The sequence below is a fragment of the Paraburkholderia sp. BR13444 genome, assembly GCF_040948755.1.
GTDB lineage: Bacteria > Pseudomonadota > Gammaproteobacteria > Burkholderiales > Burkholderiaceae > Paraburkholderia > Paraburkholderia youngii.
Genome location: NZ_JBFPKM010000009.1, coordinates 282,521 through 340,191, shown reverse-complemented (window position 1 = coordinate 340,191; position 57,671 = coordinate 282,521). Strand labels below are relative to the sequence as shown.

48 protein-coding genes and 1 tRNA gene (2 of these 49 running past the window's edge) are annotated in these 57,671 nt (G+C 62.7%); 20 read left to right on the top strand and 29 right to left on the bottom strand.

Translation table 11 applies throughout. The annotated features are described in order from the left end of the window. The 5 genes from AB3X95_RS25585 to AB3X95_RS25565 all read right to left on the bottom strand — a co-directional run. On the bottom strand, positions 1-1,212 hold the 5' portion of the coding sequence (locus tag AB3X95_RS25585; protein WP_368622875.1) for a putative bifunctional diguanylate cyclase/phosphodiesterase. The gene continues 738 nt to the left of window position 1, outside the view; only the first 1,212 of its 1,950 coding nucleotides appear in the window; its start codon is at positions 1,210-1,212; the stop codon falls past the left edge of the window. Between the two features lie 330 nt (positions 1,213-1,542). Next, positions 1,543-2,484 carry an ABC transporter substrate-binding protein gene (locus AB3X95_RS25580; protein WP_176121054.1) on the bottom strand — a complete coding sequence of 314 codons (942 nt, stop codon included), beginning with the start codon at positions 2,482-2,484 and terminating at the stop codon, positions 1,543-1,545. Positions 2,485-2,603: 119 nt separating this feature from the next. Next, positions 2,604-3,632 carry an ABC transporter permease gene (locus AB3X95_RS25575; protein ID WP_013092574.1) on the bottom strand — a complete coding sequence of 343 codons (1,029 nt, stop codon included), beginning with the start codon at positions 3,630-3,632 and terminating at the stop codon, positions 2,604-2,606. A 13-nt stretch (positions 3,633-3,645) separates the two neighbouring features. After that, on the bottom strand, positions 3,646-5,163 hold the full coding sequence (locus AB3X95_RS25570) for a sugar ABC transporter ATP-binding protein (protein WP_176121053.1): 1,518 nt from the start codon (positions 5,161-5,163) through the stop codon (positions 3,646-3,648). 90 nt (positions 5,164-5,253) lie between these two features. Further along, positions 5,254-6,015 carry a GntR family transcriptional regulator gene (locus AB3X95_RS25565; protein ID WP_176121052.1) on the bottom strand — a complete coding sequence of 254 codons (762 nt, stop codon included), beginning with the start codon at positions 6,013-6,015 and terminating at the stop codon, positions 5,254-5,256. A 193-nt stretch (positions 6,016-6,208) separates the two neighbouring features. Between AB3X95_RS25565 and AB3X95_RS25560 the strand changes: the two genes are divergently transcribed. The 5 genes from AB3X95_RS25560 to AB3X95_RS25540 all read left to right on the top strand — a co-directional run bounded on the left by AB3X95_RS25560 (position 6,209) and on the right by AB3X95_RS25540 (position 11,391). Further along, complete coding sequence (locus tag AB3X95_RS25560; protein ID WP_176121051.1) at positions 6,209-7,504, top strand: L-fuconate dehydratase; 1,296 nt, start codon at positions 6,209-6,211, stop codon at positions 7,502-7,504. An 80-nt stretch (positions 7,505-7,584) separates the two neighbouring features. After that, positions 7,585-8,496 (top strand): transcriptional regulator GcvA, encoded by a 912-nt coding sequence (gene gcvA, locus AB3X95_RS25555; protein WP_176366311.1) that lies wholly within the window; start codon positions 7,585-7,587, stop codon positions 8,494-8,496. A 104-nt stretch (positions 8,497-8,600) separates the two neighbouring features. Further along, the gene (locus AB3X95_RS25550) at positions 8,601-9,074 is read left to right on the top strand and encodes a RidA family protein (RefSeq protein ID WP_368622874.1); all 474 of its coding nucleotides are present in this window, start codon (positions 8,601-8,603) and stop codon (positions 9,072-9,074) included. Positions 9,075-9,101: 27 nt separating this feature from the next. After that, a complete protein-coding gene (locus tag AB3X95_RS25545) occupies positions 9,102-10,298 on the top strand; it encodes an aminotransferase class V-fold PLP-dependent enzyme (RefSeq protein WP_368622873.1) in 1,197 nt (398 codons plus the stop codon). Between the two features lie 73 nt (positions 10,299-10,371). Then, entirely contained in the window at positions 10,372-11,391 is a 1,020-nt protein-coding gene (locus AB3X95_RS25540; RefSeq protein ID WP_176366314.1) for a D-cysteine desulfhydrase family protein, read from the top strand. Positions 11,392-11,512: 121 nt separating this feature from the next. Here AB3X95_RS25540 and AB3X95_RS25535 read toward each other — a convergent pair. After that, positions 11,513-11,597, bottom strand: a tRNA-Leu gene (locus AB3X95_RS25535). 535 nt (positions 11,598-12,132) lie between these two features. Between AB3X95_RS25535 and yfcF the strand changes: the two genes are divergently transcribed. The 3 genes from yfcF (at position 12,133) to AB3X95_RS25520 (ending at position 14,591) form a co-directional block, all read left to right on the top strand. After that, positions 12,133-12,765 (top strand): glutathione transferase, encoded by a 633-nt coding sequence (gene yfcF / locus AB3X95_RS25530; protein WP_368622872.1) that lies wholly within the window; start codon positions 12,133-12,135, stop codon positions 12,763-12,765. A 591-nt stretch (positions 12,766-13,356) separates the two neighbouring features. Beyond that, the gene (locus tag AB3X95_RS25525) at positions 13,357-14,082 is read left to right on the top strand and encodes a cytochrome c oxidase assembly protein (RefSeq protein WP_368622871.1); all 726 of its coding nucleotides are present in this window, start codon (positions 13,357-13,359) and stop codon (positions 14,080-14,082) included. Then, positions 14,079-14,591 (top strand): CopD family protein, encoded by a 513-nt coding sequence (locus AB3X95_RS25520; protein WP_368622870.1) that lies wholly within the window; start codon positions 14,079-14,081, stop codon positions 14,589-14,591. Before AB3X95_RS25525 ends, AB3X95_RS25520 begins: the two co-directional genes overlap by 4 nt. Here AB3X95_RS25520 and AB3X95_RS25515 read toward each other — a convergent pair. Then, the gene (locus AB3X95_RS25515; RefSeq protein WP_368622869.1) at positions 14,555-15,067 is read right to left on the bottom strand and encodes a DUF2231 domain-containing protein; all 513 of its coding nucleotides are present in this window, start codon (positions 15,065-15,067) and stop codon (positions 14,555-14,557) included. The two genes, AB3X95_RS25520 and AB3X95_RS25515, sit on opposite strands and share 37 nt — an antisense overlap. A 51-nt stretch (positions 15,068-15,118) precedes the next feature. Between AB3X95_RS25515 and coxB the strand changes: the two genes are divergently transcribed. The 5 genes from coxB to AB3X95_RS25490 all read left to right on the top strand — a co-directional run bounded on the left by coxB (position 15,119) and on the right by AB3X95_RS25490 (position 20,353). Next, entirely contained in the window at positions 15,119-15,805 is a 687-nt protein-coding gene (coxB, locus tag AB3X95_RS25510; protein ID WP_176121043.1) for a cytochrome c oxidase subunit II, read from the top strand. Next, positions 15,802-18,339 carry a cytochrome c oxidase subunit I gene (ctaD, locus tag AB3X95_RS25505; protein ID WP_368622868.1) on the top strand — a complete coding sequence of 846 codons (2,538 nt, stop codon included), beginning with the start codon at positions 15,802-15,804 and terminating at the stop codon, positions 18,337-18,339. Before coxB ends, ctaD begins: the two co-directional genes overlap by 4 nt. Next, on the top strand, positions 18,336-18,671 hold the full coding sequence (locus AB3X95_RS25500; protein ID WP_176106881.1) for a hypothetical protein: 336 nt from the start codon (positions 18,336-18,338) through the stop codon (positions 18,669-18,671). The genes ctaD and AB3X95_RS25500 overlap by 4 nt, the downstream gene beginning before the upstream one ends. 192 nt (positions 18,672-18,863) lie before the next feature. After that, positions 18,864-19,634: a tetratricopeptide repeat protein gene (locus tag AB3X95_RS25495; protein WP_176121040.1), complete on the top strand. Its 771-nt coding sequence runs from the start codon at positions 18,864-18,866 to the stop codon at positions 19,632-19,634. A gap of 20 nt (positions 19,635-19,654) precedes the next feature. Further along, entirely contained in the window at positions 19,655-20,353 is a 699-nt protein-coding gene (locus AB3X95_RS25490; protein WP_184225302.1) for a hypothetical protein, read from the top strand. A gap of 378 nt (positions 20,354-20,731) precedes the next feature. Here AB3X95_RS25490 and AB3X95_RS25485 read toward each other — a convergent pair whose 3' ends face one another. Then, positions 20,732-20,989, bottom strand: a complete 258-nt coding sequence (locus tag AB3X95_RS25485) for a hypothetical protein (RefSeq protein WP_368622867.1) — start codon at positions 20,987-20,989, stop codon at positions 20,732-20,734. A gap of 22 nt (positions 20,990-21,011) precedes the next feature. Between AB3X95_RS25485 and AB3X95_RS25480 the strand changes: the two genes are divergently transcribed. Next, positions 21,012-22,790 carry an arabinofuranosidase catalytic domain-containing protein gene (locus tag AB3X95_RS25480; protein ID WP_368622866.1) on the top strand — a complete coding sequence of 593 codons (1,779 nt, stop codon included), beginning with the start codon at positions 21,012-21,014 and terminating at the stop codon, positions 22,788-22,790. Positions 22,791-22,916: 126 nt separating this feature from the next. Here AB3X95_RS25480 and AB3X95_RS25475 read toward each other — a convergent pair whose 3' ends face one another. After that, the gene (locus AB3X95_RS25475; RefSeq protein WP_176121037.1) at positions 22,917-24,272 is read right to left on the bottom strand and encodes an MFS transporter; all 1,356 of its coding nucleotides are present in this window, start codon (positions 24,270-24,272) and stop codon (positions 22,917-22,919) included. 266 nt (positions 24,273-24,538) lie between these two features. On the opposite strand from AB3X95_RS25475, the gene AB3X95_RS25470 reads away from it, so the two are divergent. Next, positions 24,539-25,642 (top strand): poly(3-hydroxybutyrate) depolymerase, encoded by a 1,104-nt coding sequence (locus AB3X95_RS25470; protein WP_368622865.1) that lies wholly within the window; start codon positions 24,539-24,541, stop codon positions 25,640-25,642. Positions 25,643-25,669: 27 nt separating this feature from the next. Here AB3X95_RS25470 and eutA read toward each other — a convergent pair whose 3' ends face one another. From eutA to ehuA, 5 genes are all read right to left on the bottom strand, one after another. Next, entirely contained in the window at positions 25,670-26,443 is a 774-nt protein-coding gene (gene eutA, locus AB3X95_RS25465) for an ectoine utilization protein EutA (RefSeq protein ID WP_368622864.1), read from the bottom strand. 3 nt (positions 26,444-26,446) lie between these two features. Then, a complete protein-coding gene (gene ehuD, locus AB3X95_RS25460) occupies positions 26,447-27,106 on the bottom strand; it encodes an ectoine/hydroxyectoine ABC transporter permease subunit EhuD (protein ID WP_368622863.1) in 660 nt (219 codons plus the stop codon). A gap of 4 nt (positions 27,107-27,110) precedes the next feature. After that, a complete protein-coding gene (ehuC, locus tag AB3X95_RS25455; RefSeq protein ID WP_013092595.1) occupies positions 27,111-27,770 on the bottom strand; it encodes an ectoine/hydroxyectoine ABC transporter permease subunit EhuC in 660 nt (219 codons plus the stop codon). A gap of 74 nt (positions 27,771-27,844) precedes the next feature. After that, a complete protein-coding gene (gene ehuB / locus AB3X95_RS25450) occupies positions 27,845-28,687 on the bottom strand; it encodes an ectoine/hydroxyectoine ABC transporter substrate-binding protein EhuB (protein ID WP_176121034.1) in 843 nt (280 codons plus the stop codon). Between the two features lie 82 nt (positions 28,688-28,769). Beyond that, the gene (gene ehuA, locus AB3X95_RS25445; RefSeq protein ID WP_303246644.1) at positions 28,770-29,672 is read right to left on the bottom strand and encodes an ectoine/hydroxyectoine ABC transporter ATP-binding protein EhuA; all 903 of its coding nucleotides are present in this window, start codon (positions 29,670-29,672) and stop codon (positions 28,770-28,772) included. A 331-nt stretch (positions 29,673-30,003) separates the two neighbouring features. Between ehuA and doeA the strand changes: the two genes are divergently transcribed. The 4 genes from doeA to AB3X95_RS25425 all read left to right on the top strand — a co-directional run bounded on the left by doeA (position 30,004) and on the right by AB3X95_RS25425 (position 33,611). Continuing rightward, positions 30,004-31,224: an ectoine hydrolase DoeA gene (gene doeA / locus AB3X95_RS25440; RefSeq protein WP_176366326.1), complete on the top strand. Its 1,221-nt coding sequence runs from the start codon at positions 30,004-30,006 to the stop codon at positions 31,222-31,224. Positions 31,225-31,289: 65 nt separating this feature from the next. Then, positions 31,290-32,381, top strand: coding sequence for an alcohol dehydrogenase family protein (locus AB3X95_RS25435; protein ID WP_368622862.1), 1,092 nt, complete (start codon positions 31,290-31,292; stop codon positions 32,379-32,381). A 224-nt stretch (positions 32,382-32,605) separates the two neighbouring features. Further along, the gene (locus tag AB3X95_RS25430) at positions 32,606-33,055 is read left to right on the top strand and encodes a hypothetical protein (protein ID WP_176121031.1); all 450 of its coding nucleotides are present in this window, start codon (positions 32,606-32,608) and stop codon (positions 33,053-33,055) included. Next, complete coding sequence (locus tag AB3X95_RS25425) at positions 33,048-33,611, top strand: paar repeat-containing protein (RefSeq protein WP_176121030.1); 564 nt, start codon at positions 33,048-33,050, stop codon at positions 33,609-33,611. Before AB3X95_RS25430 ends, AB3X95_RS25425 begins: the two co-directional genes overlap by 8 nt. Positions 33,612-35,243: 1,632 nt before the next feature. Here AB3X95_RS25425 and AB3X95_RS25420 read toward each other — a convergent pair. The 13 genes from AB3X95_RS25420 to AB3X95_RS25360 all read right to left on the bottom strand — a co-directional run bounded on the left by AB3X95_RS25420 (position 35,244) and on the right by AB3X95_RS25360 (position 54,362). Further along, positions 35,244-36,641, bottom strand: coding sequence for an aspartate aminotransferase family protein (locus AB3X95_RS25420; protein ID WP_176121028.1), 1,398 nt, complete (start codon positions 36,639-36,641; stop codon positions 35,244-35,246). Between the two features lie 44 nt (positions 36,642-36,685). Next, positions 36,686-38,209 carry an NAD-dependent succinate-semialdehyde dehydrogenase gene (locus AB3X95_RS25415; protein WP_368622861.1) on the bottom strand — a complete coding sequence of 508 codons (1,524 nt, stop codon included), beginning with the start codon at positions 38,207-38,209 and terminating at the stop codon, positions 36,686-36,688. 168 nt (positions 38,210-38,377) lie between these two features. Then, a complete protein-coding gene (locus tag AB3X95_RS25410) occupies positions 38,378-38,869 on the bottom strand; it encodes an Lrp/AsnC family transcriptional regulator (RefSeq protein WP_013092605.1) in 492 nt (163 codons plus the stop codon). A 7-nt stretch (positions 38,870-38,876) separates the two neighbouring features. Further along, a complete protein-coding gene (doeB, locus tag AB3X95_RS25405) occupies positions 38,877-39,902 on the bottom strand; it encodes a N(2)-acetyl-L-2,4-diaminobutanoate deacetylase DoeB (RefSeq protein WP_176121026.1) in 1,026 nt (341 codons plus the stop codon). 53 nt (positions 39,903-39,955) lie between these two features. Continuing rightward, positions 39,956-40,960: a cyclodeaminase gene (locus AB3X95_RS25400; RefSeq protein WP_368622860.1), complete on the bottom strand. Its 1,005-nt coding sequence runs from the start codon at positions 40,958-40,960 to the stop codon at positions 39,956-39,958. After that, positions 40,957-41,988, bottom strand: coding sequence for a hydroxyectoine utilization dehydratase EutB (gene eutB, locus AB3X95_RS25395; protein WP_368622859.1), 1,032 nt, complete (start codon positions 41,986-41,988; stop codon positions 40,957-40,959). The genes AB3X95_RS25400 and eutB overlap by 4 nt, the downstream gene beginning before the upstream one ends. A 182-nt stretch (positions 41,989-42,170) precedes the next feature. Continuing rightward, positions 42,171-43,568, bottom strand: a complete 1,398-nt coding sequence (locus AB3X95_RS25390; RefSeq protein ID WP_176378678.1) for a PLP-dependent aminotransferase family protein — start codon at positions 43,566-43,568, stop codon at positions 42,171-42,173. Positions 43,569-43,802: 234 nt separating this feature from the next. Then, the gene (locus AB3X95_RS25385) at positions 43,803-44,339 is read right to left on the bottom strand and encodes a chromate transporter (RefSeq protein WP_176121023.1); all 537 of its coding nucleotides are present in this window, start codon (positions 44,337-44,339) and stop codon (positions 43,803-43,805) included. Between the two features lie 44 nt (positions 44,340-44,383). Next, entirely contained in the window at positions 44,384-45,007 is a 624-nt protein-coding gene (locus AB3X95_RS25380; RefSeq protein WP_368622858.1) for a chromate transporter, read from the bottom strand. A gap of 9 nt (positions 45,008-45,016) precedes the next feature. Beyond that, positions 45,017-46,645, bottom strand: a complete 1,629-nt coding sequence (locus tag AB3X95_RS25375; RefSeq protein ID WP_368622857.1) for an efflux transporter outer membrane subunit — start codon at positions 46,643-46,645, stop codon at positions 45,017-45,019. Further along, positions 46,642-49,956, bottom strand: a complete 3,315-nt coding sequence (locus AB3X95_RS25370; protein ID WP_368622856.1) for an efflux RND transporter permease subunit — start codon at positions 49,954-49,956, stop codon at positions 46,642-46,644. Before AB3X95_RS25370 ends, AB3X95_RS25375 begins: the two co-directional genes overlap by 4 nt. After that, entirely contained in the window at positions 49,953-53,078 is a 3,126-nt protein-coding gene (locus AB3X95_RS25365; RefSeq protein WP_368622855.1) for an efflux RND transporter permease subunit, read from the bottom strand. The genes AB3X95_RS25370 and AB3X95_RS25365 overlap by 4 nt, the downstream gene beginning before the upstream one ends. A gap of 15 nt (positions 53,079-53,093) precedes the next feature. Further along, positions 53,094-54,362 carry an efflux RND transporter periplasmic adaptor subunit gene (locus AB3X95_RS25360; RefSeq protein ID WP_368622854.1) on the bottom strand — a complete coding sequence of 423 codons (1,269 nt, stop codon included), beginning with the start codon at positions 54,360-54,362 and terminating at the stop codon, positions 53,094-53,096. Between the two features lie 439 nt (positions 54,363-54,801). Between AB3X95_RS25360 and AB3X95_RS25355 the strand changes: the two genes are divergently transcribed. Continuing rightward, a complete protein-coding gene (locus AB3X95_RS25355; RefSeq protein ID WP_176121017.1) occupies positions 54,802-55,692 on the top strand; it encodes a 2OG-Fe(II) oxygenase in 891 nt (296 codons plus the stop codon). Positions 55,693-55,823: 131 nt separating this feature from the next. Here AB3X95_RS25355 and AB3X95_RS25350 read toward each other — a convergent pair whose 3' ends face one another. Both AB3X95_RS25350 and AB3X95_RS25345 read right to left on the bottom strand, forming a co-directional pair. Beyond that, positions 55,824-56,831 carry a response regulator gene (locus AB3X95_RS25350; RefSeq protein WP_368622853.1) on the bottom strand — a complete coding sequence of 336 codons (1,008 nt, stop codon included), beginning with the start codon at positions 56,829-56,831 and terminating at the stop codon, positions 55,824-55,826. Then, a protein-coding gene (locus tag AB3X95_RS25345) for a hybrid sensor histidine kinase/response regulator (RefSeq protein ID WP_176366341.1) crosses the window boundary here: on the bottom strand, positions 56,831-57,671 show its 3' portion. 284 nt of this gene lie beyond the right edge of the window; only the last 841 of its 1,125 coding nucleotides appear in the window; its start codon lies beyond the right edge, outside the window; it ends in the stop codon at positions 56,831-56,833. The genes AB3X95_RS25350 and AB3X95_RS25345 overlap by 1 nt, the downstream gene beginning before the upstream one ends.

Here is a 57,671-nt window from a genome sequence, read left to right as displayed (position 1 = left end):
GCGCAAACCATCGAACGACTTCAGCGCGCCTTCGAGGTCGCTGCGCAGCAGGCTCAGGCTTTCGTCGGATACGTGCTTTTCGGCATCGAAAATCGCAAACGCGCTTTTGCCGCTGCGCTTGACGCCATACAGCGCGCGGTCGGCGCAGATCAGCAATTGCGGACCGGTATTCGCATGTTCGGGGTACAGCGCGATGCCGACGCTCGCGCCGATATGCACGAGCGCTTCGCTCAGCACGAACGGCCGCGCCAGCGTTCTGACGATGCGATCGGCCAGCACTCGCACGTCGCGAAGCTGCCCGGCGCCGTCCGAAATCGCCACGAACTCGTCGCCCGCGAGGCGGCCAACCTGGTCGCCGCTTGGCAGCACGTCGCGCAAACGCGTCGCCGCTTCCTGCAGAATCTGGTCGCCGGCCGCATGGCCGAGACTGTCGTTGATCGCCTTGAAGCCATCGAGGTCGATCAGCAGCACCGCGAACGCCCCGCCCTGCCCGGTCGAAGTCTCGCCGGTGCGCTCGAGCAGCAGCTCGCTGATGCGCGCGCGATTCGGCAAACCGGTCAAGCTGTCCTGGCGCGCGAGGCGATGACTGTTTTCGCGCGCGAGCAGCAACGCGACGGTGTCGCGATTGCTGCGCAGCGCAACCGTGAAAAAGCCGGCCGCGCAAAACGGTGCCTGAAATAGCAACACAAGCTTGCCATTGCCCGGCGACATCGCCGCGCCGATACTCAGAAAGCTCAGAATAAAAACGATCTGCAATAACGCAAGCCGCGGCGTGCTCGCATTACGTCCGGCCAACCCGCCGATTACACCGACCGCGCAAACGTTTCCAAGCAGAAAAAGCGTGGGACTTCCGCTGATATTGCACAGAAATGTGCCGAAGCCGAATAGCGCGCTCCACAACAGACTCGCGAAAAGAAACGCGGAAGTCGGTGTGGGCAGCCCTTTCGCGGCGCGCGTGCGGCATAGCCAGATCAACAGGAGCCGCACGATCAGCAATGCGACGACCGCAATGCCCCACGCGGCATACAGCGGAATCGGATAAAGATAATACGCAGTCGCGCAAACGCTGATTTCGCAAATCGATGCGAATATGATAGAAGCGGTTCGCGTAAACAGGTTGGCGAGCAGAATCTGCCGGTTGTCCGGACTCAGGTTCTGAGCCGAAGACACGAGCCACTTGAAAAATGGAGACCTTGGTTCGGTAAAAGCCATGACCTGCGCATTCGACGGTTAGTGGGTCCGAATCGGCATGCGAATGGACGGCTCGTGCAACGATTACATAAACATAAAATATCAGATTAATGCGGGCAATGGCGTGAAATGACTATTAGCCACGCTTTTATGGCAATGGACCGTCGCTAATCCGCAGCCGCTCGACCGGTGCGAGCGTTTCGGATCGCACGTTGTTGCGGCGCAGCGCCCCGCTCGGTGTGGCGTCATTCCGATGTTGCGCAAAGGCAATAAAAAAGAGGAAGAGCGTGGCTCTTCCTCCTTGACGATTTCCGCGTTCCCGGTTTCCCGAGTCGCGATCGCCGCCCTTGCTTAGTCGTACAGCACGGCTACGATCTTCGGATCGTTGATGTTGGTCTTGTCGTACCAGTAGAAACCGGTGTCGATCTTCTTCGGCAGCTTCTCGCCATGCAGAGCCTTGACCGCCGAGTCGACCGTGCATTTGCCGATACCGACCGGGTTCTGCGTAATCGCGCCGGCCATCAAGCCCGACATGATGTTGTCCTTCTGCTCCTTGCCGGAGTCGAAGCCGATCAGCACGAGTTTCTTGCCCGACTCCTTGATGCCAATCGCTGCGCCATCCGCGGAACCTTCGTTCGCGCCGAAGATGCCCTTCAGGTTCGGATTCGCCTGGATCATGGCCTTGGCGATTTCCGCCGACTTCAGGTGGTCGCCGGCGCCGTATTGCACGGACACGATCTTGATGTTCGGATGCTTCGACTTGATCTGATTGACGAAACCGTCGCGACGATCGACACCGGTGCGGCTGGTCTGGTCGTGCACGATGACGCCGACTTCGCCGGAATTGCCGATGAACTCGGCCATCTTGTCGGCGGCGAGCGCGGCGGCGGCGAGGTTGTCCGTTGCGCAGGTCGTCAACGGAATATCGCTGTCGACGCCAGAGTCGAATGCGATCACCGGAATCTTGTCGTTCTGCGCGCGCTTGAGCAAGGGGATAGCCGCCTTGCTGTCGAGTGCCGCAATACCGATCGCCTGCGGTTTCTTCGCGAGCGCGGCCGACAGCATATCGATCTGCTTGTCGACCATCGCTTCGGTTTCCGGTCCCTCGAACGTGATCCTGACGTTGTTCGCTTTCGCGGACTGCTCGGCACCCGATTTGACGGCTTGCCAGAACTGATGCTGGAAGCCTTTCGAAATAAGCGGAATATACTGCTCATCCGCATACGCGAGACTGCTTCCGCCAACGAGCGCACCGACACCGACCACGATACCGATTAGTCTTCTCTTCAACATGGGGCCTCCTCCAATGGTTGGGCTATCAAGCCGCTATCGAGCTTTCGAGGGAGCCTTCACGTGCCCTCTCTCTGCTGCTCCTGCGTTCCCTGCTTATTTGCTGCTTCCTTGCTCCTACATCAACTTCCCCGGCTGCGCCGCAGAATGTCCGCATACACCGCCAGAATGATGATCAAACCCGTCACGACGATCTGCCACTCCTGCGCGACCGACATGATGCGCAGCCCGTTGGTCAGCACGCTCATGATGAAAGCGCCGATGATGGTGCCGAGTATCGTGCCCGACCCGCCGCTCAACGACGTGCCGCCGATCACGACCGCCGCGATCGCATCGAGCTCGTAGCCCTGACCGAGCGCCGGCTGCGCGGAATTGAGCCGCGACGCGATCAACAGACCCGCGATGCCGCAGATCGCGCCGCCCACGCCGTAAATCGCGATCTTCCAGCGATCGACATTGACGCCCGAGAGCCGTACCGCTTCTTCATTGCTGCCGAGTGCGAATGTGTAGCGGCCGAGCGCAGTGCGATTGAGCGTAATGGAACTGACGATCGCGAGAAAGAACAAAATAAGTACCGCATTCGGAATCGGCACGCTCGGCAGGAAATAGCCGATCAGCGAGTCCTGGGAAATACGGTAGAAGTTCTCGGTATCGGTGAAATAGATCGGCTTGTCGGCCGATACGACGAGCGAAAGCCCTTTGAGCAGCATCATCATGCCGAGCGTCGCGATGAATGGCGGAATCTTCATTTTCGCGGTCAAGGTGCCCGATATCGTGCCGCATACCGCGCCAGTCGCCAGTGCCGCGAGTACGCCCATCCACATCGGCAGATGCCAGTAGGTGAGAAATACACCGCAAATCACGGCGGTGAACGTCATCAACGTACCAACCGACAGATCGATACCCCCAGTGATGATCACGAACGTTGCCGCGATCGCCAGCACGCCGTTCACAGCGGTCGCCTGCAAAATGCCGAGGATGTTGTCCATCTGCATGAAGGCCGGTGACGCGAAGCTGAAGAACACCAGCAGCAGAATGAGGCTCGCGAACGCGAGCATCTTTTGCACGGCGGTCGGCGCAAAAATTCGCGCTTTCAGCCCGGAAGTGCGCCGTTCGTTGTCCAGCGCCGCGGTATCCGTTTGCATTGTCATGTCATAGACCTCTTCAGGCTTGTGCCGTTTTCAGGGATTCGCGCTGCGTCGCGAGATGCATGATGCGCTCCTGCGTCGCTTCGCTGGCGGACAGCTCGCCGGTAATGCGGCCTTCGCACATCACGACGATGCGGTCGCTCATGCGCAGAACTTCGGGCAGCTCGGAGGAGATCATCACGATCGCCTTGCCTTGCGCCGCCAGCGAACGCAGCAGCTTGTAGATTTCGCTTTTCGCGCCGACGTCGATACCGCGCGTCGGTTCGTCGAAGAACAGGACATCGCAATCGCGCTCGAGCCATTTCGCAATCACGATCTTTTGCTGATTGCCGCCCGACAGGAGCCGAACCTGCTGCGTCGCCGAAGGCGTGCGAATCGCAAGCAGCTTGATGAAGTGCTGCGCTCTTTTACGAATCTGCCCGCTGCGCAGGAACATATTGAGCGACAGGAACTTGCCGAGATCGGACATTACGATGTTCGATTCGACATCCATTCCGGTGGCCAGACCGAAGCGCTTGCGATCTTCCGACAGATAGCCGATGCCGCGCTTGACCGCATCACTGGGCCTTTTGATCGACGCCTTCACGCCCTTCACAAATATCTCGCCCGATTCGACCGGATCGGCGCCGAACACCGCACGCGCGAGCTCCGTGCGGCCCGCGCCCATCAAGCCGGCGAAGCCGAGTATTTCGCCCTTGCGCAATTCGAAACTGACGTCGCGCACGAGCGGACCCGCGACGAGATTTTTCACTTCGAGCGCGAGTTCGCCTTTCGCCGGCGCGCTCTCCACCGGCGCGATGTCGCTGAGCGTGCGCCCGACCATCATGCCGATGATCGTCTGGACGCTGGTGCCCTCGGTCGGAACGGTGGCCACATACTCGCCGTCGCGCATCACCGTGACGCGATCGGTGATCTGCTTCAACTCGTCCATCTTGTGCGAGATATAGACGACGCCGACGCCGCGCTCTTTCAATTGACGGATGATCCGGAACAACTCGGCAATCTCGGCATCGTTGAGCGCGGAGGTGGGCTCGTCCATGATTAGCACGCGCGAATCGAAAGACAGGGCTTTCGCGATCTCGACCATCTGCTGACTCGCGACGGTCAACGTGCCGACTATCGTGCGCGGATCGAGCTTCACGTGCATGCGGGCCAGGATCTCGCGTGCCTGCGCATTCAGCTTGTCTTCGTCGAGGAACAGACCCAGACCCTTGCGCGGCTCTCGGCCGATAAAGATGTTCTGCGCGATGCTCAGATGATTCATCAGTTGCAGTTCCTGATGAATGATGCCGATGCCGACGGCTTGCGCGTCGCGCGGGCTTTGAAAGTCGACGGGTTTGCCGTCGAACAGAATTTCGCCGGAATCGCGCGTATAGACGCCGGCAAGAATCTTCATCAGCGTCGACTTGCCGGCGCCGTTCTCGCCCATCAGCGCGTGGACCTCGCCGGCCATGAGTTCGAAGCGGACGTCATGAAGTGCTCTAACGCCCGGAAAGCTCTTGCAAAGCTTGTTGACGGAAATGAGTGGGTTCATGTGCTGATCTGTCGACGGCTGCCTATCTCACCAACGCTTTTACGGTGGAGCTTTTTACGACTCGACAACGGCTTTCATTGCAGCTTTCATTCAAGGCGCGAACAGGTCGGGCCGCTCTTTCGCGGACCGGTGCAATTCGGCGACGACCTGGTCGAGATGATCGTGCATCGCTTTCGCGGCCGCATCGCCGTCGCCGGCGCAAAGAGCCCTGAAGATGCTCTCGTGCTCTTCCAGCGTATGCAGGAGCCGTTCCGGACTTGCGAGCAATTGCCGCGCGCGGTCCAGCGCATTGCGCGACACCGCGACGATTTCCTTCACGCGCGGCAGGTTGACCGCGTCGAGCAGGATTTCATGGAAAGCCAGATCGAGCGCATGAAACGCCAGACGTTCGCCACTTCCAGCCAGAGTGCGCTGCTGGTCGAGATTGCTGGCCAATGCGTCGAGCGTGGCCTGGTCGTGCATTCGCGCCACGCCGCGCACCGTCTCGACCTCCAGTGCGCTGCGGATGAATAGATGCTGGCGGATGTCGTCGAGCGCGATCGGTTTGACGCGCGTGCCGCGCTGCGGCAATACCTCGACGAGACCCGCATGCGCAAGCCTTGCCAACGCGGACGACACCGGAAAGCGCGACACCCCCATCCGTTCGCACACGGCCATCTTGTCGATCATCATGCCGGGTTCCAACGCCAACGTAACGATCGCTTCTCGCAACGCCGCCTCGACCGCGTCGGTCAAACTGCCGCGCTCGCCACCGCCAACTTTTTGCAGTGCGACATAAGGATTGCCAGCGGCATTCTCCAGTTCGGCTGACGAGTTCACGGAGGCCTTGATTTCGAGAGAACATGCTAGCATGCTAGAAAGGGAATGCCGTGTTGTCAACGCGTACAAATGCCTGGGGAATACCTAGGGATGCCTGGTATCTGGGAACCAAGGGCTTACCCGTACACGCGGCAGGAACGCGCACATGGAGAACGTGCGCATGTAGCCGATCCCGTCTGCGTCCGCAGACGACAAGCCGATAGCCATAGCCCCGGAGGGTGCGCAGATGACGACGATCACAAGGCTGTCCGTTCGGGACATCCGGTTTCCCACCTCACGTTCACTGGACGGCTCCGACGCGATGAATGCCGCGCCGGACTACTCCGCCACCTACGTCACGCTCGAAACCGACACGCCGAACCTGATCGGCCACGGTCTCACGTTCACGATTGGCCGCGGCAATGAAATCTGCGTGACTGCCGTGAATGCACTCACGCCATTGATCGTCGGCAAGAAGCTCGAAGATATCGCCGCGAATATGGGTGCTTTCTGGCGCGCATTCACTTCGGATAGCCAACTACGCTGGATCGGTCCGGACAAGGGCGCGATTCATCTTGCCACCGCGGCGGTCGTCAACGCTGTGTGGGACCTGTGGGCGAAATCCGTCGGCAAGCCGGTCTGGAAGCTGCTGGTCGACATGAGTCCGGAAGAACTCGTGCGCTGCCTCGACTTTCGTTACGTGACCGATGCGATCACGCCGCACGAAGCACTCGCGATGCTGCATCGTCATGCGAAGACCAAAGGCGAGCGAGAAAAGGAAATGCTCGCGCACGGCTATCCGGCCTATACGACATCCGCAGGATGGCTCGGTTACGACGACGACAAGATTCGCCGGCTCGCGCGCGAAGGCGTCGCGCAGGGATGGACGCATTTCAAGCAGAAGGTCGGGGGCGACCTGGAAGAAGACGTGCGGCGTGCGCGCATTCTGCGCGAAGAGATCGGCGAGAACCTGAAACTGATGATGGACGCCAACCAGGTGTGGGACGTCGATGAGGCGATCGCGAACATGCGTCGTCTCGCCGAGTTCGACCCGTGGTGGATCGAGGAGCCAACCAGTCCCGACGACATCCTCGGTCATGCGGCGATTCGCCGGCGGCTGGGTTCGATAGGCGTCGCAACCGGCGAGCATTGCCACAATCGCGTGATGTTCAAGCAACTGCTGCAGGCGCAAGCCATCGACTTTTGCCAGATCGACAGTTGTCGGCTCGGTGGACTCAACGAAGTGATCGTCGTACTGCTGATGGCCGCGAAGTTCGGTGTGCCGGTGTGCCCGCATGCGGGTGGCGTCGGCTTGTGCGAGTATGTGCAGCATATTTCGCTGTTCGACTATATCTGCGTGTCGGCGTCGCTCGAAAATCGCGTGCTCGAATATGTCGATCATCTGCACGAGCATTTCGTGGACCCCGTGGTGATCCGCAACGGGCACTACATGCCGCCGCAACGGCCGGGCTATAGCATCGAGATGCTGGAAGGGACATTGGACAAGTACTGGTATCCGGAAGGAGCGGCGTGGCAGGAATGAAGCCGGACGGTAAGGGTTTTATTTGCGTCCCTTCAGGCGTATAACGGCAGACTTCGCTCACGCTGTTATCGCCCGATTCGATGCGCACCGCCCGCCCCTTACCGCCTCTGCTTTCGCTGCGCGCCTTCGAAGCCGCCGCGCGCCACCTGAGTTTCAGCCGCGCGGCGCAAGAACTGTTCGTCACGCAAAGCGCGGTCAGCCACCATATCCAGAAGCTCGAAGCCGATCTGGGTATCGCGCTATTCGAGCGCCAAACGCGAGCGATTGAACTCACCGGGACAGGCCGCGCGTACTATGCGAAAGTCCACGCCGCTTTCGAACTGCTGCGGCTCGGCACCAGCGAAGTGCGAGCATTCTCCACCGAACGCAAAATGCTGAACGTGGGCCTGCTGTCTTCATTCGCGAGTCGCTGGCTCGCATCGCGTCTGCATACGTTCCCGCTCGCGCATCCGGATATCGAACTGCAATTGCGGCCCGACATTGCACTCGCCGATGTGCCGGGCGGCGAAGTCGACGTGGCGATTCGCTATGGACGCGGTGGCTGGCCGGGTGTCGCTTCGCAAAGGCTCATGTCCGAGCGTCTTTCGCCGGTGTGCAGTCCGTCGCTGCTTGCGGGCAGAAAGCGTCCGCGCAAAGCACTGGACCTGCTGCGTTTCCCATTGCTGATTTCTTACTCGACGCATTCGTTCGAATGGGAAGCATGGTCGCGTCATGCCGGCCTCGATCTCGGCGACGCGCAACGCGTGCAATTGCACGACTACAACATCGTCGTCGAAGCGGCGCTGGCCGGACAGGGCATCGCAATGGGCCGCCATCGGCTGATCGCGCATCAGCTCGCGCAAGGCTCGCTGGTACCAGCATTGCCCGACGCGGTGCTCGACGATCCCCGCATCGGCTGGTGGCTCGTCACCCGCAAGGGCAAGCTCGACGCCGCCGCGACCGCATTCCGCTCCTGGATCATGCAAACGGCGCAGCAGGACCGGCTCGGCTGAACGCATTAGTTTGGCTCATGCGTCAGGCACGAAAAATCGTTGGTCGCGTGCAGCGCGAATCAATAGCATCGAAGCTTTCCCGTCACTAAAACGGTACCCTTCCGATGACCTCCTCGATTACCTCCCGCGCCGCCAGCCTCGGCCTGACGCTTGAATCCGCGTCCGCACCCGCTGCCAATTACGTACCATTCGTGCAAGAAGGCAATCTGCTTCACATTTCTGGTCAGATTTCGCGCAACAACGGACAGGCTGCATATCTCGGGCGTCTCGGCGACAATATCAGCGACGCCGAAGGCGCTCAGGCCGCGCGGCTGTCGGCGCTCGGTGTCGTCGCGCAGATCGTCGCGGCGACAGGCGACCGGCTCGAGCGGGTGGCACGCGTCGTGCGCCTGAACGTGTTCATCGCGAGCACGCCGGCGTTCAGTGCGCAGAGCACGGTTGCCAATGGCGCGTCGGACGTGATGGTGCAGATCTTCGGCGACGCCGGCCGTCACGCGCGCAGCGCGGTCGGTGTCGCGTCGCTTCCGGCGGGAGTCGCCGTCGAAGTCGAAGCGGTTGTCGCATTGAAAAACGCCTGAATTCCACTCATACACTCGGAGCCGCCAATGTATTCTCCGCTGTCGCCCGCAGTCATCGATGCATTACGTGCCCGCACACCCGGTGTTCTCAGTACCACGCATTTCAATCATGCGGGCGCGTCGCTGCCGTCGGCCGCCACGCTCGAAGCGATTCACGCGCATCTGTTGCGCGAAGCGTCGATGGGACCAATGGAAGCGGGCGCGGCTGCTAGCGAACAAACCGAGCGGGCCCGCACGCTCGCCGCGCGACTGCTGAACGCCCAGCCTGCCGAGATCGCGCTGACGACCGGCAACTCGCCAGGCTGGGGCGCAGCTTTCGCGGCGTTGGGTCCGTGGCGCGAGGGGCAACGCATCCTCGTTGCGCGGCACGAATGGGGCGGCAATCTCGCGACGATGCGTCTTCTGGCGCAGCGCGCGGGTGCATCGATAGAGACGATTCCTTCCGATGCCAGCGGCAGGGTCGATCCTGGCGCACTCGAAGCGATGCTCGACGACAGGGTCCGACTGATTGCACTCACGTGGCTACCGGCCAATGGCGGACTGATCAATCCGGCTGCAGCGGTTGGGCAGATAGCGCGCCGTCACGGCATTCCGTATTTCATCGATGCGGCGCAGGCCATCGGACAACTGCCGATCGACGTCGTCGAACTCGGCTGCGACGTGCTGGCGGGCGTGGGCCGCAAGGCACTGCGCGGACCGCGCGGCACCGGGCTGTTATTCGTGCGGCGGGATTTTCTGCCCCGCTTGATGCCAGCCTTCGTCGACACCTATTCCGCGCCGCTCGACGCCAATGGCGAGCCGGTACTGCGCGACGATGCCGCGCGTCTCGAATCATCGGAAGCATCGATTGCACTGCATTGCGGATTGGCGAATGCATTGGACGAAGCGCTGGAAATCGGCATCGACAATATCCGCGCGCGGATCGATCGAACCGCTCAGCTATTGCGCGAGCGGTTGGCCGCGATGCCGGGCGTGTCCGTACTCGACCAGGGTGTCGAGCGATCCGGTCTGGTGTCGTTCAACGTCGCCGGACTCGACGCCATGTCGGTGCGACGCGCATTGGCGGCACAGGGCATCACGATCGGCTCGAATGGCGTCGCATATACACCGTTCGATATGACGATCAGAGGGCTGACGCAGATCGCCCGCGCATCGGTCAGCTATCTAACCACTGACGCCGAAGTTGATAAATTGCTGGCTGGAATACGGACGTTGGCGCATTAAGTACTCAAAGCGGGTTTTGCGTCAATCAAATGAATAGAAGCGTCTCTTTCAACTCTCTCGCCCGCCCACGACCATGAACTCCGCCTTATCGCACCGCCTGGATTTATCAAGGTTTCCGCGGCACGCGCTTCTCGAAGGCCCGACGCCAATTCAGCACCTTGCGCGTCTGAGCGCTCGCCTCGGCGGCGCGGACATCTACGTCAAAAGAGAAGATCTGACGGGATTGGGTGGCGGCGGCAACAAGCTGCGCAAGCTCGAATTTCTGATTGGAGAAGCGCTCGCGCGTGGCGCGGACACCATCATTACCGTCGGCGCACGTCAATCGAACCATGCGCGCCTGACGGCGGCCGCGGCGGCTCGCGTCGGACTTCAATGCGAGCTGGTACTGACGAGAACCGTGCCCCGTTCCGATCACGACTACATGGAGAACGGCAACGTGCTGCTCGATGCGCTATTCGATGCTCGCGTGCACGATCTTCCCGGCACGGCCAACGCACTGCAATTCGCCGAGGAGCGCGCGAACGAGTTGCGGGCGCACGGCCGTAACGTGTATGTGTGTCCGTTGGGCGGTTCGAGCCCGGCCGGTTGCCTCGGCTATGCGGACTGCGCCGCTGAAATCGTCGCGCAATCGCAAGCGCAAAACGTGGCTTTCGATCGCATCGTGGTGCCGAACGGAAGCGGCGGCATGCATGCGGGGCTAGTTGCGGGTTTGGTTGCGCTGGGACTCGATCCGTCAAGTATTGCCGCATTCACGGTGTATGGGAATGCCGGGCATGCGCGCACGATTACCCTGGATAAAGCGAATCAGACGGTTCGATTGATCGACCCAAGCCTATGCGTGAATGATGACGCGATCTCGATCGACGAAGCGCAGCTTGGACCCGGTTACGGCATTCCAACCGATAACATGCGCGCTGCCGTTCGGCTGATGGCATCGACGGAAGGTTTGCTGCTCGATCCCGTGTATAGCGGCAAAGCTTTTGCAGGGCTCGTCGAAAACGTGAGTACCGGCAAGTATCCTGCCGGACAGAAGATTCTATTCGTGATGAGCGGCGGACTTCCGGGGCTATTTGCCTATAGGAACGAGTTCTGAGCGATGAAGCGCGACGAAAGTGAATTGCAGAAGAAGCGGAGACAACGCGATGGTCTGGTATGGGCCGCCGTTGTCTGAAGAAAGCGCGAAGCGCTTGAAGATTCGAACCAACGATTCGAAATGGTGCCCAGGGCGGGATTTGAACCCACACGCCTTTCGGCGCTACCCCCTCAAGATAGTGCGTCTACCAATTTCGCCACCTGGGCAGAGGGGCGCCATTGTATCAGCTAAAAATTTTTTTTGAAGCCCCTCGCGTGATTTGGTTCGGCGGCTGAGATACCGGAGGAAGAAACGATGTGGTCCCACGCAGTAACGCTCCCCGGCGACCGATTCAAGCGCTGCCCGTCGTCTCGCAACAGCTAGTAAGGTTTGACGTTTGTGGGCCGCTACTCCGGCGAATGCGGCAAATGGTGGGCCGTTATGCTCGCACGCTGATGCGCTGATTGAGCGCCTTCCACAGCGAACACAACCATGTCACCACGACGCACACATTCTTCGCGACTTCGGCATCGTCTTCTTCTCGCGTCGCTGCTGACGTCGCTATCCATGCTGCAGGGCTGCGCCACGACGGCAGAGAACCTTGCCGTAGGCTTTGGTCTCGGCGCAGTCGGCACCGTGTCGGCGTTAGGCTGCCTGCTGGCCTGCGAGATGGCCAATCCGCACTGGTGAAACGCCGCACGGCGCGCAACGGGCGGTTAGTATTCCAATCTCGACATCGTTGACTAACGAAACGGAGCCCGTATGCCACAAGACCGCCTTCACCTGTACACCGACGCGCAATTCGCGAGCCCCTACGCGATGTCCGTCTTCGTGACGCTGCGCGAGAAGCGCTTGCCGTTCGACCTTTCGACCATCGATCTCGCGAGCAAAGCAAATCTCGCCGCCGACTACGCGGCCCTTTCAATGACGCAGCGCGTGCCGACGCTGATACACGAAGACTTTGCGCTATCGGAGTCCTCGGCGGTCACCGAGTACCTCGACGAGACTTTCCCGGACACTCCGGTTTATCCGCAAGATCGGCGTCTGCGCGCACGAGCACGCCAGGTGCAAGCCTGGCTGCGCAGTGATCTGCTGCCGATTCGCGAAGAGCGTTCCACCGAAGTCATCTTCTACGGATCGCGCGGCGGCCCGCTTTCGTCGCGCGCACAGGAAGCGGCTCAAAAACTCTTCGCCGCCGCCGATGCATTGCTTCCAGCCGATTCGCCAAATCTGTTCGGCGAGTGGTGCATCGCCGATATGGACCTCGCATTGATGCTCAATCGCCTCGTGCTGAATGGGGATCCCGTTCCGCACAAGCTCAAGGACTACGCCACACAACAATGGCAGCGCGCTAGCGTGCAGCAGTGGGTCCAACTGGAGCGTCCAGCGCTATAACCCGATCGGCGTGGCTGCATGCCACGCTGAAAAACCGTCAATAGAAGTGGCAAAGACCAGCAACATATCTGAATAGAGAAGCATTAAAAGATGCAGTAAAAGCGAATATTACATTCGCGTTTTATCAGACCGTCGCTTCTCCGCCAGTGCCCGATTTCGCGCCCTCTCCCTTTGCTGCCTCACCCGCAGGATGCTAACGACAATCAGCACGATCGCAAGCAATGACAATTCGATGATTGCGGGAATTCGAATGGGATCATGAAACATGGCGGGCCTCCGTCACATGATTTCATCATAGTATGCTGGGCAGGCCGCGCCTGAAGTATTGCGCCGCACCATTGCAATTCAATCGCCGCCAATACATCAGCGTTTATGCCGCTGGCAAAAAGAGTGCGAGCGACAAATTGAAAACATTCTGTCACGCAAAAACTTACACGAGTCAGATAGCCGTCCCTAAACACCTTATTTGCGCTAGAGTACACAAGCGATCAGTTGGATCGTGAGCCGTCCCGACATTTCAAAGGTGTTATTTGTCACGCTTTTGCTTGCGTGTACTAAAGAAGCGCCTGGACTCGTTGAAGACATCGCGCCATGCCATATTTTCCTGTCGCCTACTGTGGTCCCGCGGCTGTCCCCGAGAGCTTGTGGTTGCGCTGGAATACCGATCCGCCATTGCTGGTCGCGCTCGCGGCGCTCGCATGGGTCGTGGCGAGCGGCCGCTCGGCGAATGCACGGGCGGGATGGGGCGCCGTCGCGCTGATGGCCCTCGTGTTCGTGTCGCCGCTTTGCGCGTTGTCCTCGGCATTGTTCTCCGCGCGCGTTACTCATCACGTCATTCTGATCGCTGCAGTAGCTCCACTGCTCGCCCTTACGTTTCCGTTGCCGCGCCTCGCGTATCCGCCGCTTGTACCCGTGGTCGCAGCGCATGCCGTGATCATCTGGCTGTGGCATGCACCGGGGCCCTATGCGTGGGGACTGTCGAGCGTACCCGGCTACTGGCTGATGCAGATCACTTTGCTTGGCAGTGCATGGCTCATGTGGCGCAGCATCTTCTCGCCGTCGCTGCCGACCGGCCCCGCGCTGATGGCGCTGGTCGCGACGATCGGCCATATGGGTTTGCTCGGCGCGTTGATCGTGTTCGCGCCGGTACCGCTCTACGTCGCGCACTTCGCGACCACCGCCGCGTGGGGGCTGACGCCGCTCGCCGACCAGCAACTCGCCGGACTGTTGATGTGGGTACTGGCGATGATCCCTTATCTCGCGGCAGGACTTTCGCTCGTCTGGTCAAGCCTGCGCGTCAGAGAGCCCGCGCTGTGACGACCCTTCTGAAGTTCGTTCATCTGGCCGCGATCGCGATCTGGTCGGGTGGTTTGCTCGTGCTGCCGTATCTGTTCTGGCAGCGTCGCGGGTTCGCGGCCGGCAGCGAGCTCGACCGGCTGCACCGCATCACGCGTCTCGTGTTCGTGGAACTGACCTCGCCCGCCGCTTTCGTCGCGATTGCGAGCGGCACCGCGCTGATTTTTCTGCAAGCCACCTTCGTCGAATGGTTCACCGCGAAGATGGTGTTCGTCGGCATCATGGCGATGCTGCACGTGCTGGCCGGCCTCGTACTGCACGATCTGTATCTGCCCGACGGCCGCTTCAGCCGTGCCTCGGCGATCGCGCTGACCATCGCTTATCTGATCGTGATCGTCGCGATCATCTGGATCGTGCTGGCAAAGCCCCACATCGACTCGAACCTGCTGGCCCCGCATCTGTTCGAGCCCGGCGGACTTGGCCGGTGGCTGCATCACTCCTTTGGCGAAACGAGAATCCCCACGCCATGATCGAACACGAGCTTGCCCCCATGCCAGCCGGCGAAGCCCGTCATCACCGAGCTGAGCACCGACAGCACGAGCCCATGCGGCAGGATCTCATCGGGGTAGTAAAGACGCACGCCCCAGTTCGCTCCCGCGAGCGCGACGAGCGTCATCGCGGCGACCGCATGCGACCAGCTCGCTTCCTTCAGGCGGATGCCGCGCACCAGCAGCAACTCGGCGGTACCGACCACGCTCGCGGCCACGCCGCTCCAGAACGCGAAGCCGGCGGCCCACAAGCCGGCGCGAACCCAGAACGGGTCGCCCGTCCACCAGTAGATCACGTCGACGCCCAACGTCGCGACGACGAACGCGATCGGGAAATGCACCATCATCACGTGAATCGGATGACCGACGAGCGCCACCGCCGAGCCCTTGTCGAGCCGCAACAGCTCGAGCATCACTTCGCTTCGCGTCTCGTTTCCAGGATTACGTTTGTTTGCCATGGTGGTGTGCCCTCGCATCGAATGCCTGGTGCTGCAAACCATCATAGCTGCTTGCGTCTGACGGTCCAAGCCGGATCGCTCGCCGCGTTGTCCGGCTGCAGCGGGCCGCTGTCGACGCTCGAGCCGTCGGGTCCGGCCGCCGCATCGATCGCCGGGCTATGGTGGGTGATGCTGGCCGGCGCCGCGATCCTGTTCGCGATGGTGCTCGTACTGTTTCTGCTGACGGTGTTCCGGCCCGGCTGGGGCTCGCATGTGTCGCCCGCGCGCTGGATCGTGCTCGGCGGTCTCGTGCTGCCCGCGGTGATCCTGATCCCGTTGATCTGCTATGCGCTGTACGCGGGCGAGTTGCTGTTGCCGTTGCGCGCGCACGCGCCCGCGCGCATCGAGGCGATCGCGCAGCAATGGCGCTGGACCTTCCGGTACCCGGAACTGGGCAACGTCGAAACCGACAGCGTGCTCCATCTGCCCGCGCGCACGCCGGTCGACATCGTCGTGACCAGCATGGACGTCGTGCACGCGTTCTGGATTCCGCGCTTCGCGGGCAAGATCGACGCCGTGCCGGGCCACCACAACCTGCTGCGCATCGAGGCCGACGAGCCCGGCCAGTACGCCGGGCAATGCAACGAGTTTTGCGGCATCGGTCACGCGGGGATGCACTTCACCGTGATCGTCGATCGTCCGGAAGATTTTCCGGCTGCTGTCAAAAACGCCGCCGCCAACGGGGAGGTGAAGAAATGAGTGTGCCCGTCGAGCCGCCATCACAGGGCATCACCGCGCTGCGGCTGCATCGCCAGCTTGCCGCAATCTGGGCCACCGGGCCGGGCGTGCAGAAGCTCGCCGCGGTCAACCATACGGTTCTCGGCATGCGCATGATGATCACGTCGTTCGTGTTCTTCGCGATCGCCGGGATTCTCGGCATGCTTACGCGCGTGCAACTCGCGACACCGCATGCGGCCTTCATGGATGTCGAGACCTATAACCAGGTCTTCACGATGCATGGATCGATGATGCTGTTCCTGTTCGCGATCCCGATGGTCGAAAGCTTCGCGGTCTATCTGACGCCGAAGATTCTCGGCACGCGCGACTTCGCGTTTCCGCGCCTGACGGCTTACGGCTACTGGTGCTATCTGTTCGGCGGCACGATCCTGACCGTGGCGCTGATTCTGCGCAGCGCGCCCGACGGCGGCTGGTTCATGTACACGCCGCTCAGCTCCAACGTATTCACGCCCGGGTTGAACGCCGACGTCTGGCTGCTCGGCATCACGTTCGTCGAGATCTCGGCATTGTCGCTCGCGATGGAAATCGTCGTGTCGATCCTGAAGATGCGCGCGCCGGGCATGTCGCTCGATCGCATGCCGATCTTCGCGTGGTACATCCTCGTCACCGCGATGATGATGATCGTCGCGTTTCCGCCGCTGATTCTCGGCTCGATCCTGCTCGAGGTGGAGCGCGCGTTCAACCTGCCGTTCTTCGATCCGACGCGCGGCGGCGATCCGCTGCTATGGCAGCACCTGTTCTGGCTATTCGGCCACCCGGACGTCTACATCATCTTCCTGCCGATGGCCGGCGTGCTGTCGACGATGATTCCCGTGTTCGCGCGACGCCGCCTGATCGGGTATCGCGCGATCGTCGTCGCGATCATCGCGCTCGCGTTCCTGAGCTTCGGCATCTGGGTGCACCATATGTTCACGGTGGGCATTCCGCATCTGGCGCTCGCGTTCTTCTCGGCGGGCTCGGCGATCGTCGCGGTGCCCACCGCGATCCAGTTCTTCGCGTGGCTCGCCACGCTGTCGCACGGCCGCCCGCGCTGGGATGTGCCGATGCTGTACATCTTCGGCTTCTTCTTCGTATTCACATGCGGCGGGCTCACAGGCGTGATGCTCGCGATCGTGCCGTTCGACTGGCAAGCGCACGACACCTACTTCGTCGTCGCGCACATGCACTACGTGGTGGCCGGCGCGCTGGCGTTTCCGATGCTCGCCGCGTTCTACTACTGGCTGCCGCTGCTGACCGGGCGCACCGCCGTGCATAAGCTTTCCGTGCCGGCATTCTGGCTCGTGTTCATCGGCTTCAACATGACCTTCTTCATGATGCACCTGACCGGCCTGCTCGGCATGCCGCGGCGCGTCTTCACGTATAGCGGCGACGAAGGCTGGAACGGGCTCAATCTGCTGTCGTCGGTGGGCAGCTTCGTGATGACGATCGGCTTCGCGCTCGTCGTGATCGACATCATCGTGCAATTGCGTTTCGGCCAACGCGTGCGGCGCAACCCGTGGCAATCGACCACCCTCGAATGGGCAATGCCGATTCCGCCCGCGCCGTACGCATTCGCGTCGATCCCGCACATCGACGCCGAAACCGAAAAGGTGTCCCCGGGGCAGCTGGCGACCTCGCTTGCACGCGGCGACGGCTACCTCGGCTTCACGCGCAACGGCTGGCAGGAGGCGCTAGGCGTGCATATGACTTCGGGCGAGGCCGAACAGCTGATCGTGCTGCCGAACTCGACGTATCTGCCGCTCGTCACTGCACTCGTGACGGCCGCGGCGGTGCTCGCGATGCTGTTCAAGTTCTATCTGCTGTCGGTCGCATTCGCGTTCGCGACGTTTGGTCTCTTCATCTACGCGGGCCAGAGCGCGGGGCACGCGCGCGATTACGGCGCGCTGCCGGTCGGCCGCGGCGTCAGCGTGCCGCCGCATACCGAGGTGGCGGGTGCGCCGTCATGGCTTTCGATGATCTGCGCGCTGGTCGCGGACGGCACGCTGTTCACGTCGCTGGTCTTCGGCACGTTCTATCTGTGGATCGCCGCGCCGCACTGGCCGGCTGCGGTCGCGCCGCATCCGAACCGTCTGCTCGCGCTCGTCGCGGTCGTCGCGCTCGCGGTGGCCGCAGCCGCCACGCGTGGCTCGTTGCGCGCGGCCGCCGCCGAGCGCAAACCGCACGGCACGATCGGGCTCTGCGCGATCGCGCTGATCGTCGCGCTGGTCGCCTGCGTGATGCTGATCGACGGCGTGACACCGAATCCGCGCGAGCATGCGCTCGGCGCGACGGCGGCGGCGCTGCTCACGTATATCGCGGTTCACGCGGGCGTCGGGCTGCTGTTCCTGATCAGCAACGTGCTGCGTGTCGGCGCGGGCTTCGTTTCCGCGCGACGCCTGACCGATCTGCGCCTTACGCGCTTGTGGGTCGATTACACGCTGGCGACGGGCGTCATCGCGCTCGGACTCGTGCTCGCGTTGCCGAGTCTCGTCGCCATGCTGGGAGCCAGACCATGAGCGCGCGTCCGCTTTCGCCGCGTCGGTTGTGGTGGCTCGCCGTCGGCTTCACGATCTGGTGTCTCGCGTTCGTGATCCTGTATGCGCTGCATGCAATTGGCTGCGCGTTCGCGTGGCCGGCCGGCCCGCTGCGCGCGAGTCTCGCGATCATTCTGCTGCTGCATTTGGTCGCAATCGGCTGGCTATGGCGCTATCGCGCCGCGACCCGCGACCCTGGGCCCGAACGTATCAGCTCGTTCGTGCATACCGTCGTCGTCTGGACCCTGATCGCGGCGCTGGTCGCGACCGTGATCACGTTCGGGCCCGCGCTGCTGCTCACCACCTGCGTCTGAACGTGCACTGAACGCGAGGGCGGCCGCCGCACCCCGGCATGGACAAGCACCGACGCAGCCCGCTCGTGCTACTGTTTGGCGGCAAGACCTGGGACTCGTTGACGCTCGGCGAACTGAAGGTGCCGCGCATCCGCTACCATTCCGAGCGCTACGGTTTCGTCGCTTTTCCTCATGCTCGAAGGTTGAATCGATATGCCCTACTTCTTTGGAATTGGTCTTCACGTTTTCATTGCGATCTTTTTCGCCATCCACGCGATGCGCAATAACCAGGGCATCTACTGGCTGTTCATTCTGTTTGCCTTTCCGCTGCTCGGCAGCGTCGTGTACTTCTTCGCGATCTATCTGCCGGGTCTGCGCCATACGCGCGGCGCGCGAGTGGCCACGCAGGCGATCACGCAATTCGTCGATCCGAATCGCGCGCTGCGTGAAGCGCGCGCCGCTTTCGAGCGCGCGCCGACCGTACAGCATCGGATGCGGCTCGGCGAGGCCTTGCTCGCGGCCGGCAATCCGCGCGAAGCACTCGAACATTTCCAGGCCGCGGCGAATGGTCCCTTTGCAAACGATCCCGCGCTACTGCTAGGTCTTGCGCGTTCGCAGTTCGGCCTCGGCAACTACACGGCCGCCGATACGACGTTGGCAAATCTGTTCTCGGTCAATCCGCACGCGCGCAATCAGGGCGAATCGGCGCTGCTGTATGCGCGCACGCTGGCCGCGCTGAACGCGCCCGGCGCGCGCGCCGCATTCGAACACTCGCTGACCTGCGCAACCGACGTCGCGCCGCGCTGCCTGTTCGCAGAATGGCTCGCCGCGCAACCGGAAGACGCGGACCGCCGCCGCGCCGGTGCCCTCTACGCGGAAATCGTGCAGGACGCCAAACATTGGCCGCGTCACGCGCGCGAACACAATCGCGAGTGGCTGCAGCGGGCGCAGGCCGCGTTGGCGTCCGGTGCGGCTCGAACCTGAGCATGCCGAGGAGAACATCGATGCGACGCGCAACCCGGTCTTTCGCTTTGGCGCTGTATGCCGCGATGGCGGCGATGGCTTTCGGTAGCGGCGGCGCCTCGACTTCCGCGCAGGCCGCTGGCACGGAGAAGCCGTTCAAATGGCCCGCCTCGTTCGTCGTGCTCGGCAATGGCTATCCGCACCCGGGCGATGTCTGCCGGCGGCTCGGCGAGTCGGCCGCGACCGCGAACTATCTCGACCATATGGCGATGCTGGTCGGTTGCCCAGGTCCGCGCGACAGCGGCGCCGTGCGCGCGATCGCCGAGCACCAGCGGCGCGCGCGCGTGGTCGGCGAAGCGGATGGCGTGACGCTGATTTCCATTTCGACGGAAGCCGCTCAGACCAGTTCGCAGAATGGTCACGCGCCCGTGAAGGAATCGCCGCTCAGCGCGAGCGGCACACTGCCATGCGAGCGCGGCAACGGACAGATCAGAACGATGTGCAAGTTCGGCGTCGTGCATCACAGCGATCGATCGACAACGGTCGTGGTGTATTGGCCGGACGGCACGACGCGAGCCATTTTCTTCGCCGTCAACGGCCGTGTGATGGGCACGGCTGCGTCCGCGAACGATCAGCCGACGCCCGGCGACACGCTTACGAGCAAACATGCCGGCATCAATCTGATTTCGGTCGGCAACGAACGCTATGAAATCGAGGACACGATTCTGTCCGGTGGTTGAATTGCGTTGAAGTACATCGGCGCAAGCCATGCGCGGTTGAAGCTCTGATTCGCCGCGCGTCACTTTCATTTCTATTCCCTCTCGCTTCACGGTGTCGCGCCTGATTCGCCACGGCGCTCGCAATCACGTCATCGCGGCAGCATGCCGCGTGTGTCGCACCGACCAAAATATTAGTAATAATTCCGTAAAGCCCCCGCATGTATGCGGAATGCTTACCCGCATACAGCTTGATTATTTTCATCCTCCTACGGCTCGGATACGGGATTACCCCATGCCGGAAAATCGATATTGTTGATTAATATTATTACCGGCCGGCGTTAGCCGCCAGCCCCCAGCGGCCGTCTTGCGGAGCAACCAACAATAAGTATTTCCAATCGATCAGCGGTTCAAACAAGAGGAGGTCATGATGTCCAGAAGAATAAGATTAGTGGCGGCCTGGCTGGCGATGGTCGTCGGACTCGCCGCGTGTAATGGCGACAATAGCGGCGTATCGACATCGCCGGTGGCGAACGCGGCCATCTCGAACGCCGCGGTATCCAGCAACGCACCGCAATCGAATTCGAACGCATCGGCGAACAACAACAACAACTCGACCACTCCGCCGCTGCCCTGCGACGCCGCCGCGACCGCCAACACGCCCTGCTCCGCCGCGCACAGCGTGACCCGGCTTCTGACGAAGAACTACACGGGCCCGCTGTTTCAGATTCAACGCGCGTCCGACAACACGACGCTCGACATCTATCCGTACACCAACAGCACGCTGAAGGGCGGCGACCGCTCGCTGGTCGGCTCGGCGAATGTGCAGAGCGCGCAATCCTTCTGCAACAACACGACCTGTTCGGTTACCTACATCTACGACCAGATCGATCTGGTCGCGCCGCTGAAGAACGGCGCGTTCGGTAATGTCCCCGCGACGCTGACGCTGAACCAGGACGGCACCGAATCGCTAAGCGTCCAGAACGGCAGCAAAACGACCACGGTACCGGTGCTCAACGGCTTCGCGACGATCACGCTGCCCGGCACCTCCGGCACCCTGACCGTGCAACTGCTTCAGCCGCCGACCGCGTTGACCGCACAGACGCCGACGCAGCAATTGACGATCGGCAACGACTTGCCAGCGCTGCCCGGCACGCCGGCCAGGCTCGGGTTCGTCACGACGAACGGTGTCCAGATCGCGGCTCTCGGCACGCTCGCCGGGCAGGCCTACCGCAAACGCTTCGGCACGGTGAACCAGTCGATCGGCGATAGCGAAATCGCCGAGTACATGGTCGCTGGCGCGCACTACAGCCAATCGTCGACCTGCTGCGGCACCTACGGCAACATGGAAAGCAGCGCGAATCCGAGCACCTATGCGCACGGCGAAATCGAAGGCGAAATGTTCGCGCTCGCGTTCTCGAACGGCAACGCGGCCGTATTCGGCTATTGCGACGGCGACTCGATTCAGCCGTCGAACGTGAAGGACCCGGTGTGCAATGCACTCGATACAAACTGGCCGGGTGTGGATGCCGAAGCCGGCGTCTATCTGTATGGCCCGCAGCAGCCGGCGACAGAGAAGTTCGTCACGGTGCTGTCGAAGTACTCGCCGGTCAACGCGTTGAATCTATTTGCGGTCAAAGGCGGTTCCGCTTCGCAAAGCGTGTTGACAGCGCTGTACGATCAGGCGCCGCCTGAAGCGCTGATCTTCGGCAACGATGCCGGTCACGCATTCAACGGCCAATGGCAAGGCGGTCTGTCGCTCGGCGAAGGCGGCGACGGCAGCGCCGCGCCGATCCAGTTCTTCGAAGGCGCGATCATCACCAAGGCAACGTCCGATACGACCGACAACGCGATCCAGTCGAGCATCGCAAGCTTCTACGGACCGCCGGCCGACGCGGCCGCGTCGGCCTGCTACGCGAACAACCTGATCAATTCGCCGCTCAGTCTCGCGACGCCGGATGCGTGGTTCCAGTCGAACGGCGGCACCGCCGTGCCCGCCACCGACATCTCCGGCGTCAATCTTGGCGCCGCGACGGTCACGAGCACGAATGGTTCGTCCGTGTCGAATATCCACGAAGTGATCCGGGTACAGGGCGGCCAGTCGTACACGTTCACCGACTATGTGCTCGCCACCACCAACGCAACGGTATTCCCCGGCGGCTCGATCCAGACCGACGACCCGAACGGCACCGAGTTCGGCTGGGTGCTGAACACGAACACCGGCGCGATCGTGCGCGGCACGTGGGGCGCGGGACAAGCAACGGCGCTGAGCGCGGTGAAAGCCGGCAACTGGTGGAAAGTGACGATGACGCTGACCGCACCGGCGGGATCGAACAACGCGCAGGTGTTCATCGATCCGCCGACGTCGAACAGTGCAGGCGTGCGTTCGCAGCAGGCCGCGTATTTGAGCGCGACACATTACTGCCCGAGCCTCGCGATACTGAGCGGCACGAAGTCGTAATCACACGTCGCGGGAGAAATATGAACTGCTGAAGTCGAGGCTCGCGGAAAGCCAGCTGGAATAAACACTCAATCGAACACGCGCGGCCGAACCGCATCGATATGCGCTCGGCCACGCCATGTCACCTCAACCAACCACTTCCTGCTTCCCCGGAATGCCTTGCCCGCGCAACGAACACCCGCGCGTTTCAGGCACGAAGACCAGCGCAATCGCACCAACGACGCAGGCCGCCATCATGTAGTAAGCGGGCACCAGCGCATTGCCCGTATGCGCGACCAGCCATTCGTTCGCCATCGGCGCAGTGCCGCCGAAAATCGACGTCGACACGTTATACGCGATCGCCATCCCCGCGTACCGGACCTGGGTCGGGAACATCGCGGGGAACATCGCCGAGATGCTGGCCAATTGCGGCACGTACAACAGCCCGAGCACCGCAAAGCCGATGAACGCACCGGTCACGCTGAGCTTCATCAGCAGGAACATCGGAATCGCCGCGACGAACAGGCCGACCAACGAAAACCACCACACGTTCTTGCGTCCGACGCGATCCGAGAACGTGCCCGCAAACGGCAGGAACACCATCATCGCGAGCATGCCGATCAGCGGCACGAGCAGGGACATGTTGTCGCTCATGCCAAGCTGCTTCTGCATGAAGGTCGGCATATAGGCGAGCAGCACGTAGTTGACGACATTCAAAGCAACCACGAGTCCGCCGAGCTGGATCAGCGGTCGCCAATAGTCGCTCAGCAATGCCTTCAGCGTGACGCAGCTATGCTGCTCCTTATGCATCGTTTCTTCGAGCTCGCGAAAGACCGGCGTGTCTTCGAGCTTGGAGCGCAGATAGAAGCCGATCAGGCCGAGCGGCGCCGCAATCAGAAACGGCAAACGCCATCCCCATGCATGCATCGCCGTGTTGCCGAGCGCGACCGAGCAGCCGAGCATCAGAAACGCGCCGAGCGAGAAGCCCGACAGCGTCGCGAATTCGAGGAAGCTGCCGCAAAAGCCGCGCTTCTTGTCGGGCGCGTATTCGGCCATGAAAGTCGCCGCGCCGCCATATTCGCCACCCGTCGAAAAGCCCTGGATCATTCGCAGCACGACGAGGATCGTCGGCGCCCACCAGCCAATGCTTGCGTAAGTCGGCACGAGTCCGACCAGCAGCGTTGCGACCGACATCAGGATGATCGTCAAAGCGAGCACGTGCTTGCGGCCGAGTCGATCGCCGAGCGGCCCCCAGAACAGGCCGCCTAACGGACGCACGAGAAACGAAATGGCGAACGTCGCGAGTGCGAATAACGTAGCCTGTGAAGTGCTGCCGGGGAACAACGCGGCCGAAATGTAACTGAGGCCATAGGCGTAGATACCATAGTCGAACCACTCGGTCGCATTGCCGAGCGCCGATGCGGCGATCGCTCGTCGCAGCAAGCTGCGCGCTTGCGCCTGCGGTTGCGCGCTCTGCGCGGTCCATGAATGTGCGTAATGCATGTCTCCTCCTGGGATGTCTCTATGCGACACAGGCAACGTCGCCCGAATCAAGATACCGGCGGCACGCTTCCGCAACGATGTTCTAGGACGATGCAGGCATCGGGGTTTTCCATAAAGCCCGCACGGGATGCGGTAATCCGTACGCGTGCGTCGGCGATGCGTCGTGCGCAATCGGGAAAAACAACACGTTTCGGGTGCAATGCACGCTTTAAAATTTCAAGCCGTCGTTCGTTCTACCGATAAGCATTCGAGTGCGAGGCCAACCGGTGAAAGCAGCGCTCTGCACATGTATCACCGCTTTGTCGATGCCATCGGCAGGGTGTTACGCCGAAGCGGCCAGCTATCCGCCATTGCCGGCGCTCAACATCGATATCTCGCAGACCTCTGTCTCCGGCCTCTCGGCGGGAGGTTTCATGGCGGTGCAACTGGCGGTCGCGTACTCGTCGATCATCAAGGGCGTGGGCGTCGTTGCGGCCGGTCCGTACTATTGCTCGCGAAACAGCCTTCTGATCGCCACCACCCGGTGCTCATGCACCGTCCGACCGGCGAGCGCCTGCCGGGTCTCGCCTGACAGCACCAATGTGCCACGGCTCGTCTCGATGGCCAGGACGTTTTCGGCCAGTCGCCTGATCGACGATGTCGCCAGGATCATGGGCCAACGAATCGTCACGATATCGGGAGCGAAAGATGCGAGCGTGCCTGCGCCCATCGTCGCCCAGTTGCAGGCGTTCTATGCGGCACTCGGCGTGCCGGCACAGAACATGACTCAAATCGGCATTGCCGATGCGGGCCACACGATGCCCACCATCGACTATGGCGTGGCCTGCGCAAAAAGCGAATCGCCTTTCATCGGCAAGTGCGATGTCGATGGCGCGAAGCAGATACTGGGCTGGATCTACGGACCTGCTCCGCTCGCGCCGCCTGCCGCGGCAACGCCACCGGGACGCTTCATCCGCTTCGATCAGAGCCGTTATCTACCGGCCAGCCAGCCAGCGAGCTTTTTGCGCAGGACGGGCATGGACGCCACCGGGTGGCTGTATGTACCGAGCACATGCAATGCCGGAGCACCGTGCCGGCTGCACGTTGCGCTGCACGGCTGCCGGCAGGGGCAGGCGTATGTCCCGCTCGGCTCACCGACCGGGCTCTCCTACGGAACCACGTTCGTCCGGCACGCCGGCTATACGCAGTGGGCGGACAACAACCGGATCGTCGTGCTATATCCGCAGGCGGTATCGATTCCAATAACCAACCCGAACGGATGCTGGGACTGGTGGGGATATACCGGCCGACATTTCGCCGATCAGCAAGGCGTTCAGATGCGCGCGATCCGCAACATGATCGAACGGCTAACGTCGGGCGCAAGCCACTGAGTGGCTGAAAGCCCAACGTCATTCGTATCAGCGCATCAGCAACGGCAGCGTCATCAAACGCCCGTGCTCCGGCCTCGCGTCGTTCTCACCGCACAGCCGCAAACACATCCATGCGGTCGCGAGATTGCTGCTGACCACCGGCTTGGCCGTAGCCTCTTCGATTCGCGCGATGATCCGCGCGGCTCGCACAGCGGTGCACGAGATAAACAGCGCGTCGGAGTCCCGCGCCGTCGCTTCGCGCGCAAAGGCGACGATATCGTCGTGCGAAATCCGTGCCATCTCCCGGTCGTCGGTCAAACCGACGCAAGAGAAGCGATCGATCGCGAAACCTTGTGCAGCAAAGTACTCCGCCATTGGCCCACTCGTTTCGGCGGTGTACGGCGTCAGCACGCTGATACGCCGCGCGCCGAGCGTGTCGAGCGCAGCGACGGCGGCAGTCGTTGGAGTGACCACTCTGGCCGATGGCTTCGCTGCATGAATTGCGCGCTCGATCTGCGCATCACCGATCATCACGGATGCCGACGTGCACGAATACATCACGACGTCGAGCGTTTCGTCGGGCAGGATCAGCGCCGCACCCGCGGTCAGTGACGGTTGCATCGCGCGCAGATTGTCGGGCGTGACCGGGTTCGCATACGGCACGCGATTCACGTAGATGCCGATCCGCTCGCTCGCAACGAGTGCCGCGAAATCCGGCTCGGTGGTGTGATCGGTCGCGAGAATCACGAGGCCGATACGTTTTTCGAAAGCGCGTTCGATCAAATTCGGCGCGCGCTCGAACTGCCGAATAGTTATTTGCATCGTTCAATGTCCCGGAGCCGGAAAACGCTTTTCAAGGAGGCGCACACAGGCCACCGCGATCAGGCTGATGATCAGGAACAGCACGCCGACCAGCGTCATCGGCTCCAGATAGCGGTAATTCGTATTCGCGATGATCTTCGCCTGATTCATCAATTCGAGGACCGTGATCGCCGACAGCAAAGGCGTTTCCTTGAACATCGAGATCAGGTAATTGGCGAGCGCCGGCACCATCGGCGGCACCGCTTCGGGCAAGATCACGTGCTGCCAGGTTTGCGCGGGGCTCAGATTGCAGGCCTTCGCGGCCTCCCATTGCCCGCGCGGAATGCTTTCGATGCCGGCACGATAGACCTCGGCCGCATATGTCGCGTAATGCACGCCGATTGCGAGCACACCGGCCGCGAGCGCCGGCATCCGGATGCCGATGTCGGGCAGCACGTAGAACACGAAATACAGCTGCACCAGCAGCGGCGTGCCGCGAATAAAGCTCGCAATCGCCGAGGTGCCGCGCGACACCACGCGATTCGGTGCGAGCCGCAAGATGGCGATCACCATGCCGACCACGGCGGCCACTACCGCGCCCAGCAAGGTAGCCAGCACGGTGATCTCCAACCCTTGCAGCAGCAGTGGCAGAATCTCGCGCACGAAGCTCCAGTCCCATTCCATACGTCTATCTCCTGATGCGGTCGAGACCGAAACTCATCCGGCTTTCCAGCTTGCGCATACCGAACGAAATCAGACAGGCCATGCCGAAGTACAGCGCGAGAATCGTCGCGAACGGGATCAACGTATTGCCGGTTTGCGAGCGCACCACTTGCGCCTGGAAGGTCATGTCGCCGAGCGAAATCAACGACACGACGGCCGTGCCCTTCAGCAGCTCGATCGCGTTGTTGCCGAAGGTGGGCAGCATCAGCGGCAAGGCCTGTGGAAGGATCACGTGCCGCATGCGCTGATAGCGGGAAAGATTCAACGCAATGCAGGCGCTGCGCTGCTCGTGGCCGATCGCGGCGACCGCGCCGCGCACCACTTCGGCGCCGTATGCGCCGACGTTAAGCCCAAGCGCGAGCACGCCGGCCTGCAGCGGCGTCAGCGTGAGGCCGGCCATCGGCAACACGAAGTACGCCCAGAACAGCTGCACGAATATCGACGTGCCGCGAAAGAACTCGATATACGACGTGGCCAACGCGCGCACCACGAAGAAGCGCGACAGACGCCCGAGCCCCGCGACGAACGCCATGACGAGCGCGAGTACCGCGCCCATCAGCGTCAGTTCGACGGTTGTCCGCGCCCCCTGCAAAATCAGCTCCAAATAACCGGACCAGTGGTTCATCGACGCACCTCGCGCGCAATGTATCGGGGGCCATGCGCGCGACCGTGCCGCGCGCATGGCGTGCTATCGCGGCCTCAGTTCTTCGCCGTGCACAGTTGTTCGCGGCTCGCCGACATCGCCGCCTTCGCCGAGAAGCCATAGGGCTCGACGATCTTCGCGAACTCGCCGGAATCCTTCATCTTCTTCAGCTCGACATCGAACGCATCGCGCAGCGCGGTGTCCTGCTTGCGGAACGCGACGCCGTCGCATTGCACCGGCGTGTTCTGCACCGGCGCGATCGAATCGAGGTTCGGGTCTTTCGCCTTTGAAAGCAGATCGGTGATCGAAAGAAGCGGCAACGCGAATGCGTCGATGCGGCCGTCCTGCAGCATCTTCAGACCGCTTTGCCCGTCCGGCACGATGATCACGCGATCGGTCGGAATATTCGCGGCGGTCGCGAGCTTCTGCTCGGTCGTGCCGCCTTCCACACCGATCACCGCTTTCGGATCTTTCGCGATTTCCTCGTACGTCTTGATGCTCTTCGTATTGCCTTTCTTGACCGCGAACGCTTCGACCGCACACAGCACCGGCTGCGAATAGGCGACAGCCGCGCAACGCTGCGGCGTCATGAACAGCCCCGCCGCAATCGCGTCATGCCGCCCGGCCGCGAGGCCCGGAATCATCGCGCCATACTCGGAGACCGACGCGACGACGTCGTTGACGCCCAGCTTCTTGAACCCCGCGCGCGCGACATCGGGCGCCGCGCCCGTCACTTTGCCGTCGGCGCCGACTGCGGTGAACGGCGGTTCGTTCGCGATCGCGATGCGCGCGAAACCTTGCTGGCGCAGCTGCGTGAGCTTGTCGTCGGCGGCATATGCGAGGCTCGCGAGCGTCAGCAGAGACAACCCTCCCGCAATCAGAATCCTCTTCAGCTTCATGATCTCTGGCTCCTTTGGCGTAGTGGTATGACGTAGTAGTGGGTGATGTGCAGCATGGAAAAACAATCTGTTGCGGCTCGGCTCAGATTCGATGCCCCGCGGCGAGGATCTTGCGCAGGAAGGTCTGGGTCCGCTCATGCACGGGATGAGTGAAGATGTCCTCGGGCTTGCCTTCCTCGACGATCCTGCCGCGATCGAAGAACAGCACGCGGTCGGCGAAATCGTGCGCGAAGCCCATTTCGTGCGTGACGAGCAGCATCGTCATATCGGTTTCGCGCGCGAGCCGCTGCATCACGTTCAGGACTTCCTCGACTAGTTCGGGGTCGAGCGCGGACGTCACTTCGTCGAACAGCATGATTCGCGGCGCGAGCGCGAGCGCCCGCGCAATCGCCACGCGCTGCTTCTGGCCGCCCGACAGTTGCGCGGGACGGCTTTTCGCCTTGTCGGCCATGCCGACCATGTCGAGCAGCTCTAGCGCGCGTTTCTCCGCCGACTCGCGGCTCTCGCCCTTCGTCAGCATCGGCGCGAGCGTCACGTTGTCGAGCACGCTCTTGTGCGGAAACAGATTGAAGTGCTGAAACACCATGCCGATCTTCTCGCGCATCTTCTGCAGATGCCTTTCGTTCGCGGGCACCATCTGGCCGCCGCGCGGCATATGAAACAGCTGTTCGCCGTCCACCTCGATATGGCCGCCATCGATCGTCTCGAGCGTCATCAGAATGCGCAGGATCGTCGTCTTGCCCGATCCCGACGGACCGATCAGCGCCAGTTTCTCGCCGGGCATCACGTCGAGCGATAGTTCGTCGAGCACAGTCAGCGCGCCATATCGTTTCGTGATCCGGTCGAGTCGGATCAATGGCCTATTCGCGGGGCTTTGTTCGCGGCGCGCCTGAGTGCCTGCGGGCGTGGCCGTGCATTCGGAGGAAAGACTTGCCGGGGCGATGCCTGAAGCGCTCAATAGATCGGTAACTCGCGCAGTGTTCATATCGATTCGATCCCGTTCGTCGTACGTGATTTGAGTCAATGGAATGCGGCTGCGGCGCCGGAAATGCCAGTGATGCGGACCAGAATACGCAGCCATATTTGCAAACCGGATTGCTCTAGAACAATTCTTTTTTCCACGCCGGCGAAGGCGGCCCAAGGGTGCACTGCAACAAGACCACAGCATGCTCCGATGACGTCACCAACATTGAACTAGCACATTCGGAGGCGTTTTTTCGCGGCATTAGACTGCGGCGAGAAATACCCGTGGCGCCGCATTCACGTGCACCGTGCGCCACTTCCCGCAACGACGTCACGCTCAGAGAGAGGGGAAGATGTCAGATACGACGCAACAGGAATCGCGAATTGAGGTGCCCGTCGTGCGCCTGCCGTTCGAACGCGACGAATATGCCGCGCGTCTTGCCAAGACGCGCAAGGCCATGCAGGCGGCCGGCATCGAGCTATTGATCGTGTCGGACCCGACCAATATGGCCTGGCTCACCGGCTACGACGGCTGGTCGTTTTACGTTCATCAGTGCGTGCTGCTCGCGCTCGATGGCGAGCCGGTCTGGTTCGGCCGCGGTCAGGACGCGAATGGTGCAAAGCGCACCGTCTTCATGCAGCACGATCAGATCGTCGGCTATCCGGATCACTATGTGCAATCCACCGCGCGGCATCCGATGGACTATCTCGCGCGCGACGTGATCGCGGCGCGCGGCTGGGCCAACGCGAAGATCGGCGTCGAAATGGACAACTACTATTTCAGCGCCGCCGCTTATCGCTCGCTCGTCGCGCATCTGCCGGACGCGAAATGGCAGGACGCGACCGGCCTCGTCAATTGGCAACGCGCGGTCAAATCGCTACGCGAGATCGAGTACATGCGCGTGGCTGCGCGCATCGTCGAGAAGATGCACGCGCATATCCTCGAGCGAATCGAGCCGGGCATGCGCAAGAATGACCTCGTCGCGGAGATCTACTCGGCAGGCATTACCGGCATCGACGGTCATGGCGGCGACTATCCGGCGATCGTGCCGCTGCTGCCGACCGGCGCCGACGCGGCCGCGCCGCATCTGACCTGGGACGACACGCCGTTCGCGAAGGACGCCGGCACGTTCTTCGAAATCGCCGGCTGCTTCAAGCGCTATCACTGCCCGCAGTCGCGCACCGTGTATCTGGGCAAGCCGCCGAAGCATTTCATCGAGGGCGAGCGCGCGGTGGTCGAAGGAATCGAGGCCGGTCTTGCCGCGGCGAAACCGGGCAATACCTGCGAGGACATCGCCAATGCGTTTTTCGCGGTGCTGCATAAATACGGCATCGAGAAGAACAGCCGTTGCGGCTATCCGATCGGCGCGAGCTATCCGCCGGACTGGGGCGAGCGCACGATGAGCCTGCGTCCTGGGGACAAGACCGTCCTCGAACCCGGCATGACGTTCCACTTCATGCCGGGCCTGTGGCTCGACGACTGGGGACTCGAAATCACCGAGAGCATCCTGATCACCAGGACCGGTGTCGAGACCTTCTGCCGCACGCCACGCAAGCTGTTCGTCAAACCGTAAGCGCACGGGCGTCGTGCCCGCATCGACTCGCGGAGCACGATGCCCGTCTCAACACGAGGGGAAACATGCTGCCGAAAACGATGAAGGCCGTCGTGCTGACCGGGCACGGCGGCCTCGACAAACTGGTCTATCGCGGCGACGTGCCGGTGCCGTCCTGTGCGGCCGGCGAAATACTGATCGATGTGACCGCGTGCGGTCTCAACAATACCGACGTGTGGGTCCGCGAGGGCGCCTACGGCACCGACGACGACCCGCAAGCGGTTTCGACGTGGCGACGCGGCCGCTCGACGCTGACGTTTCCGCGCATTCAGGGCGCGGATATCGTCGGCCGCGTGGTCGCGGTGGGTCGCGGCGTCAGCGATGCGCGGATCGGCGAGCGCGTGATCGTCGACGCGTCGATCTACAACCGCGACGACGATAGCCTCGCCGATATCGACTACATCGGCCACGGCCGCGACGGAGGGTACGCCGAATATACGGCCGTGCCCGCGGAAAACGCGCATCGCGTCGACTGCAGCTATTCCGACGCCGAGCTCGCGACGTTCTGGTGCGCTTATCACACCGGCGAGCAGATGATCGAGCGCGCAGCCGTCAAGCGCGGCGAAGCGGTGCTGATTACCGGTGCGTCCGGCGGCGTCGGCTCGGCCATCATTCAGCTGTGCCGCGCGCGCGGCGCAATTCCGTATGCGGTGGTCAGCAAGGGCAAGGAAGAAGCGGTGCTCGCGCTCGGCGCGCAAGGCGTGATGCTGCGCGACAGCGGCGATTTCATCGCGGACGTCGAACGGATGACCGGCGGCCGGCCCGTCGATGTGGTTGCGGATCTGGTTGGCGGGGCGCTGTTCGGCAAGCTGTTGAACGTGCTGCGGCCAGAGGGGCGATACACGACCGCGGGCGCGATCGCTGGGCCGGTCGTGCAACTCGACTTGCGCACGATGTATCTGAAGCAGTTGCAGTTGAATGGATCGTCGCAAGGTACGCGCGGCGCGTTCAAACGCGTGCTCGACTATATTCGGAGCGGTACGATTCGGCCGGTTCTCGCAGCGACTTATCCTCTGTCGAAATTTCATGAGGCGCAGACGCGGTTTATGGAAAAGCGCTTCGTGGGGAATATCGTTGTGATTCCGGATCGGCATTACGGCGACGAAGCTTCGCATTAACTCTCATTGCGATTAAAACACTGGCCGATGTATTACGGCCCTTCGCAGCTCTAGCCGCACACTGTCATCCTCCGAGCCCGCCCCTCATGGCGGGCTTTCTTTTTTGCGCGTAGCAGTCGTCGTCAATGTTTTTCAAGACAGTCTTATCTCGATTTAAAGCTGTTGACGTGGTTCGTTTCGATGGGTAAGTATCCGACATCGCCTGGAAATTCATGAGGAATCCAATGGAGAAACGGAATCAGGATGGCACTGGAAAGAAGATGCCGGACGAGGAGGTTTGTGACCTTTGTCGCATTACCTATTCGATCTACGCCAACTTCCCGCCGATGCCGTCGGCACAGGCTATGAATGCAGAAACCGGAGAGTTCTTTCCCTTTGATCGGCTGCGTTCGCTATCAACCGGTTACGACATGGCCAAAGCGCTAGGTTACGCATGGGCGTGTGATTGTCGCGGACGCTCCCCGGTCACCAGGCGTATCAACTACAACGAGCAATTCCAACTTCTCGACACTCACACGGGTAAGCCTTTAGTCAACGTTGAATATGCCGTCGAACGGGCAAGCGGCGATATAGAACATGGAATGACCGACGCGAGCGGCTATACGCACCGTCTTTCCATGACCAGTTCGGCTGAAGAAATCAATATCTATTGCAACGGAGCGAAACATGCCTAAGACCGTAACCTCCCCGTCGGGTAAGCATCTCAACCATGCCGCGCGAAGAACGACGACGAATACCGCCGACAGCGCCGCGAAACAGGTTCGCGTTGCGTCACGGCAGAAGACGCGCCTCGAAGAGAACGAGGAATATTTCAAAGATGCCAACGTCAAGGCGTTCCTCTATATGATTGGGAAATCTGAAGGCGGCGACTATCACGCGAAGTACGGGTGGTATCCGGGAAATACGACGTGGACCTTTACCGACGAATCAACTCACCCGGGGCCGGGTAAAGATGGACACACTACCGCTGCCGGTCTGTACCAGATTAACAGAGCCGCGTGGACCGAACATGGCAAGAAGGCGATGGGTCTCGACGATTTTTCCCCGCACACTCAGGACCTAATCGCGGTTGAAGACGTTCGCGTCCACAATGTAATTGACTCGGTGATAGCCGGGAACATTAAGCATGCCATTGAGAAGCTAAAGCCTCATGAATGGGTGTCCTTTCAGGTTCATGACTTTGCGACTCTGAAGGCTTGGTTTATTGCGGGCGGTGGGACACCAAAATGAAAAATACTGCTATCGCGCTACTACTCGCAGGCCTTACGGCTGGCCATGCAGTTGCCTCAGAAATCTTGTTCGAGAATCGAACTGAAGACTCAACGAGCGGATGGGATCACGTCACTCATGCGTTCGCAAGCGCATTGATGAAACATGAAGAGCGAGCGCAGGATTTAACTGGCTATGCACAAGCGGGCGAGATACCGAAGGACCCAAGCGCAAGGCTCGTATGGAAGACCGTCCCAATTAGCCTTAGGGGGCGGGAAATCCGATTCGTGCGGCCCACCTTGGACCCGTATTTCGCACCTTTCTATGGCGCCCATCAATTCCAGCACTGGCTTGTTTCTAACGGGCGCATCCTGCATGAAGGAAACGCTGATGTTTTTCAGATCTTGCAAGTGGAGCATGGTGGAATGCGAGACATCGCAGAGACGGCTTGTACGGCGATAACGTGTTACACAACCCAGTTTCGCTTCAATCAGAGAAGCGGTCGCTACGAAGCAGCATCTTGCCGAGCAAGCACAATTTCCAGCGGTTCTGATGCGGGTCCATGTACCTATAGCCGTCAGTGACAAGGCGGCGCAAAGCCGCCGCCATCCGAGGAGGAGCGTGCTAATGCATCGTCACAACGCTGTCGGCTCTCGCCGGGTCAAATTTTCTGGGCTATGAAATGAAACGACTGCTTCCGCTCTTGTCGTGTCTCCCGCTTACTGCTTTCGCACTAGATGGTACGGGCTCAGTCGATTTCGATTCATCTATCATGCCGCTATTAAATCAGAACGCAGACTCAAAAGAACTCGTTCTCTGCAACTTCGATATCGTCAGCGATCCAATGGGAACGCGAATTGGAGACGTTCAATCGAAAGCTTTAGGGGGTTCCCGAATCGGGCCTTATTCGATGTGGGCAAACTGGCGCGGGAATTCAGGTTCAAAACCAGTAGTTCTGACGATAAACACGCGTATAGATTTTATCGACTCGCGCGGCAGGAAGGTCAATGGAAATTTGCTTAAGGCAGTCCGCATTGAAGAGCATATCGATAGCGTGACGATAGGACCTGCGGAACGAGGGCAACCGGAGTCCGTTCCTGGAGGACTAAAGCACGGCATAGATTTAAAGGCATGCTCGTCCAGATCCTCTGGATCTTGAATCGTGAATAAAAGGATCTGTGCTCAAAGATATATGACTACGCTCGTCGGAGCGCTATTGATTCCGACCGCTCATGCGGATGGATCGGTCAGTTTTCACGGCGACATTGTTCCAATGCTCAAGGCGCGCGCTCAATTTGAACAGTTCATAACTGAAAACTTTTCAGTTACAGATACGGGATGGGGAGACAGGATAGGTAGCGCGACAATGCCGCATATGGGCGGTGCTCGGATGGGACCGTATAAATTTCAAGCCGTGTGGCATAGCTCCCACGGTGACGTCCCAGTTACGTTGACAATCGACACGAAGATCCGATTTCTCGACAGACACCAGCACGAAATCGTGGGCGGTGATCTGCGCGAAACACGATCGGTCATCGAAACCTTGGATTCTATCGAAATTGAACCGCCTCACACCAATTCCGCCCGAAGTAAACGAAAGCCCCAACCACAACCCACATCCCAGCAGCCGGGGCTTTCTCACACCTCAGTTCATCAAAGCGAAGCAGCCGGCGCAAACACCTGCGACGCCACCTCATCCACCGCCTCGCGCGTCAACTTGACGATCTCGTCGACATCACTGCGCGACGTCACCAACGGCGGCGCAAAGCCAAGGATGTCGCCATGCGGCATCGCCCGCGCGATCAGTCCGCGCTGCATCGCGGCAGCCGACACACGCGGCCCCACCTTCAGCGCCGCATCGAACGGCGTGCGGAGATCCTTGTCGGCCATGAACTCCAGCGCGGCCAGCATGCCCTCGCCGCGCACCTCGCCGACGAGCGGATGCGAGTCGAACGCCGCATGCAATTGCTGGAGCAGATAAGCGCCGGTTTGCGCCGCGTTCTGCGTCAGGTTCTCGCGCTCCAGAATGTCGAGGTTGGCGAGCGCCGCGGCCGCGCAGATCGGATGGCCCGAATAGGTCCAGCCATGCCCCAGCGCGCCCGATTCCTGCGATGCCTTATCGATCACATCCCACACACCCTCGCTGACGATCACGCCCGACAGCGGCGCATACGCACTCGTCAAACCCTTCGCGACGGTGATCAGATCCGGCTGAATGCCGTAGTGCTGCGCGCCCATCTTGGAGCCAAGCCGGCCGAAGCCGCACACCACCTCGTCGCAGATCAGCAGAATGTCGTGCTTCTTCAGCACCTGCTGGATCGCGGGCCAGTAACCGGCCGGCGGCGGTACGATGCCGCCCGTGCCCATCACCGGTTCCCCGATGAAGGCCGCGATCGTATCAGCGCCTTCGCGCGCGATCAGCTTTTCGAGTTCGTCGACGCAGTACGCGACGAACTGCGTTTCGTTCATGCCCGCCGGCGCGCGGCGATACCAGTGCGGACACACGGTGTGCTTGACGCGCTCGACCGGCAGATCGAAGAACTGATGGAAGCTCGGCAAGCCCGTGAGGCTACCGGTGACGATACCCGAGCCGTGATAGCCACGATCGCGCGAAATGATCTTCTTCTTGTTCGGGCGGCCCTTCACGTTGTTGTAGTACCAGACGAGCTTGATCTGCGTTTCGTTCGCATCCGAACCCGACAAGCCGTAGTACACCTTCTTCATGCCCTTCGGCGACCAGTCGATGATGCGCGACGACAGCTCGATGATCGTATCGGTCGAGTGGCCGACATACGTGTGGTAGTACGCGAGCTTCTTCGCCTGCTCGTAAATCGCCTCTGCCACTTCGGTGCGGCCGTAGCCGATGTTCACGCAGTAAAGGCCGGCAAATGCATCGATAAACGATTTGCCTTGATGGTCCTCGATACGGATGCCCTTCGCGCCGGTCACGATCCGGCCCGGCAGCGCGCCGCTCGCGTGATCGTGCGCGTGCGTCGACGGATGCATGAAGTGCGCGCGGTCGGCGCTCAGCAGTTGATCGAATTTAGTCATGGGTCGCTCCTTCGTGTGATGTCTTGATGAATGAATCAGTAGGTTCAGGCCGTTGCGTCCGTCGCCATCGCGTGTGCCGCGGCACGAGCGGGGGCGCTGTCGCTGACCGGCAAGCCGAGCTGGCCAAGGCAGAAATAACGTGTCTCGACGAACGGCTCGAAGCCTTCGACGCCGCCTTCGCGTCCAAGCCCCGACGACTTGATGCCGCCGAACGGAATCGGCGCGCCGGTGAACTTCGCGCCGTTGATGGACACCATCGCGAAGTCGAGTCGGCGGATCAGTTGAAACACGGTGTTCAGCTCTTTCGCGCAGACGTAGGCGGCGAGTCCGTACTCGGTGTCGTTCGCGCGTTCGACCACTTCGTCGAGCGAATCGAACGGCGTGACCGCCGAGATCGGCGCGAAGTTCTCTTCGTCATAGATGCGCATGCCGGGCGCAGCATCGGCCACCACGGTCGGCTCGAAGAACCAGCCGCCGCGCTCATGCGCCGAGCCGCCCACCGTGATGCGCGCGCCCTTCTCGCGCGCGTCGGCGACGCGCTGCACGGTCGAGTCGAACGCGGCCTGGTGCATCAGCGGGCCCACGTCCACGTGCGGGTCGAATGCACTGCCCACTTTCAACGCCCTCACGGCATCGCTGTATTGCGCGACGAATGCTTCATACAACGGACGCGCGACGAAGATCCGGTTCGCCGCGCAGCAGTCCTGGCCCGAGGTCTGGAACTTCGCAGCAACCGCCACGCGCACGGCCTGTGCGAGGTCCGCATCTTCGGTCACGATGAAAGGCGCGTTGCCGCCCAGTTCGAGCGCGGTCTTCTTGATGCCTGCCTGCGCGGCCGTTTGCATCACCAGCGCACCGACGCGCGTCGATCCGGTGAAGCTGACCGAGCGCACGCGGCTATCCGAAACCAGCGTTTCCATCGCCATTTGCGGCTCGCCGAGCACCACGTTGAACACGCCTGCCGGAAAGCCGGCTTCTTCGGCGAGTTGCGCGAGCGCGAGTGCGGAGAACGGCGTCTCGTGCGCGGGCTTGGCGACTACCGTGCAACCTGCGGCGAGCGCGGCAGCGGCCTTGCGCGTGAGCATTGCGCACGGGAAATTCCACGGCGTGATCAGTGCGGCGACGCCGACCGGCTCGATCATCGTGCCAAGATGCGCGCCATCGATATGCGTCGGAATCGTGCGCCCATTGAGGCGCCGCACTTCATGCGCGAACCATTCGACGAAGCTTGCGCCATACGCGATTTCGCCGCGCGCTTCGGCAAGCGGCTTGCCCTGTTCGAGCGACAGGATCGCAGCGAGATCCTGCTGATGACGCAGGATCAGTTCATGCCAGCGCAATAGCAGCGCCGAGCGTTTGGCGACCGGCACCCAGCGCCACGTGTCGAACGCGCGCTGCGCGGCATCGACTGCGGCGGTGATCTGCGCCGCGTCGAGCATCGGCACATGGCCGAGTACTTCCTGATTCGCGGGATTCTGCACTGCGACGCTCGCGGCGCTCGCGCTATGGACCCAGCGTCCATCCACGTAGCACAGCGATTTGAATAGGACCGGATGACCCAGCAACATGACGACCTCCTGTGTGCGATGTCTCTGCTATCACTGTAGGTCCTCAGGCACTGCGGATTTTTTTGTTGTCGCGGTTGGAAGACTGCGTTTTTTCTGCAATTCGCCGCGTGAATGATGTTTTTTCGGGCGGGACTTTTGACCGTATTTGGACCGCACTTATCGCGCCATTCAACCGTTCTCGCCAATCGATTGTTCCGCCCAATCAGGCAGTCCTTCGGCACCGCTTTTCACCACCTTCGTGACGATATAGGTGAAGTACTTCTCGATGCCCAATTCGTCGGTGAGCAACGTATCGATGAAGCGCTGATAGTGGTCGATGTCGCGCGACAGCACGTGCATCACATAGTCGACGCCGCCGCCAGTCGCGAGGCATTGCACGACTTCGGGCGCGGCCGCGATGCGCTCCTCGAAGCGCCGCATGTCCGGTGCGGTATGACGCGCTAGCGTCACCTCGACCACCACGCGGCTGCCTTTGAACGCGCGCACCCAATCGATATCCGCGCGATACCCGCGAATCACGCCCTCTTCTTCGAGGCGCTTCACGCGCTCCCATGCCGGCGAAATCGACAGATTGATTTCTTCGGCGAGGCGCGACTTCGTGATGCGTCCGTCGCGCGCCAGAATACGCAGAATCGCGAGATCGTAGCGGTCGAATTTCATCGCGCGTTCAGACCGTTACCGGTATGCCACGTTCGAGCACGTCGGCGACCACCGCAACCGTATCGCCGATCCGCACGAGCCCCGGGAAATGCCGCGCGGCGAGCATGCCCGCGCGTCGCGCGCGATATTCGATCGGCGCGGCACCGGTGCGATTCGCATCGTAAACCCGCGCGATCACCTCGCCGCTATCGACCATCTCGCCGAGATCCTTGCACAATTCGAGCAGGCCATCGTGCTCGCTCGTCGTGTAGCAGGTGCCATCGGGCATATCGAGCAGCGTGGTCGTGCGTGGTGCGTTACGGCTCGATTCGTCCTGCTCGATGATCCCCGCATGCTGCAGAAAGCCGCGCACACCACGCTCGGTAATCGCCACGCTCTGCACCGTTGCCGTACCGCCGCCGCCAAGCTCGGTCGACACGAACACCTTGCCGGCTTCCTCGACGGCCGTGTCGTAAAGCCCGACGCTATCTAGCTCGAGCATCCGCATCGAGTACGGCGCGCCGAACGCGCGCATCGCCGCTTCGCAGCGCGCCTGCTGCGTCGCATCGGGCAGCACGTGAATCGCGGCGAACGGCACGAAGTCGAGCGTGCGGCCGCCCGCGTGCAGATCGAGCACATAGTCGGCGAGCGGCAGCAGATAGCGCTGAAAATAGTCGGCGATCTTCTCGGTCACGGTGCCGTCTGGCTTGCCCGGAAAGCTGCGATTCAAATTGCCGCGATCGATCGGCGACGTGCGCGTGCCCGCGCGAAACGCCGGAAAGTTCATGAACGGCACGATGATCACGCGGCCGCGTACGTCACTCGCCTTCAAGGTGGCGGCGAGCTTCGACAGCGCGATCGGCCCTTCATATTCGTCACCGTGATTGCCGCCCGTTAGCAGCGCGGTCGGCCCCTCGCCGTTGCGGATCACGGTGATCGGGATCATCTCCGCGCCCCACGCGGAGACGTCGTGAGAATGAGGCAGCTTCAGGAAACCATGCTGTTCGCCGTCGGCGTTGAAATCGACCGTCGGTTGAATCGGGGATGCCCGCATCTGTGCTACTCCTTCGTGAGCCGCTTGTGCGGCGTTTTACCGTTGATCGCGCGTCATTTCAGCGGCGCGCCGTTGCCAAATGTCGTCCCCGCCTTCGCGGCACGCGCGCGCTGCAAGGCGAGCGCGGCAATCGCGGTGTCCTGCGCGCCGGTTCCGGTCAGATCGCAGATCGTCACGTCGGTGTCGCTCGTGCGGCCCGCCGCCTGTTTGGCTATCACCTGACCCAATTCGACGATCGCCGCATCGTCACGCATCGTGCCCGCGGCAATCGCGTGATGCAGTTCGCCGAGCACCCGCGTTTGCTGCGCGCGGTCGCACACGTAGCGCGCCGCCGCGAGCGCGGCCGGCGCGATTTCGTTCTTGTGTTCGGCGTCCGAGCCCATCGCGGTGATGTGCAGGCCCGGATGCAGATCGGCGGCTTCGATGAGCGGCGTGCGGCTCGGCGTCGTCGTGATCGCCACGTCCGCTTCGGCAAGCGCGTCGCGAACGCTGGCCGCGACGTCGCAGCGCACGCCGAGCGTGTTGTTCGCTTCTGCTGAGAAACGTAGCGCGCTCGCCGCGTCGCGCGCCCACACTCGTACGTGTTCGACGCGGCGCACCAGCATCAGGGCGCGCAGTTGCAGGCGCGCCTGCTCGCCCGCGCCGATCACCGCGACGTGCGGCGTGTTGGCTTTCGCGAGCCAGCGCGCCGCGACCGCGCCGGCGGCCGCCGTGCGTATCGCGGTCAGATAGCCGTTGTCGAGCAGCACCGCCTCGGTCAATCCGGTCTTCGCCGACAGCACCAGCATCAGGCCGTTCAGGCTCGGCAAACCAAGCGACGGGTTATCGAAAAAGCCCGGACTGACTTTGATGGCGAAGCTGTCGAGGCGCGGCAGCCAGGCCGTCTTCACATCGACTTCGCCGTTATGCGCTGGCAGATCGAGCCGCAGGATCGGCGGCATCGCGACCGCTTCGGTCGCGAGCGCGACAAAGGCGGCTTCGATCTGGTCGATAGCCGCGAGATCGAGCGGCACGAGATTGCGAAGCTCGGCTTCGCCAAGGAGCGTGATCGAGGTCATGATGCGGTATGTGGGTTCGGTGGCGGTTCGGCTTGCGATGTTTCGTTGCCGACGATCCGCCGATGCAGATCCATATCGATGTTCGCGCCCGTCACGACGAGCACGAGCGGCCCGCGCGCGATGCGCTCAGCGGGCAGCGCGCGATCGAGCACCGCGGCAATCCCCACCGCCGCTGCGCCTTCGACGACGAGCCGTTCCTGCCGATACGCATGCGCGATACCGCGCGCGATCGACGCCTCATCCAGCAGCACGGTTTCGTCGATCAGATCGCGCGTCAGCGCATACGTGTAGCGGTTTTCGAGTCCGATGCCGCCGCCGAGCGAATCGGCGAGCGTATCGACTTCCTCGACCAACACCGGCTGACCGACCGCGAGACTCGCGTGCATCGCGGCGCCGCGCGCCATCGTCACGCCGGTCAAACCGATCGCGGCACTCGTGCTTTTCGCGGCGAGCGCGATGCCGGCAAACAGCCCGCCGCCCGACAACGGCACGACGATGTTCGCGACATCGGGCAAGGCCTCGACGATTTCGAGCCCGATCGTCCCTTGTCCAGCGATCACGCGCGGATCGTCGAATGGCGGCACGTAGGCATAACCTTCTTCGCGCGCGAGTCGCAATGCTTCGTGCTCCGCCTCGTCCTGGCTTTGGCCGGTAATCCGTACGTGCGCGCCGAGTGCACGGACCGCATCGACCTTGTTGGCGGGCACGAGGCGCGACAGACACACGGTTGCATCGATACCGAGCGCGCGCGCCGCATGCGCAACCGCGCGGCCATGATTACCGGTCGATGCGGTCACCACGCGAGTGCAGCCCTGCTCGGCCAGTTGCGCGAGCGCATTGGTCGCGCCGCGCAGCTTGAAGCTGCCGGTCGGCTGCACGGTTTCGAGCTTCAGATAGACCGGCGTGCCGGCGTGCGCCGACAGGCTTGGTGATTCGACGAGCGGCGTACGGCACACGCGGCCGTTGATACGGCTGCGCGCGCGGTAAATGTCGGCTAACGATAGATCGGCTGACGGTGGAACGGACATGCGCGAGGCCCTGCATCAAAGTGGTCGATTCGCTATTCGATGCGGGCACGGCTGTCGCAGATACACGCAGTGATTCGCGGCCGCATCGTTTTCCATGCAGCCCAGTCTAGTGTTCTAAAAAAGGATTTTTATTGTCCTAGTTCATTTCGGTCGGCGCCCACGCAATTCGCGGACCCGCGAGATCAGGTGAAATCGTGCACCTGCGGGTATTGCTCGAACACATCGTGCATCGTTTCGAGCGCGGCTTTGTAGGTGTCTTCGCTAACCTCGGCGCCGACGCAAACGCGCACCGCATTAGGCCGGTCCGCGTCGCGCACGAGGAATGGATCGGGCGACGTCACCGCGATGTCGCGGTTGCGCAGTTCGCGCACCAGCCGGTCGGTGCGCCAGTGATCCGGCACCCGCAACCATGCCGACAATGCCTGCGGATGCGCGCCCAGGACATATTTACCGAGCGTCTGCTGCAATTGCGCCTGACGCCGCCCGAGCCGTTCACGCTGAATTTCGACGAGCCGCGCGGCCGTGCCGTCGACGATCCAACGCGTGGCGATCTCGGCCATCGGCGGGGTCGCCATCCAGCTGCTCACACGCAGCACGCTCTCGGCGCGCAGCGCGAGCCGGCGCGGCGTCGTCATATAGCCGATGCGCAAACCGGCCATCACCGACTTCGTCAAGCTCGTGCAGTAGAACGACAGCTCGGGAATCAGGCTCGAAATCGGCGTGGAATGTTTGGCGGGCAACGGGCCGTACACGTCGTCCTCGATCACGTAGACGCCGTAGCGTTCGGCGATTTTCGCAATCGCGCGACGCCGCGAATCGGGCATCAGCGCGACGGTCGGGTTGTTCAGCGTCGGCGTGCAGACGAGCGCGGAGATGCGCTCGCTGTCGCACATCTCCTCGAAGTGTTCGGGGTGTATGCCGTACTCGTCGATTTCGAGGCCCTTCAGCGTGAAGCCGAGCACGTTGGCCGAACCTATCACGCCGTGATCCGTCAGGCTTTCGCACAGCACGGTGTCGCCCGGTCCCACCAGCGAAGCAAGCGCGAGAAAGATGCCGTGCGCGGCGCCGTTGGTGACGAGCAGCGTATCGGCCGAAGCCGGCATGCCGAGCGACGCGAGCCACGCAATGCCCGCCTGGCGATGATGCTCGAAGCCCGCGATCGGCCGGAACGCGCGAATCCACGGTTGATCGTCGAGCGTCGAGAGCGTCGCGCAGACCTTGCGCCACATCGCATCGTGCTCGGACGTGTGAATGATGCGCGCGATCGAAAAATCGACCACCGAGCGCTCGGCCGTATCGAGCATGTAGCTCGACATCGTTTCGGTGACGCGCGCCGCGACGAAGCTGCCGCGCCCTACCTCGCAGCGGATCAGCCCTTGCCGCTCCAGTTCCTTGTATGCGTTGGTCACGGTCTGCACACTGATCGCGAGTTCGGCGGCGACGTCGCGCTGCGGCGGCAGGCGCGCGCCCGGCGGCAGCGACGTGTTCTCGATGTCGCCGGCAATCGCCTTGACCAGCCGCTTGTATTTCGACTCCACGCCGTGCACCGCGCGCACGGCCTCGCGCCATTGCTCGATCACCGTTGCTCCTCCGTTTATCGCGACGCCAGCTCCGTTTGAAGTCGTGTCGTCTTGCCTGATCTCCAATAGTGAGGCAAAAACGGGGCGGAAAATAATTGTCCTAGAGCAATTGGGGCGAAAAAATGTGGGGTGGGATGCAGGCGATTTGGTTCATCGCCTGAGCACAGTCACGGCGGGAAATCGCGTCAGATACTGAACGTCTCGACTGGCGAAGGTAGTTGTGTTCCCCCCGCGCTACAGCAACCCCGCAAAATGCATCAGCACAAAAACGATCGCCCCTCCCGCGATCAGCACCAATGCATTGATACGCGTCCTCATCACGAGCACGGTCGCGATGGCCGCGGTCAGCCACGCAATCCATCCGCCTTCGAGATCCTTGATCAGCACATAGACGGCCGCGAGAATCAGCCCCGCGGCCACGGGGCGCAATCCAGCCTGCAACGCATTCAGCCAGCGCGCGCCTTCGTGTCGATTCCACACGTGCACGACGCCATACATCAGAAACGCCGTCGGCCCGAATAGCGCAACGGTCGCGACGAGCGCGCCGCCGACGCCGCCGACCTGATAGCCGATCAGCGTCGCGAGCAATGAGCCGGGACCGGGCGCGAGCCGCGCGATCGCGAAGTCGCTGAGAAATTGCGCATGGGTCATCCAGTGATGCACGTCGACGACCTGGCGTTGCACTTCGGGGATGATCCCCTGCCCGCCACCGACGGTGACGATCGACAGCGGCGCGAAAACCGAAAACAGCGCGATAAGAGTTCTGAGCACGGCGGAAGCTTTAGTGGAGTTTGACTTGTGGCGACACAAGCCGATCAGGGCTGGCGCGCCTCGCGCACGTACTCGTAGCCAACGCTCAACGCGCCGGCGACCAGCACGGTCCACACCAGCGACACGCGAAACACCGCGGCGGCCGCGAACGTCGCGAGCAGCACCAGATAGGGAAACACGCGGCGCGGCAAGCGGCGCGCCGCGGTGATCGCCATCGACAGCGACAGCCCGATCGCACCGGCCGCGGCGCCAGCGAGCGCGATATGCGTGAGCGGAAACGACGCGATCGCCGAAAAGAACGCGCCCAGCAGAATGATCACGACGGCGGCCGGAAAAATGATGCCGAAAAATCCCGCGACGGCGCCGCGCCAGCCGAGCAGCCGGTAACCGATCCAGATCGCCAGATTCTTCACGTTGACGCCGGGCAGCGCCTGCGACAACGCGAGGCCGTTGAGAAATTCGTCTTCGCTCATCCAGTGCCGGTCGTGCACGAACTCGCGCATGAACCAGCCGCTCAAGCCGCCGCCAAAACTCGTCAGACCGATGCGAGCGAAGATCAGAAAGAGGCCCAGCGAGGTCACATCGCGAGGCGGTGTGTGGTGTGGCGCGTCATCTTCGGGTGCCGTTACCGGGCCGCTGACGTGGTGCCCGTGGATGCCTTTGGCCAATGCTCGTCCTTAGTCGTTTTGATCGTGCCGCGCTTGCCGCGCGCCCGGCATGATAGCCGCAGATGTCCCCGCTGACGTAGCCGATGGAGCAGACGCAGCCGAAGGCGAGGAAGCCGCAGACGCTGCCGACGACGCAGCGGCCGCCGGATGCCGCGGATCATGCAGCTCACCGGTCGACCACCCGCCGCCCAGATCGCCAAACAACGACGCCGCGTGCAGCAAGCGCGATTCCTGCACGTTCAGCGCGGTCTGCCGTGTGGTCAGCTGCGTCGCTTGCGCGGTCGCGACCGTCGTGTAATCGACGGTGCCCGCCTGGTACTCGTTGAACGCGATCTCCGCGCCTCGGTCCGCATCGCGCACCGCCGTTTCGAGCACGGCCGCCTGCTCGGCGAGAATGCGCAGGCCGGACAGATCGTCCTCGACGTTCTGGAACGCGCCCAGCACCGTGCCGCGATAGTTGGCAACGGCCGAGTCGTAGGCCGCCTTCGCCGCATCGACGTCGGCGCTGCGCAGGCCGCCGTCGAACAGCGTCTGGGTCGCGCTGCCGCCGAGCGACCACACATAGTTCGCGACCTTCAGCAGACCGGACAGCGGCGACTGCGTGAACCCCGCCGCGGCCGACAGCGAGACGTCCGGGTAATACGCGGCCACCTGGACGCCGATCGCCGCATTCTGCGCGGCCATCTTGCGTTCGGCGGCGGCGATGTCGGGCCGGCGTTCGAGCAGCGTCGACGGCACGCCGACCGGCACCGACGGCAGCGCCGGCATCGCGGTGCTATGCGTGATCGACAGCTCCTCCGGGTTCGTGCCGACCAGCACCGCGATCGCATGCGCTTGCTGCGCGCGCGCGACGCCGAGCGCGATCAGATCGGACTTCGCGGTATTCAACTGGCTGCGCGCGGTGATCACGTCGCTCGGCGGAATGGTGCCCGCGCGATCCTGCTCGGTGACGACGTCGAGAGCATGCTGATATGCGACGACCGTTTGCTGCAGCAGGTCGATGTTCGCGTCGCTGGTGCGCAATTCGATGATCGCCGTTGCGAGCGCGACCTGCTCGGAGAGCGTCGCATTCGCGAGCGTCGCTTCGCTCGCTTGCGCGCTCGCGGCGTTTTCCTCGACGGTGCGGCGCACCTGACCCCACAGGTCCGGCGCCCAACTCACGTTGCCTTCCAGCGAACCCGAATTGACGATGCGCGTCGACGTACCATTGACGAAGCTTCCCGCTGCACTGACCGAACCGCTGCTCGCGCGTTCGCGCGTCGCCGAGCCGGTCGCGCCGATCGTCGGGAACAGCGCCGCGTGCGCGGCGCGCACTTCGGCGAGCGCTTGCTGGTAGTTCGCGTAGTCCGCGCGCACGGTCTGGTTCGACACCGCGACGAGCGGTTCGAGTTCGTCGATCAGCGGATCGTCGAACGAGGTCCACCACGTGCCCTTCGGGCCGGTCGCGTTCGGCTCGGCCTGGGTCCAGCCCGGCAGCTCCGAGTACGTGGCGGGAACGCTGACCTGCGGCCGGTGATAGTCCGGGCCGACCATACAGCCGGCGTTGAACAGCGCGAGCAGCGCGACGGCGAGCGTCGCGACGCCCGGCAACCCGGCGCGCGGCCCCGTCATTCGCTCAGAAGAAATCTTCATCGTCATGCCTTCGTATCCGGTTGTCCCGGCGTCGCGTCGCGGTTCCAGCGCAGCCCCGCGGACCATCTGACGAGCCGTGCGCGCAGACGGTCGAGATACAGATAAATCACCGGCGTCGTATAGAGCGTGAACATCTGGCTCAGAATCAGCCCGCCCATCACCGTGATACCGAGCGGCTGGCGCAGCGAGCCGCCCTGGCCGATGCCGATCGCGAGCGGCACCGCGCCGAGCACGGCCGCGAACGTCGTCATCATGATCGGCCGCAGACGGATCAGCGCGGCCGCGTGGATCGCGTCGCGCGCGGGCATCCGTTCGTGGCGCTGCAACTGGATCGCGACGTCGACCATCATGATGCCGTTCTTCTTGACGATACCGATCAGCAGGATGATGCCGATCATCGCGATCACCGAGAACGGCGTGCCGAAGATCAGCAGCGCGAGCGTCGCGCCGATGCCCGCGGATGGCAGCGTCGACAGGATCGTCAGCGGGTGGATCGAGCTTTCGTACAGCACGCCGAGCACGATGTAGACGACGCCGAGCGCCGCGAGAATCAGCAGCGGCACCACGCCCATCGACTGCGAATAGGCCGCCGCCGCGCCCGCGAACGAGCCGTGAATGCTCGCGGGCATGCCGATGTCGCGGATCGTCTCGTTGATCGCCGCGCCTGCCTGGCTCAACGACCCGCCGGCCGGCAGGTTGAACGAGATCGTCGCGGCGACCAGCCCGCTCTGGTGGTTCACCTGCGTGGACGTATGGCTGTTCCTGTACGACGTCAGCACCGAAAGCGGCACCATCGTTTCGGCAGCCGTACTATCTGCGCTGCCGGTCGAGCTGCCGCCCTTGCTATTGGCGATGCTGTTGTTGGTCGCGTTCGACTGCGCGTCCGAGTTGCGCGAGTTCGTGTTCGACGATGCGCTGGCCCTGGTCGCGCTAGTCGTCGCCGACACCGTGCCATGCGGCATCTGCGTCGCGGCCGTGCCGGTCGGATTGCCCGCGGACGCGCTCAGATAGATCTGGCTCAGCGTCTCCGGATACTGCCAATACTCGGGCGCGACCTCCATCACGACGAAGTACTGGTTCAGCGGGTTATAGATCGTCGACACGGTGCGCTGGCCGAACGCGTCGTACAGCACATTGTCGATCTGGTTCGGCGCGAAGCCAAAGCGCGCGGCGGTCGCGCGATTGATCGTCAGGTAGGTCTGCAGGCCGTTCTGCTGCAAGTCTGAGTTCACGTCGAGCAGCCGCCCGCGCTCCTTCGACAACGCGGCGGCGAGTTTCGGCGTCCACGCGAACAGTGCGGCGGAATCGTCGCTCGTCAGCGTGTACTGATACTCGGCCGCCGATTGCCGCCCGCCGATGCGCAGATCCTGCTGCGCCTGCAGAAAGAGCCGCGCGCCCGACACTTCGTCGAGCTTCGGACGCAGGCGGTTCACGACCTGGGTGGCCGTCGCGTGCCGCTCCGACAGCGGCTTCAACTCGATGAACACGTTCGCGGTATTGAGCGCGCGCCCGCCGGTAAAGCCCGCGACCGATTGCACCGCCGGATCTCTCTGCACGATCGTTTGCAACTGCGCGAGCTTCTTCTGCATCGCCGTGAACGAAATGCTCTGGTCGGCGATGATCTGCCCGATCACGATGCCGGTGTCCTGCTCGGGAAAGAAGGTGGCGGGCACCAGCTTCAGCATGAAGACGTTGCCAACCAGCAGCGCGAACAGCAGCAGGATCACCAGCAGCGAATGATCCAGCACGGCCGTCAGCGAGCGCGCATAGACATCCTTGAAGCGATCGAACTGCCGCTCGATCCACTGCGCCCAGCGCGCTTTCGAATGACCCGTGTTGTCGCGGCTCAGCACGTACGCGCACATCGCGGGGGTGACCGTCAGCGAGATCACCAGCGAGATCAGGATTGCGATCGACAGCGTGATCGCGAACTCATGAAACATCAGTCCGACGATGCCCGGAAACAGAATGATCGGCAGAAACACCGCGATCAACGACAGGCTCATCGAAATCACCGTGAAGCCGACTTCGCCCGCGCCCTTCACCGCGGCCTCTTTCGGACTCAGTCCCAGCTCCATGTGCCGCACGACGTTTTCGAGCACGACGACCGCGTCGTCGACGACGAAGCCGGTGCCGATGGTCAGCGCCATCAGCGACAGGTTGTCGATGCTATAGCCGAGCAAATACATCGGCCCGAAGGTGCCGACGATCGACAGCGGCAACGCGACCGCCGGAACAAGCGTCGCGCGCGGCGACTGCAGGAAGATGAACACGACGCCGACCACCAGCAGCACCGCGATGAACAGCGTGCGCTCGGTATCGCCGACCGACGACGTGACCGACTGCGAGCGATCGATCGCGACATCCACGTGCACGCTGCTCGGCAACGTCGCTTCGATCGCCGGCAGTACGTTGCGGATCTGCTGCACGGTGCTGACCACGTTGCTGCCCGGCATCGGATAGACGATCACCAGAATCGCCGACTTGCCGTTGAAAAGCCCCGCATTGCGGATGTTTTCGTTCGAGTCGCGCACCTGGGCGACGTCGCGCAACTTCACCGGCGCGCCGTCGCGATACGCGACCACCAGATCGCGATACGGCGCCGCGTGCGTGATCTGATCGTTCGAGGTGACCACGTAGCGCTGATCGCCGACGTCGATATGCCCCTTCGCGCTGTCGGCATTGGCCGCGCTGATCGCCGCGCGCACGTCTTCCATGCCGATGCCGTAGCTATTGAGCTTGCCCGGCTGCAACTCGACGCGCACGCTCGGCAACGCGCCGCCGCCGAGCGTGATCTGGCCGACGCCCTGCACCTGCGACAACTGCTGCTGGATCACCGAATCGGCGGAGTCGTAGAGTTGCGCTTTGGTCAGCGTGTCCGAGGTCAGCGACAGCACCACGATCGGCGCGTCGGCCGGGTTGTACTGGCGGTAGCTCGGATTGCTGCGCAGCGTGGTGGGCAGATCGGCGCGCGCGGCCTGGATCGCCGCCTCGACGTCGCGCGCGGCGCCATTGATGTCGCGCTTCAGACCGAACTCGACGATGATCATCGACGAGCCGACGTAGCTGATCGAGGTCAGCTCCTCGACATCGGCGATCGTCGCGAGCCGCCGTTCGAGCGGCTCGGCCACCGTCGACGCCATGATGTTCGGGCTCGCGCCGGCCATGTTGGCCTGCACGACGATCACCGGAAACGCGATGTTCGGCAGCGGCGCGACCGGCATGCGGAAATAGGCGAGCGTGCCGGAGATCAGAATCGCGATCGCGAGCAGCGTCGTCGCGACCGGTCGCCGGATGAAGAGCGCCGGGATGTTCACCGCGTGCCCTCCGCGCCGCCTGCGTTGCGCTTAGCCCGCTCGGCGCGCCAGCGGTTCACGCGCGTGGCCATCCGGTCGAAGAACAGATAGATCACCGGCGTGGTGAACAGCGTCAGCACCTGGCTCAGCGTCAGACCGCCGATGATCGCGAGGCCGAGCGGGCGGCGCAGTTCCGAACCGGTGCCGGTGCCGAGCAGCATCGGCAGCGCGCCGAGCATTGCCGCGAGCGTCGTCATCAGGATCGGGCGGAAACGCAGCAGCGACGCCTCGAAGATCGCCTCGCGCGGCGCCTTGCCGTGATTGCGCTCGGCGTCGAGCGCGAAGTCGACCATCATGATCGCGTTCTTCTTGACGATGCCGATCAGCAGCACGATACCGATGATGCCGATCACGTCGAGATCCATCCCCGCGAGCATCAGCGACAGCAATGCGCCGATGCCCGCCGACGGCAGCGTCGACAGGATCGTGACCGGATGGATGAAGCTCTCGTACAGCACACCGAGCACGATATACACGGCAACGAGCGCGGCGATCAGCAGGTAGACCTCGCTCGATAGCGAATCCTCGAACGCCGCGGTCGCGCCTTGCAGCGACGACGTGATCGACGGCGGCAGGTCGATCGCCTGCTCGGCCTCGTGAATATCCTTGACCGCGGTGCTCAGCGACGCGCCCTTCGCGAGATTGAACGAGATCGTCACCGACGGGAACTGCGCAAGGTGACTGATCACGAGCGGGGCCTTCCTGATCTCGATCTTCGCGATGCCGGACAGCGGCACCTGACCCGTGCTGCTGGTCTGGCTCGGCAGATACAGATTGCCGATCGATTGCACGGTCGGCATCGACTCCGGCTTCGCGACCAGAATCACGCGGTACTGGCTCGACTGCTCGAAGATCGTCGACACGATGCGCTGGCCGAGCGCGTCGTACAGCGCGTTGTCGATCGTCGCGGGCGTGATGCCGAAGCGCGCGGCCAGTTGCCTGTTCACTTCGACGTTCACGCTGAGGCCGTCGGTGTTGAGGTCGCTCTGCACGTCGGACAGCGACGGAATCTGCTTCAGACGCGCGACGAGTTCCGGCACGTACTTCTGGAACGCCTGCTGGCTCGGTCCACGCAACACGAAGCTGTACTGGTTCGGCGACACGGTCGTGTCGAGTGTCAGGTCCTGCTCGGGCTGCATGAAAAGCTTCACGCCCGGCACATGCGCGACTTCCTGCGCCAGCCGGCGCGCGATTTCCTGCGCGTTGTCTGAACGCTTGTCCTTGTCGCGAAGATTGATCAGGAAGCGGCCGTTGTTCAGCGTCGCGTTGGTGCCGTCGATGCCAACGTACGACGTCAGCGACACCACGTCCGGGTCCTTCAGGACCGCATCGGCGAGCGCGCTCTGCCGCTTCACCATCGCCGCGTACGACACCGAGTTGTCGGCGACGCTGATGCCCTGGATCACACCGACGTCCTGCACCGGAAATAGCCCCTTCGGAATCACCACATACAGGATGCCGGTCAACACGACGGTGGCGAGCGCGACCATCAGCGTCAGCGTCTGATGGTCGAGCACCCAGCGCAGGCCACGCTCGTAGGCGGCAAGCGTCTTGTCGAACAGGCGCTCGCTGATGCGCTCGAAGCGGCTCGGATGCCGCTCGGCCTGCGCGCGCAGCATCCGCGCGCACAGCATCGGCACCACCGTCAGCGACACGACCGCCGAAATCACGATCGTGACCGCGAGCGTCACCGCGAACTCGCTGAACAGGCGCCCGATCACGCCGCCCATGAACAGCAGCGGAATCAGCACCGCGATCAGCGAAATGGTCAGCGACAGAATCGTGAAGCCGATCTGCCCCGCGCCTTCGAGCGCGGCTTCGAGCGGCGACATGCCCTCTTCCAGATAGCGCACGATGTTCTCGATCATCACGATCGAGTCGTCGACCACGAAGCCGGTCGCAATGATCAACGCCATCAGCGACAGGTTGTCGATCGAATAGTTGAGCTGGTACATCACCGCGAGCGTGCCGATCAGCGAGACCGGTACCGAGATGCTCGGAATCACGGTGGCGGGCACGTTGCGCAGGAACACGAAGATCACCGCGACGACCAGCACGATCGCGAGAATCAGCTCGAACGCGGCGTCCGCGACCGACGCGCGAATCACGCCGGTACTGTCCGACACCACCGTCACTTTCATGCCGGCCGGCAGCGTCGATTCGAGCTGCGGCAGCACCTTCATGATCTGATTGACCGTCTGGATCACGTTCGCGCCGGGCTGGCGCTGCACGTTCAGCACGATCGCGGGCGAGCCGTTGTACCACGCGCCGCGCTCGACGTCCTGCGCGGCCTGGCTCACGCGCGCGACGTCGCGCATGTAGACCGGTGAGCCGTTCTGATAGGCGATCACCGTGTCCAGATAGTCTTTCGGGTCGGTGATCTGATCGTTGCCGTTGATCGTGTAGTCGAGATCGGGGCCGTCGAAATTGCCCTTCGGCTGGCTCACGTTCACGTAGCTGAGCAGGGTGCGCAGATCGTCGATATTGAGGCCGTAGGCGGCAAGCTTGTGCGGGTCGGCCTCGACGCGGATCGCGGGCACGTTGCCGCCGCTCGTCGTCACGACGCCGACCCCCGCCACCTCCGAGATCTTCGTGCCGAGGCGATTGTTCGCGACGTCCTCGAGCTGCGTCAGCGACATCGACTTCGACGTGACCGCGAGCGTCAGAATCGGCTGGTCGGCGGGATTGACCTTCGCGTAGGTCGGCGGCGCCGGCAGGCCCGATGGCAGATAGCTGTTCGCCGCGTTGATCGCCTGCTGCACGTTCTGCTCGGCGATGTCGAGGTTCAGCGACAGATCGAACTGCAGCGTGATCACCGACGCGCCGTCCGAGCTGTACGAGGTCATCTGCTGCAGGCCCGGAATCTCGCCGAGCTGCACTTCGAGCGGCGCCGTCACGGTGGTCGCCATCACCGTCGGGCTCGCACCCGGATAGAAGGTCTGCACCTGAATCGTCGGATAGTCGACGTTCGGCAGCGACGACACCGGCAGCACGCGCATCGCGATCAGACCGATGAGCACGAGCGCGATCATCAACAGCAGCGTCGCGACCGGGCGAAGTATGAACAGGCGGGAAATGTTCATCGGCGCGGCGGTCCGTTACGACGAAGCGGCTTCTGACGCGGCCGCCGCGGGCGATGCCGCCGCGTTCGACGCCGGCGCTGCTTCGGACGCCGCGGGCGCCTTCGGGCCGGCGGCGGCCGCGCGGCTTGCCGCGGCGGCGGACTTCGGATGCGCCGGCTGAATCCTCGCGCCGTCGTTCAGACGATCCGTACCGTCCGTCACGACCTGGTTGCCGGCCGCGAGACCCGACTCGATCACCGTATTCCTGCCGTCGCTCGGGCCCAGCTTGACCTTGTGCACAGACACCGTGCTGTCCGGATTGACCAGATAGACGAAGTCGCCGGGCGCGCCGGACTGCACCGCGGCGCTCGGCACGAGCACCGCGTTCTGCATCGTGTCGACGAGCAGCTTCACGTTGACGAACTCGTTCGGGAACAGCGCTTCGTCGTCGTTCGCGAAGGTCGCGCGCAACGTGACGGTGCCGGTCGCGGTCGCCATCTGGTTGCTGACCGCGTACAGCGTGCCGGTCGCGATCTCGCGCGAGTTGTCGCTCGAATACGCGGTGACCGGCAGCTTCGCGCCGGTGGACAGACGCTGCACGATCGACGCGAGCGAATCCTGCGGCACCGTGAACTGCACCGTGGTCGGCTTCACGGTCGTGATGACAACGATGCCGGTCGTCGACGATGCGGTCACGTAGTTGCCCGGATCGACGAGCCGCAAGCCGACCTTGCCCGCGATCGGCGCGGTGATGCGGCAATACGCGAGGTCGAGATCGAATTGGGCGATGTTGGCGAGATCGACCTTCACCGCCGCTTCGTCCTGCTGCACGAGAAACTGCTGATCCGCGTAGGTCTGCTGCGCGATCGACTTGCGCTCGTTCAGCTGGGTATAGCGCTCGAGATCGGCGCGCGCCTGCGCGAGCAAAGCGCGGTCTTTCGCGAGCGTCGCCTCCGCCTGCTGCTTGCTGATCTGATACTGGCGCGGATCGATCTGCGCGAGGAACTGTCCTTTTTGCACCTCCTGGCCTTCGTGATAGCCGACCTCGGTCAGATAGCCGCTCAGCTGCGGCAGCACGGTCACGGTCGCGATCGGAATGACGGTGCCGAGCTCGCTCAGCGTGACCGGCATCGAACCGAGCGTCGCCTGCGCAACGGTGACGACGATCGCCGCGTTCTCGCGCGCCGGCTTCTTGAGCGTCAGCAGATGAACCACGACGAGCGCGACCAGCACGAGCAGGACAACCGCGAAGATGATGAGCCCGCGTCGCGAGCGCTTTGGCGGCGGGGACACGGTTTCGCTCATGTTGATCTCCGGGAACGGATATTGGTGTCGAGATTCGGCTGGAAGCTCGTCCTCTGACGGGACTGCGCAAAAGTGACACGGTTCGCGCGCGTTGTCATCAGTCGAAGCCCTCGGTACTGTTGTTATGAAGACGTAAGAAAGCGGGACGCGACTTTGGCGTGGGGCATGCGTGAATGTAGCCGGCTTGCGCAGGGCTTGAGTTACAGGGGTGCAACATGTTGGCGGGTGAAAGGGTTGGGGTGTCGCGATCAGGCGGCGCGCGGGCGGCGGACATCCGCATGGGTCGAGTTTTGAGCGCGGCGGGACATCGCAACATGCGGTAACAGACGACAGCCAAATGAAAACCGGACCGTCCGTCCAGAGTCGTCACATTCGTCCGATATCATCGCGAGCCAGCGTCGCGCGCCGCGACTGTCACGACCCCCACAAGCTCGCCCCGATGTCCATCACCGTCAATTTCCCCGCCGAAGTCCGCGACTGGATCGCCGCCAATCTTTCGCGCGGCGTCGCGCCGCAAGCGATCGTCAACGAACTGGTGAGCCGCAACAACGCGGCCGAGCTGGCCGCGGCGATGGTCGAGGCGGTCGCGTCGGCGTTCCTGTACGGCATGGCGCTGCCCGGCGACAAGCTCGAAGTCGGCGGCGCGCCGCTCAGCTATCAGCCCGAGCCGCTGCGCGTGCCCGAAGGTCCTCTGATCCAGCTCGGCGAGCGCAAGGTGCGCGTGCTGTCGCGGCTGCAACGACCGGCCGCCGTGCACCTCGCCAACTTCCTGAGTGCCGACGAATGCGAGCAGCTGATCGCGCTCGCACAGCCGCGGCTGGACCGCTCGGCCGTCGTCGATCCGGTGACCGGCCGCGATGTGATCGCCGCTCATCGCAGCAGTCATGGGATGTTTTTCCGTTTGGGCGAGACGCCGCTGATTGCGCGCATCGAGGCGCGCATCGCGGAACTGACGGCGACGCCGGTCGAGAACGGCGAAGGCCTGCAAATGCTTCACTATGAGGAAGGCGCGGAGTCGACGCCGCACGTCGACTATCTGATGACGGGCAACGCAGCGAATCGCGAGTCGATCGCGCGCAGCGGCCAGCGCATGGGCACACTGCTGATGTATCTGAAAGACGTGGAAGACGGCGGTGAGACGGTGTTTCCGCAGCTCGGCTGGTCGGTCGTGCCGCAGCGCGGGCATGCGCTCTACTTCGAATACGGCAACCGCTACGGGATGTGCGATCCGAGCTCGCTGCACGCGAGCACGCCGCTGCGCACCGGCGACAAGTGGGTGGCAACCAAATGGATTCGAACGCGGCGCTTCGTGCCGCGCATTCAGGCTTGAGAAAGATCGACCGAAGTTGGGACGGCTCGCGCGAGCCTTGGTCAACTTCGCGCTGCTAGCCGTGGCGGGCTGCAGCGCGAAGGCAGGGCGAGAGGGGGCGCGTCAGACGCCGCGCCCTCGAAGCAAGGTAATCAGAACTGCTCGATCCACGTGGCGAGGCGGTCGGCCGCGAACTCGCTACCGCGTTGCGCCGGCCGGAAAACAACCGCATTGCCTTCGCGTGCCGGCTGCAATGCACCGTCAGTGCCGTCGAGCCACAGCAGGCTCGCCAGCCATGCCGCGTGGCCGCTCGACACCGCGTTGTTGCCCGGCTCCGCGAGAAACTCCGCGAGCGTGGCCGGCTGGTCGCACACGAGACCATCGCCTGCGCGGCGCACATTGAAGCCAGCCTCGGAAAACGCCCCGGCCAGCGCCGTCAGCGCGTCATTCGCGGTCAGGTTCGCGGCGCCGTGCCGGTTGCGCAGCGTGGCGAGATGCGCCGCGACCGCATGACCGAACGCGCCGCTGCGGGCACTCTCGGCCGCGATCAGGTCGGAGTAATCCTGCAGCAGCCAGTCCGGCTCGGAGTTCGGCACTTCGGCGAGCACCGCCGCCGCAAGATACGTCTCGACCGGCTGGAAGCGCTCGGGCCCGATCAGCGTAGCCGACAGCGAACGCACCAGACCAATGCGCGTGGCGACCACCTGCTTTTGCAACACGCCCAGCTTCTCGCGCACCAGCGTGTCGCGCTCCTTGCGCAGCTCGGCCAGTTCCAGCGCCTGCTTCAGCTCCATGCGCAGCGCCGTAATGTCCCAAGGCTTCTTGATGTAGCGATGGATGTGACCGAGGTTGACGGCCGCGACGGTCTGATCGATTTCCGAATACGCGGTGGTCAGAATCCGCACGACATGCGGAAAGCGCTCGCTCGCATAGCGCAGCAGCTCGTTGCCGAACTCGCCCGGCATGCGCTGGTCGGAGACGAGAACGCCGACCCTGTCGCCGTGCTCGTCGAGCAGCGCCTTGCCCTCTTCCACCGAGCCGCCAGTCAGGACCGGCGCCAGGCTTCCGATGGCACGCTGGAAGTACTTTACGGCGGTAGCTTCGTCATCGACGAAGATGATCGCCGGCGCCAACTCCTCTGTGGCTTTTGCTTCGTTCATCAACAACTCCTGTGCGTTTGACCTTTGATATGGGGGAAATCCAGCACTACGGTGGTGCCTCCCCCCGGCGTGGACTCGATCCTGAGCCCGCCGCCACAGGACTGCATCACACGGTTGCATAGAATCAGGCCCAAGCCGTTCCCCCCGGATTTCGCGTGCGTTGTAATTGGGTCCGTCAACAGGCGGTCTTTGATCTCGGGCGGAATTCCGGGCCCGTTGTCGCAGATGCCGATGCTCGGGTGGGGTTCCGTCGTTACGGTAAAGCGCACCGACGGCGACGGCACATCCGCAAGCGCGCGCAACGCGTTGGACAACAACGACGACAGCACGAGCGCCACGCAATTCGGCTGCGTGAGCACCGCAAAGTCGCTTTCGACATCGACATGCACCCACGAGCGCTGCGCGGTCGTAAACGGATACGTATCGAGCAACGCCGAGATCAGCCCATGCGCGGTGCTCTCGATACGCGCCTCGTCGCCCTCCTGTTGCCGGCGCCGCCCGTTGTGCACCGAGCGCCAGAACGACGACACCACCGCCATGCAGTACTGCGCACTCTCGCGCATCGATTTCGCGGCGCCGAGAATTTCGCCTTCGGCATCGCGCTCCGCGTCTGTGCGATCTTCGATGCTGTGCGCATTCAACGCGATCGCCGCGAGCGGCGTGTTCAGTTCGTGCGCGATGAACGCGAGGGTTTCGTCGATCGCGATCAGACGCTGATTCTGCATCGCGCGTTCGTGGTAGCGGTCAAATGCCAGTTGCAGCGTATCGCGCACCGCCGCCGGCTTCAGCGGCTTTTCGAGGATGCGGAACACCTCGCCGGTGTTGACCGTCTGCAACAGC

What these genes read in the sequence shown, in the direction of transcription:
- AB3X95_RS25580 (WP_176121054.1), bottom strand. Translation starts at nt 2,484, where the DNA reads ATGTTGAAGAGAAGACTAATCGGTATCGTGGTCGGTGTCGGTGCGCTC.
- AB3X95_RS25575 (WP_013092574.1), bottom strand. Translation starts at nt 3,632, where the DNA reads ATGACAATGCAAACGGATACCGCGGCGCTGGACAACGAACGGCGCACT.
- AB3X95_RS25570 (WP_176121053.1), bottom strand. Translation starts at nt 5,163, where the DNA reads ATGAACCCACTCATTTCCGTCAACAAGCTTTGCAAGAGCTTTCCGGGC.
- AB3X95_RS25565 (WP_176121052.1), bottom strand. Translation starts at nt 6,015, where the DNA reads ATGCTAGCATGTTCTCTCGAAATCAAGGCCTCCGTGAACTCGTCAGCC.
- AB3X95_RS25560 (WP_176121051.1), top strand. Translation starts at nt 6,209, where the DNA reads ATGACGACGATCACAAGGCTGTCCGTTCGGGACATCCGGTTTCCCACC.
- gcvA (WP_176366311.1), top strand. Translation starts at nt 7,585, where the DNA reads ATGCGCACCGCCCGCCCCTTACCGCCTCTGCTTTCGCTGCGCGCCTTC.
- AB3X95_RS25550 (WP_368622874.1), top strand. Translation starts at nt 8,601, where the DNA reads ATGACCTCCTCGATTACCTCCCGCGCCGCCAGCCTCGGCCTGACGCTT.
- AB3X95_RS25545 (WP_368622873.1), top strand. Translation starts at nt 9,102, where the DNA reads ATGTATTCTCCGCTGTCGCCCGCAGTCATCGATGCATTACGTGCCCGC.
- AB3X95_RS25540 (WP_176366314.1), top strand. Translation starts at nt 10,372, where the DNA reads ATGAACTCCGCCTTATCGCACCGCCTGGATTTATCAAGGTTTCCGCGG.
- yfcF (WP_368622872.1), top strand. Translation starts at nt 12,133, where the DNA reads ATGCCACAAGACCGCCTTCACCTGTACACCGACGCGCAATTCGCGAGC.
- AB3X95_RS25525 (WP_368622871.1), top strand. Translation starts at nt 13,357, where the DNA reads ATGCCATATTTTCCTGTCGCCTACTGTGGTCCCGCGGCTGTCCCCGAG.
- AB3X95_RS25515 (WP_368622869.1), bottom strand. Translation starts at nt 15,067, where the DNA reads ATGGCAAACAAACGTAATCCTGGAAACGAGACGCGAAGCGAAGTGATG.
- ctaD (WP_368622868.1), top strand. Translation starts at nt 15,802, where the DNA reads ATGAGTGTGCCCGTCGAGCCGCCATCACAGGGCATCACCGCGCTGCGG.
- AB3X95_RS25500 (WP_176106881.1), top strand. Translation starts at nt 18,336, where the DNA reads ATGAGCGCGCGTCCGCTTTCGCCGCGTCGGTTGTGGTGGCTCGCCGTC.
- AB3X95_RS25495 (WP_176121040.1), top strand. Translation starts at nt 18,864, where the DNA reads ATGCCCTACTTCTTTGGAATTGGTCTTCACGTTTTCATTGCGATCTTT.
- AB3X95_RS25490 (WP_184225302.1), top strand. Translation starts at nt 19,655, where the DNA reads ATGCGACGCGCAACCCGGTCTTTCGCTTTGGCGCTGTATGCCGCGATG.
- AB3X95_RS25475 (WP_176121037.1), bottom strand. Translation starts at nt 24,272, where the DNA reads ATGCATTACGCACATTCATGGACCGCGCAGAGCGCGCAACCGCAGGCG.
- eutA (WP_368622864.1), bottom strand. Translation starts at nt 26,443, where the DNA reads ATGCAAATAACTATTCGGCAGTTCGAGCGCGCGCCGAATTTGATCGAA.
- ehuD (WP_368622863.1), bottom strand. Translation starts at nt 27,106, where the DNA reads ATGGAATGGGACTGGAGCTTCGTGCGCGAGATTCTGCCACTGCTGCTG.
- ehuC (WP_013092595.1), bottom strand. Translation starts at nt 27,770, where the DNA reads ATGAACCACTGGTCCGGTTATTTGGAGCTGATTTTGCAGGGGGCGCGG.
- ehuB (WP_176121034.1), bottom strand. Translation starts at nt 28,687, where the DNA reads ATGAAGCTGAAGAGGATTCTGATTGCGGGAGGGTTGTCTCTGCTGACG.
- ehuA (WP_303246644.1), bottom strand. Translation starts at nt 29,672, where the DNA reads ATGAACACTGCGCGAGTTACCGATCTATTGAGCGCTTCAGGCATCGCC.
- doeA (WP_176366326.1), top strand. Translation starts at nt 30,004, where the DNA reads ATGTCAGATACGACGCAACAGGAATCGCGAATTGAGGTGCCCGTCGTG.
- AB3X95_RS25435 (WP_368622862.1), top strand. Translation starts at nt 31,290, where the DNA reads ATGCTGCCGAAAACGATGAAGGCCGTCGTGCTGACCGGGCACGGCGGC.
- AB3X95_RS25430 (WP_176121031.1), top strand. Translation starts at nt 32,606, where the DNA reads ATGGAGAAACGGAATCAGGATGGCACTGGAAAGAAGATGCCGGACGAG.
- AB3X95_RS25425 (WP_176121030.1), top strand. Translation starts at nt 33,048, where the DNA reads ATGCCTAAGACCGTAACCTCCCCGTCGGGTAAGCATCTCAACCATGCC.
- AB3X95_RS25420 (WP_176121028.1), bottom strand. Translation starts at nt 36,641, where the DNA reads ATGACTAAATTCGATCAACTGCTGAGCGCCGACCGCGCGCACTTCATG.
- AB3X95_RS25415 (WP_368622861.1), bottom strand. Translation starts at nt 38,209, where the DNA reads ATGTTGCTGGGTCATCCGGTCCTATTCAAATCGCTGTGCTACGTGGAT.
- AB3X95_RS25410 (WP_013092605.1), bottom strand. Translation starts at nt 38,869, where the DNA reads ATGAAATTCGACCGCTACGATCTCGCGATTCTGCGTATTCTGGCGCGC.
- doeB (WP_176121026.1), bottom strand. Translation starts at nt 39,902, where the DNA reads ATGCGGGCATCCCCGATTCAACCGACGGTCGATTTCAACGCCGACGGC.
- AB3X95_RS25400 (WP_368622860.1), bottom strand. Translation starts at nt 40,960, where the DNA reads ATGACCTCGATCACGCTCCTTGGCGAAGCCGAGCTTCGCAATCTCGTG.
- eutB (WP_368622859.1), bottom strand. Translation starts at nt 41,988, where the DNA reads ATGTCCGTTCCACCGTCAGCCGATCTATCGTTAGCCGACATTTACCGC.
- AB3X95_RS25375 (WP_368622857.1), bottom strand. Translation starts at nt 46,645, where the DNA reads ATGACGATGAAGATTTCTTCTGAGCGAATGACGGGGCCGCGCGCCGGG.
- AB3X95_RS25365 (WP_368622855.1), bottom strand. Translation starts at nt 53,078, where the DNA reads ATGAACATTTCCCGCCTGTTCATACTTCGCCCGGTCGCGACGCTGCTG.
- AB3X95_RS25360 (WP_368622854.1), bottom strand. Translation starts at nt 54,362, where the DNA reads ATGAGCGAAACCGTGTCCCCGCCGCCAAAGCGCTCGCGACGCGGGCTC.
- AB3X95_RS25355 (WP_176121017.1), top strand. Translation starts at nt 54,802, where the DNA reads ATGTCCATCACCGTCAATTTCCCCGCCGAAGTCCGCGACTGGATCGCC.
- AB3X95_RS25350 (WP_368622853.1), bottom strand. Translation starts at nt 56,831, where the DNA reads ATGAACGAAGCAAAAGCCACAGAGGAGTTGGCGCCGGCGATCATCTTC.